Source organism: Porphyromonas pogonae, from assembly GCF_036320655.1.
In the GTDB taxonomy this organism is placed as follows: Bacteria; Bacteroidota; Bacteroidia; order Bacteroidales; family Porphyromonadaceae; genus Porphyromonas; species Porphyromonas pogonae.
In genome coordinates this window covers 2191514-2248592 of the sequence record NZ_CP143258.1, presented here as the reverse complement: position 1 = coordinate 2248592, position 57079 = coordinate 2191514, and the positions used below count along the sequence as shown (strand labels likewise).

Sequence of the window (57079 nt, the reverse complement as noted above, 5' to 3'; positions counted from 1 at the left end):
ACATTACCGCCACCGCTTATTTGAGCAAAGACATTACACACAAACGGAAGGTATTATTCAACGGCATATTTTACACACTTGGGCGAATGTTTAGCTACACAGCTTTGGCAAGTCTGATTTTTTTTGGTGCGAGCAAATTCCACATAGCAAGGTGGTTTCAGCAAATCGACGGCATTTGGATAGGCATTGCCTTTATCGTTATCGGCATTCTCATGCTTGATTTTATCAAATTAAGCATACCTTTTCTAAGCAATTGGACTTCTCAATTAAGCAAAAAACAAAACAAACGCAACTATTGGAGCGCATTTTTATTAGGAACATTGTTTGCATTGGCATTCTGTCCCTACGGCGGAATGCTTTATTTCGGGGCGCTCATTCCGCTAACTATCACAAGTAGCGAAGGCTTGTTGCTTCCGCCGATTTATTCCATAGCCACAGGCTTACCAGTTATTATCATTGCGTTTTTATTAGCATTCAGCGTTGCAAATATCGGCACATTCTACAACCGAATGAAATCTTTTGAAATTTGGTTCAGGCGCATTGTCGCCATAATTTTTATCGGAATAGGAATATATTATATCATTATCAATATTTAAAAATATATGGAAATTATCATTTTAGGTACAGGTTGCAAAAAATGCAACGATTTGTACAACCAAGTTAAAAAAGTAGTGGACGAAACCCAATCCACCGCCACCATTGCGAAAGTGGAAGACATTATGGAAATCATGAATTACGGTGTGATGACCACGCCCGCCCTTGTGATTGACGGAAAAATAATTACGCAAGGCAGTATTCCCAAAGAAGAGGAAATCAAAAAATGGCTTTCCCAAAATGGAAATATCGACCTCAAAGAAATGGTAAAACAACGTTACAACGATTTGGCATTAGCTTCGGATGAGAAACAGAAATGTTGTTGCAATCCTTTAGCCCCCGCCCAACCCTCAACCAAAGTTTACACCATAATGAGCGAAGATTACACGAAACTAAAAGGCTATGAGCCTGACGCAGATTTGGGCGTGGGGTGTGGACTTCCGACCGAATACGCAGGAATAAAAGAGGGCGATGTTGTTATAGATTTGGGCAGCGGCGCAGGAAACGACTGCTTTATTGCCCGCGAAGAAACAGGCGAAACAGGGCGAGTAATCGGCATTGACTTTGCCCCTCAAATGCTCGAAAAAGCAAGAAATAACGCTAAAAAACGAGGATTTACAAATGTTGAGTTTTTGGAAGGCGACATAGAAAACATGTCCTTGTCCGACCAAACTGCCGATGTGGTTGTAAGTAATTGCGTGTTGAATCTATTACCTCGAAAAGACAAAATTTTCAGCGAAATATACCGTATTTTGAAACCTGACGGACACTTTTGCATTTCCGATGTAGTGCTGAACGGACATTTTCCAAAAAAATTCACCGACAACGCCTCAATGTACGCAGGTTGCATTGCCAGCGCCATTCAGCGGGAAGATTATTTAAGCGAAATAAAAAAAGCTAACTTCTCTGAAATCAAAGTTGAGCGAACCAAAACAGTTGAAATTCCCGATGAAGTTCTGCAAGAACATTTAGACGAAATCACTATCGAAAAATACAAGGCAGGAAATGTGGGCATTTATTCGATAACCGTAACAGGAAAGCGACCAAAATAAAACAAAATACTTTCAATATAAATAACAATAACCATTTAAAAAGAAAATGTCATGACAGCAAAACGCAATTATACAGGCAAAGACGTGGACATGCTTACCGCTTGCGCCGCCATTATCGAAAATGCAATCGCCAATCAAGAATTTCTTATTGGCAAACGCCGAAATTGGCAGACCCATTTTTCGGAAATTTAAAAACCCGTATAGACAATGCTTTCAGCAACTACTTCGGAATCGACAGTGCTTCCGACCAACGCAAAGCCACTCAAATTGTAACTCAAATTCAAGCCGTTGCACTTGATGATTTGGCTGAAGTAAAAATTCAGATAGAAGAAGACTTCAAATCCGATAAACCTCGCAGAGATGAAATTCTTAAAACACTCGGCTTCGCCGATTATCACAAAAAGTCGCAAGCTCGCGACCAAGAAGTTCTCATACAATTACTCTATCGCTTCAAAGTCAACCTAAGCACCGAGCTAAAAAGCGAAATCACCGAAAAAGGCACCGACGAAGCCACGTTCGACCGTATCACCTCATACGCCGACCAAATGGCTTCCGCCAACATAACCCAAGAAACCCTCAAAGGCAGTAGCAAACTCATAACCGCCGAAGCCGTTACCGAATTCAACGCCATTTATGATGAAGTAATAAGCGTAGCCAAAATCGCCCGAAACTTTTACAAAGGCAATCCCAATAAGCAAGACGAATTTTCATACGCCAAAATTCTCAAAAAACTCAACTCTGCCCCACGTACCACAAGCGAAGAAATAGCCGAAAAATAAAACAGCGTGGCAAACCACACCAATAACCCTACAATAGAAACAGGCGGCGTAGCCGCCTGTTTCTATTGTTCTTTTTAATGTTTATAATAACCGTTCCATGTCTTAGAAATTTCATTTCCCCCCATAGAAACCTTAGTCCGTATCTTCGCTGTTAATTCCCGTGTCTTAGAAATCAATTCCTACCCCTTAGAAGCTTTACTCTATGTCTTAGAAACTTTATTCTGTCCGTTAGAAATCAATTTCAAAGCCTTCGAAATTAATTTTGGCATCTTCGCTGGCTTAGTTTATGTCTTCGAAACCCTACTTTGTAACTTCGCTGAACAAATTTAATATATCTAAAAAACTATTTCCCAAACACATAATAAATAATATTATCTTTGCATTCAGCAGGACGATAGCGTTACGAAACAAACAATGCACTACTGCCAACAGGCGGTTTGGCACAAGGCGGGGTGTTAGCCCGCAGAAAGTCCAATCGGACTTTCAAGCGTTCACGCCCGCGCGAACATTTGCGAACCCCGCACTACGCATAGCCGAGACCGTTAGCCCAAATTTACAATAATAAAAGGTATGAAGTGAGAAATACTAAATAAGAGATTGCAGAACATAACACCCTGATAATCAAGTTTTAAATCCGAAATCCGCCATCCGAAATCCGAAATCAAAATAGCCCCTTATAAAAAATCCAATGGACTTTTAATTTTTGATTTGGAAATATCGGTTATATGCGTGTAAATTTCGGTCGTTTTGATTGATGAATGCCCTAATAATTGCTGAATATATCTAATATCAGTACCATTCTCAAGCAAATGAGTAGCAAAACTATGACGCAGTATATGCGGAGTTACCTGTTTTTTGATCCCGGCTCTCACAGCCGCATCTTTTACCACATTTTGCACACTTTTTTCGGAATATATTCCACCCCACTGTCCCTCTATCAGATACTCTTTGGGCTTATATACTAAAAAGTATTCCCTCAAATCTTGTAATAATTTATTAGAGAGCATAACCACCCTGTCTTTGTTCCCCTTTGAATTTCTAATATGAACAACCATATTATCGGAGTCTATATCTGTAATTTTTAAATTTAACAACTCGCTCAAACGCAATCCACAACCATACAATAGTTTGATAATACATTTGTGTTTTTGATTTGTCGTTAAGTCAATCATTTTCTTTACTTCATTCAAACTTAAATACTTCGGCAACGTGTGAGTTTTGCGTGAAGGATACAAATGTTTCAAGTTTAATTCCACACCAACCACCAATCGGTAAAACTTATCTATTGATGCCACTATCATCCTTTGATAAGAATGACTTACAGCGTGCTTATTTATTTTCCAAAAAACATACTTTTCTATTTCAGTAACACCAAGCTCATTTGGACTGTTAATTTTTTTTTCTGCAATCTGTAGAAAACTTTTAACTGCACTTTTGTAGTTAATAATAGAGTTTTTACTGTATCTTTGAAGTACTAACTTTCTTTCATATACAGCTAATAAGGCTTCAATTTGCATAAGACTATATTTTTTGCAAATATAACAAAACATTCGTAAATACAAATATTTTTACTTCTTTTTATTTTAGTTATTTATATGATATATTGGATTATATAATATTTATTTGAATTAAATCAAAAAATAATATACGAATGTTATAAGTTTAATATATACGAATGTTGTATATTTGTTGCGTAAATTAGATGTTAGCGGGCATTGTAGAGCGACACCCATCCCTGACAGACAAACCAAAATCAACTATCCTTAAATTTTGAATCAAACATTTTAGGTAACTACCAAAAAAATATATTATCTTTGTTGTCAAGATAAATGGTTAACAAGATTTATGCCTGTCAAAGAAAAAATCATCAACTTAAGGAAATTGAGCCAACTTTATGCCTACACATCTATTCAAATGCACGAAAGCATTGGTAGAAAAATTGGACTGACTGGCACTGACCATAAATATTTAGGTTTCTTAATTCAAAAAGGTCAAATGACAGCAGGTGAACTTGCCCTACTTACAGGGTTAACAACAGGTTCGGTTACAGGGCTAATAGACCGGTTTGAAAACAAAAAACTCGTAAAAAGACAGCCCGACAAAACTGACAGGCGGAAAATAATCATAGTTCCCAATATTGATAGAATAACAAAGTTGGTTACACCATTTTATAGTAACTACCAAAACAAAACACACGACCTTTTTGTGTCATTCAATAGTGATGAATTAAACATTTTAGAAAAATACTTCCACAAAGCATTGGAGTTGATGAATAAAGAAATTGAAAAAGTAAACGAGAAACAATAAGAAATAACTATGAACACAACCAAAATAGAAGATAAAGCCGTACTTCATATTCCTACACCGTTTGCTCAAACCTATTTTCACGGAACAAAGGCTGACTTGAAAATTGGCGATTTCATTCAAGTAGGTTTCAACAGTAATTATGAAGAAAACAGAATATTAAAGCATATTTATGTTTCGGCTACACTGAATACTGCAATATTAGGAGCAGAACTTGCTTTGGGCAACGGACGTGAAAGGATTTATTTAGTAGAAGCAACAGGCGACATAGAAGATGACCCCAACGTAACGGACAAAAAATTTCCTGGTAATCCCACAAAATCCTATCGTTCGAAACATCCTTTTAAAGTTGTTGGAGAAGTAACCGGTTGGCACGGACATACCCTTGAAGAGATTAAAGCTATGAAAGATGGACTGGAAAAACTTAGAGAACAAGGGAAGAATGTTATTATAGACTAATGAATAAACAATTATTATTTGACATAGAACAACGACCCGCTAACATGGTATTTGCAATAGCACGACTGACGGAAGTAATTGAACATTTGTACTACTATCAACTTTTGTGCATATTTTCGGCTGACGGTTTTCAAATGCCGTGCCATCGCAAATACCCAAACCGTTGGCGGTAATTTGAAGAAACAATTAACAACGAAAAACATTCAAGAAAATGAAGCTATAAGTAACTGTAAGATAGAATAAGAATTGAAATATCCTTTAATACGCAAAGTAGAAAGGGCGATTGTTAATATTAAAAAATTAGAAAATGACACAGTTACAAATGATTGACAAAACAAAGTCAATAGCTCAAAATGATAAAAATATTTCTGCCGTATTTATGTACGGGTCATTTACCAAAAATGAAGGGGACAAATATTCAGATATTGAATTCTACATCTTCTTGAAGGATAAAGAAAAATTTTCCGCTGAAAATTGGGTAAGCCAAATTCATCCTTTGGCATTATATTTTACCAACGAGTATGGAAGTGAAGTTGCCATTTTTGAAAATATGATAAGGGGGGAGTTTCATTTTTTGACAAACGACCAAATGGAAGTTATCAAATCGTGGGACGGTTTGGTAGAGTTTAGCGACTTTGACAAGATGATTTTAGTAGATAAAGAAGATTTATTGACTAACACGCTCAAAGAAATAAAAACTAAAGTACCTGATCGAACAACAAATGAAAATATCCTGTGGTTGAGCCAATCATTGTTGAATGTTTTACTTACAACAAGCAACTTAATTAAACGACAGGAATTTGCTCACGCTTACCAAAGCTTATCAAATGTTCAAAAATATTTACTTTGGTTAATAAGAATTGAAACATACCAAACCAAACATTGGGAAAGTCCAACAAAAAGCTTGGAAAAAGACATAGATCCATATTGGTATTCGTTATTTCAGCAGACAACATCAGAATTAGATCCGACAGATATTAAAACAGCTTTCAAGAAGACATTAACATTGACTGAAAAACTTTTTGATAATCTTGGAGTTGAAGCAAAATTAAAGGGGGTATTAAGGAGAATTGAATAAAAAAACTACCGCCAACATTGTATAAGCGTAATGCGGGCGAAGTGGCTAAAATTTGGTATTTTGGCATCTATCAAAGTTCGTGCTAGCGGACAGTGTATTGCTCCGAAAACCCGCACTACGCTTATACTTGACCGTTAGCGGGCATTGTGAAAGATACCAGCATAACAGTTAAACATTGATAAATGAAAAAAAAACTACTTTGGATATTAATTTTAGGACTGATAATAATCAGTTGCAAACAAAGGAAAACAGAAATGAAAGAGAAAATAATTAAAACAAACGGCATTGAACTCTGTACGGAAAGTTTTGGAAATAAGAAAAATCCAGCAATCCTTTTGGTAGCAGGTGCAACCGTATCAATGCTGTATTGGGACACTGAATTTTGCCAACAATTATCTGAAAAAGGATTTTTTGTTATTCGTTACGACAACAGAGATGTAGGAAAATCCACTAATTATGAACCAGGTTCTACTCCATACGATATTGTTGACTTAACTAATGACGCTATTTCAATATTGGATGGCTACAAGATTGACAAAGCACATTTTGTGGGGATTTCTTTGGGCGGACTAATTTCTCAAATAGCATCAATAAAGTTTGCCGACAGAGTTAACTCCTTAACTCTTATGTCATCAGGCCCTTGGGGAGACTCAGACCCAACTATACCTGAAATGGACACGAGTATTTTAGATTTCCATAGTAAAGCAGGTACAGTCAATTGGACAAATGAAGACAGTGTGGTAAACTATTTAATTCAGGGTGCAGAATTAATGAGTGGCAAGAAACAATTTGACAAACAAAGAAGTGAAAAACTGATAAGAGCTGAGTTCAATAGAGCCAACAATTATATAAGTATGTTCAATCACGCTGCATCGCAAGGTGGTGGTGGTGAAGAATATTGGAACAGATTAAACGAAATCAAACAACCCACCTTAATTATCCACGGAACAGACGACAAAATTTGGCATTATAAGAATGCAGGTTTTTTACTAGAAAAAATAAAAGGTTCAAATCTAATCACCCTTGAAGGTACAGGACACGAATTACACGTTGATGATTGGAAATCAATTATTGATGGAATAGAAAAACACATAAATGACTGATAAACAAAAACAACGCCCCGCGTGGGCCTATACGCTGCCGGCAGCACTGCTGCTGATGGCTCCTTTCGACATCCTCGCTTCACTGGCGATGGATATTTATCTCCCTGTCGTTCCAGCGATGCCCGGCATCCTGAACACGACGCCCGCTATGATCCAACTCACGTTGAGCCTCTATATGGTGATGCTCGGCGTGGGCCAGGTGATTTTTGGTCCGCTCTCAGACAGAATCGGGCGACGGCCAATTCTACTTGCGGGCGCAACGGCTTTCGTCATTGCGTCTCTGGGAGCAGCTTGGTCTTCAACTGCACCGGCCTTTGTCGCTTTCCGTCTACTTCAAGCAGTGGGCGCGTCGGCCATGCTGGTGGCGACGTTCGCGACGGTTCGCGACGTTTATGCCAACCGTCCTGAGGGTGTCGTCATCTACGGCCTTTTCAGTTCGATGCTGGCGTTCGTGCCTGCGCTCGGCCCTATCGCCGGAGTATTGATCGGCGAGTTCTTGGGATGGCAGGCGATATTCATTACTTTGGCTATACTGGCGATGCTCGCACTCCTAAATGCGGGTTTCAGGTGGCACGAAACCCGCCCTCTGGATCAAGTCAAGACGCGCCGATCTGTCTTGCCGATCTTCGCGAGTCCGGCTTTTTGGGTTTACACTGTCGGCTTTAGCGCCGGTATGGGCACCTACTTCGTCTTCTTCTCGACGGCTCCCCGTGTGCTCATAGGCCAAGCGGAATATTCCGAGATCGGATTCAGCTTTGCCTTCGCCACTGTCGCGCTTGTAATGATCGTGACAACCCGTTTCGCGAAGTCCTTTGTCGCCAGATGGGGCATCGCAGGATGCGTGGCGCGTGGGATGGCGTTGCTTGTTTGCGGAGCGGTCCTGTTGGGGATCGGCGAACTTTACGGCTCGCCGTCATTCCTCACCTTCATCCTACCGATGTGGGTTGTCGCGGTCGGTATTGTCTTCACGGTGTCCGTTACCGCGAACGGCGCTTTGGCAGAGTTCGACGACATCGCGGGATCAGCGGTCGCGTTCTACTTCTGCGTTCAAAGCCTGATAGTCAGCATTGTCGGGACATTGGCGGTGGCACTTTTAAACGGTGACACAGCGTGGCCCGTGATCTGTTACGCCACGGCGATGGCGGTACTGGTTTCGTTGGGGCTGGTGCTCCTTCGGCTCCGTGGGGCTGCCACCGAGAAGTCGCCAGTCGTCTAACCGACGACTGGTAGCAGGCCCGCTCCGATGCGGCGCACTAACCATCGAAACCTCGTGAATGTCGGTATCCTGTCTGGCAGGATACCGCTCATTTCCCTTGTTCAGTTCAACATCGCATTGGCAAAATGGCGGGTTAAGTTCAAAATTCAACTTTTGTGCTTTTTATTCCGCCGAATGTGTCCCACATTCAGCTTTTTTTTAATAATTTAGCTTCTGTGGAAACACATCGGCTACGTCACTGCTAAATTGAACTTTCGGTTCAATTTATCCGCCACTTCGCCAATGCGTTTCCCGTTAGTGGCAACAAAAACAAACGATAATTAGACAATAAATGAAAAATATTTTATTTGTAGTTTTTATTTCAATGATATTTTTATTTGTTTGCTGTAACACAACAACGAATAAAAACATAATTGAAACAGAAATTTCTGATTTTGACAAAATTTTAGATAGTTTTCAAGTAAATGGTTCAATTCTAATTTATGATAACGACAAGAATACTTTTTACTCAAATGACTTTGATTGGGCTAAAAACGGAAAATTACCTGCATCAACATTCAAAATTCCAAATTCTATAATTGCTGTTGAATTAGGCATTATTGAAAATGATACAACTATTTTAAAATGGAATGGCGAGCAGAGAAAAATGGATATTTGGGAAAAAGATTTATCATTTAAAGATGCTTTTAGAATTTCCTGTGTTCCTTGCTATCAGGAAATTGCAAGGAAAATCGGAACAATTAAAATGAAAGAATATTTAGAAAAATTTGAGTATAAAAATATGATTTTTGACAGTTTAACGATTGACAATTTTTGGCTTGAAGGAAATTCAAAAATATCTCAAAAACAACAAATCGACTTTTTAAGGAAATTCTATTTTTCAAAATTTCCAATTTCTGATAGGACAATAAAGATTGTCAAAAATATTATGGAAATTGAGCGAACTGAAAATTACATTTTAAGCGGTAAGACTGGATTAAGTTCGATAGAAGAAAAATATAATGGTTGGTTTGTTGGTTATGTTGAAACAAAATCTAATGTTTATTTTTTTGCAACAAATGTAATTCCGACAGACGGATTGAATGTTGATGATTTTATTTCATCGAGAATTAATGTAACAAAAAATGCGTTAAAGCAAATGAATATAATGAAATGATAAATGCCACTAACATATGGTAGCCGATAATTGCCGGCTTTCGTGCCAACTTGATACTTTGGTGCTTTTAACGAACCGAAGTGCTAAATTGATACGAAAGTGCTGTAAATCCGGCAACTACGGCTACCATTTTTCGTTAGCGGCTATATTACAACCGACCGTGCTAAACAGAAAGTTCATATATTTGCAGACACAAAAAATTAAGTAAAGACAGAATGTAAAAAATAATTACTTTCAGACATATCAGAACAACAACCGCAAAGCGGTTGCTGTATTGTTTCATCTTTAACGAAAGAAATTATGTTGATTTTACAAAACATTTCATATACACACCCAAGCAAAGATTTACTGTTTAGCGACATCAATCTGACAGTAAACAATCACGAAAAGACAGCTTTAATAGGCAACAACGGAGTAGGGAAATCTACCTTGCTCAAAATTATTGCAAGCGAACTTCAACCTTCAAGCGGACAAATAAACATTGACGCAGAGCCGTATTATGTTCCGCAAATTTTCGGACAATTCAATCATTTGACAATAGCACAAGCGTTGCGAATTGAAGGCAAATTGAACGCTTTGAAAGACATCTTGAACGGAAACACAAGCGAGGAAAATTTCAATTTGCTGAATGACGATTGGACAATAGAAGACCGTTGCAAAGAGGCACTGAACTTTTGGCAATTGGACGGCTTAGACTTATCGCAAAAAATGGAAACGTTAAGCGGAGGACAAAAAACAAAAGTTTTTTTGGCGGGAATTTCCATTCATCAACCCGAATTGGTTTTGTTGGACGAGCCAAGCAATCATTTAGACGTTTCGGGCAGACAACTTTTGTATAGCTTCATTAAGTCCACAAAAAGCACATTGATTGTTGTAAGCCACGACAGAAAATTACTAAACTTGTTGGACACAATTTGCGAATTAAGTAAACACGGAGTTAAAGTTTATGGCGGTAATTACGACTTTTACAAAGAGCAAAAACAAATTGAAAACAACGCTTTAAGTCAAGACATTCAAAGCAAAGAAAAAGAACTGCGAAAAGCCAAAGAAAAAGAACGGGAAACATTGGAACGACAGCAAAAATTAGACAGTCGTGGAAGAGGCAAACAAGAAAAAGCGGGCGTTGCCCGAATAATGTTGAACACTTTGCGAAACAATGCAGAAAACAGCACATCAAAAATGAAAAGTGTTCACGCAGAAAAAATCAGGGGCATTTCGCAAGACTTACAAGAACTTCGTTCTTCGTTGCCTGACATTGACAAAATGAAGTTTGGTTTTGACAATTCAGCATTACACAAAGGAAAAGTTTTGTTTACGGCAACAAATATCAATTATGCTTACCACAAACAACCGCTTTGGAAAGACAATCTGAACTTTCAAATTACAAGTGGCGAACGAATCGCATTGAAAGGTACAAATGGTTCGGGAAAAACTACTTTGATAAAACTCATCTTGGGCGACATTAAACCGCAAGCAGGAACAATTTACCGAGCAGACAACAAAGCAGTTTACATTGACCAAGACTATTCTTTGCTTGACAACAAACTAAAAGTTTACGAACAAGCCGAACAATTCAATGTTTCTGCATTACAAGAACACGAAATCAAAATCCGGCTCAACCGCTTTTTGTTTACAAAAAATGATTGGGACAAATCTTGTAGTGCTTTGAGTGGTGGCGAAAGAATGCGTTTGTTACTTTGTTGCTTGACGATTAACAGTAAGTCACCAGATATTATTATTTTTGACGAGCCAACAAATAATTTAGACATACAGAATGTTGAAATACTGACAGCAGCAATAAATGAATACCAAGGGACAATCATTGTTGTGTCGCACGATGAAACATTTTTAGAACAAATAAACATAGAACGGACAATTGAACTTTGATAAAAATACAGCCGCTAATCGAGTAGACTGCCCTGTCGGTAGTTAGCCGACAGGGAGAGCCTCTCACACCACTGTACGTACGGTTCACGTATACAGCGGTTCGTTAAGAAATGGAGCAATTTTCAGATAATAAGTTAACATAGATTCGTAACCCCGTTGTTGTAGTCGTTCCACCGTGATAGTGGTTTTCAAAATAGGACTACAGGCTACAGCCCAAGTACCCATACGGCTTCGGCTGTGACTGTAAGCGTGTTCAAGGTCAACTCCCAAGCGTATCAGGTTTTTCCGTCGTCGTTCAGGTTTCTTCCATTGTTTCCAGATACAGCAGCGCAGTCGGTTGCGTACCCACCCGTCCACGTCTTTGAGTTTTCCCTGAATACTTGCCATACGGTAGTATTGAAGCCAGCCTTGCTGTACTTCTTTCAGCTTGAGAATGCGCTCATCGAAAGTGGCGGGAGTGGTTTTTCGGGTAATGGCTTTGAGTTTCAGTTTCAGATTTTTCCATCCTTTGACGCTTACCACCAACTGGTATTTGCCTTTCTCCCCCTTTTTATAGGTAGAGACAAATGCAAAGCCTAACAGGGTGAAATTTACTGGTCGTCTGATGCCGCTTTTTTCCCTGTTAATAGGCAGGTGAAGCTTATTCTTTAAGAAGAGATAAATTTCGTTGCCTGTTTTTCGGGCTTGCCATTGACTTTTACAATAAATGCTGAAGTCATCAGCATAACGGACATACTTTAACCCTCGCCTTGCCAGTTCCTTGTCCAGTTCATCCAACATAATATTGGAGAGTATCGGACTTAGCGGACTGCCTTGTGGTACTCCTTTGCGGCGTTTGACTAATTTTCCGTTGATTGAAATCGGAGCTCTCAGCCATTTGCGGATAAGGCGTAAGGTAAGCGGGCATTTTACCCTGCGATACAGCAATTGAAGCAGAACGCAGTGGTCAACTTCATCGAAGAAGCTTTTCAGGTCAATATCTACAATGTCCTGATAACCGCTGTTGATGTAGTCCAGTGCTTTGAGTACTGCTTGTTGGGCATTTTTGTTCGGACGGAAGCCATAACTGTAATCCTCAAAATCCATTTCGAACCGGTTGCCCAGCACCTGCCCTACGGCTTGTTGAAGCATCCGGTCGACCACGGTAGGTACACCCAGCAGGCGAACCTTTCCGTTGCTTTTGGGTATTTCTACCCCCAAAATGGGTTGTGGCAGGTAGGTTCCGTTTAACAGGGATTGCTCTATACTTTCCCTGTTCTTTGTCAGGTAGTCGTATAGTTCTTTTACGGGCATGCGGTCAACTCCTGCTGAACCCTTGTTCTGCCTGACTTGTTTGAATGCACGCATCATGTTTTGACGGTTAATCACTTGCTCAATCAATTCCATTTTGGTCTTGTTTACTCTTTTAATCTTTGTTTCTACTCTGTTTCGCTTGCCGAAGGCTATTCCGTTAACGAAAATCCTTGCTGCATTTGAAACTTCTTTACGTTCAGTCCTTCGTTACCTCTGTGAGACCTCCGACTATCTGGTGCGAAACACTTGCCGGCTCGTTGCCTGTAACTACTATGACCTCTGCTGACTTCTCAGGTAGGTTTTCCCTCCTCTGAGACCTCCCCCGGTAAGAGCTTTTTCCTTCATCCAATCACTGCGGTATCTACATATCTGTTCACAAAATACCTTTAGGGTGTTACAAGGGTGTGGTTGCTTACCCCAAACAGATATGCCTCATATACCGTTCCTGTTCGTCAGTACCGGATTTTGCAGTCTCGCTTCCTTCACTGCTGTCGTCACCAACAACCAGCTTGCGACTTGCTAATGCTTCGGGCACGACCCCGCGCATAAGGGATTTTCACCCTCTGGAAAAAAAAATCACCCACGCACAATAGGAATTTTCAATAAAATTTGTAAATTTGACATTTTTACTGACCTACGGTGGTGGGTGCACTGCTCATGCAGGGCACACACAAGGTATTGCCGCAATGGGGGGTAAAGTGCTTCTATGAAACTTTTGTGCTTAAACAAACGGTAGTACATCTATTGAACTTTGGTGCTGAAAATCCCCCACTGCGGCAATACCCGAACCGTTATGCGTAACCTTATAAAGACCAAACGATAAATTATGAAGTCGATAAAAATGTTAGATTTAAATGATTGGAAAATAATGAAAGAGATTCATATAGTCTCTAAAAATTCATATGACCAAGAAATTGTAATTGGAGTTATTGCATATTTGCGTAAAATACAGAAAGATTATTATTTAAAGGACGATCCTGAACCAAATCAATTTTTAAAACTTTTAAATTATCCTAAACAGGAATTATTTCCAAAGGATTACTTAGATGACATAATTTTAAATTCTATTAAAGATAGATACCCTAAATCATATGTTCGGAATACTCAAATCTCATTTGATTCAGACCTAGAAAAGATTAAAATAATAACCCAAGTCCCGAAACAAGCTGCAACAATTGAAATTCGACCTAATTTCAGTCAAATTGATTTATCAAATATTCTTGGAAAATCATTTAACGTGTTCAATAAAAGTGTAAACATTTATCAACATTTTTTGGCGGATAGTATTAAAGGATTGTATTTCACAGGAACTTGTGATTTTGAAAATCGAGAAGAAACTTTAAGACAATTATATGAAATAGAATTCCTTTAGATTATGGCTATAGTACGACCAAGACTAAATGACTTTCACGGACTTCCTTTTTTACAAGAAGAAGTGGATTTTGCTATACCATTTTTGGATGAAGACATCCCACTTTATGTTGACCCATTTTTACTTTGGAAAATTAATTCTCAACAAGATAATTCACTACATACGAGTATTGTAAATCTTTTCAATGAGCTTGGGAACAACTATTTAAAAGGAAAAGAAAATGAAAGCAGGAGTATACTAATTGAACTTTCAGAATGTAGCGAAGTGGGATTAGGTAACTCTAAAACTCGGAAAGGAAAAAAAATTGGGATAAAAACCGCAGATGAAATTTTAAACCTTTTCAGGGCAATTCCACAATTAAATAAGCAAGGTTTTCAACATTTTGAAGAAATTCAATTGTTGGTTGATAATGTTTCAAAAGACAGAATTAGTGACATAAGTTGCTCATTAATAAAGTCATTCTTGGCAGACTACACAATAGACCAATGTCAAAAATTGAAAATTCCAATAGAGAAGTGCTCAATTCCAATCTATGACTATAAATCCTTTAAGTTTAAAACAGAAGAAACATATTTACCAATAAATCCTGAAAATAATGAACCTATAATTTTTACTCCTAAAAGGTGGCTTAAATATGTTCCTTGGATAAATTATGATGACTTTTTTCATAATTACTACATAAAGGATGTAGAAAAACATTATGATGGAAAACTCAATCGAGTCGAAATTTTAAACTTTAACAGAAATAATTACGATTTAATACAGTCATATATCACCCTTAAGGAGGGTAATGCTCCAGATCGGGAGTTGTCAAAAAAATCATCTGATTATCAACAATAATTTTAATCTATAGGTATAAAGGCAGGGATATATTCTCTGCCTTTCGCTATTTTTACGATTAAAAACAATGAAAAAATGAGTTTACAAGAACGTTTCGGTACTTTATGCTCCAGATTGGGAGTTGAGTTTTTATGTCCGCATTGCCACTCTAACAATATTATCAAAAGTGGTAAAAGTAGTACAGGTAAACAACGTTACCAATGTAAGAATTGTCACAAACGTTTTATAACGAACTACAGATACAAAGCCTATATGCCCAACACCAATCACAAAATTATTCAACTAACCAAAGAAGGATTGGGCATTCGTAGCACGGCACGAGTATTGGGGATTTCAGTTACCACTTTGCTAAAACGAATTTTGCTGATAGCAAGCAAAATCAAACAACCACCTATTGCTATAGGCAAAAGCTACGAAGTGGACGAGATGCGTATATTTATCGGCAAGAAAAGCCGTTTGCGTTGGTTAGTGTACGCTTTGGATAGAGAAACTCGCAAGGTAGTAGCTTTCAATGTGGGCAGACGCACTAACCGCACCTTGTCGGTAGTGCTTAAAAGTCTTTTTCTATCGAAAGCCAAAATGATTTATACCGATAAACTGAAAAACTACGGCTATCTTATCAGCCGAAAAATACATCGCACCGTTTTTCGCTCCACCAACCATATCGAACGACACAATCTGACACTTCGCACCCACTTGAAACGATTAAATCGAAAAACTATTTGCTATAGCAGGAGTTTGGCGGTACTAATGGCTACGATAATAATTTATTTGTGGTATTAGACTGCTCTATTCCTTTACCAAATGCTTCAAACTATCATCATTCCTAATCCGTTCCATTTCAGATAAGACAATATTTTCTACATCTGCTTTTATTTGCTTATAGTTTCGTTCGATATCTTGTTGCATCGTGTCGTTTCCGTTTTCATCGGTAAAAGAGACAATTTCCGGGATTTTTTGGTAAGCTTTTGTTTCGGCAGCAACACGAGCATTGTCCACCACGATTTCGCAGTGAAAGATTTTCTGCTCAATGCGTTCGTCGAAATTATCCGACACCGCACCTACGAACATTCCCTGCGTAAGATTGCTAATTTTTGATGCCGGAATAAGGCTGTCCATCTGCGTGGAAATAGAAGTCGATTTATCCTGTCGGTTGATGGTCATCGATTGCCGTTTCTGTAACACTTTTCCGAAACGTTCCGATAAGGTTTTGGCGGTTTCGCCAACCACCTGTCCCGAAAAGATATTACCCACCGTATTTTGGATAACCTTGCTCTCCTTATCGCCGTAATCGCGTGTCAATTGCGAGTAATCCTGAAATCCCAAGCAAACAGCCACTTTATTACTTCGTGCCGTGGCAATCAAGTTATCCAATCCACGAAAATAGATTGTCGGCAACTCATCAATAATTACCGAACTTTTCAACTGCCCTTTCTTGTTAATCAGCTTGACAATTCTCGAATTATACAATCCCAACGCTGCCGAATAGATATTTTGACGGTCGGGATTGTTACCCACACAAAGTATTTTCGGCTCTTTCGGGTTATTAATATCCAATGAAAAATCATCGCCCGTCATTACCCAATAGAGTGCGGGCGAAATCATTCTTGATAACGGAATTTTTGCCGATGCAATCTGCCCTTGCAATTGGTCTTGTGCACCGCCTTCCCACGCATCCATAAAAGGCGACAAGTAGTTTTCCAATTCGGGATAGCTTGTGAGAATAGTAAAAGTATCGGCATATTTCTTGTTTAGAAACTCGATAGCGTGCGGAAAAGTGCAATATTTGCCGTTTTCATAGATTTTCAAATACCAAATAATGGCAGCCAACAAAATAATCGGACTTTCCACAAAAAAATCGCCCTGTTTCTGTATCCACGTTTTGTTCAGGTTCAGCATAATGGTATAAGCACTCTCGTACGCATCCGAAATATCGGTCATAAACTGCGGATTTATCGGGTTACATCGGTGGCTTTTGCGCGGATTATCGAAGTTAATCACGTAAAACTTCGGCGGCACTTCATACTTATCAATATGTTTCAGCAGATGATTGTAAGCAATGGTAGAAAGGTCGTCGAATTTAAAATCGTAGATATACATCGAAAAGCCTTTCTCAATTTGTTGCTTGATGTAGTTGTTAACCACGGCATACGATTTTCCCGAGCCGGGAGTACCTAAAACAATAGTCGCACGAAACGGATTTACCACATTTATCCAACCGTTATTCCACTTCTTTTTATAGTAAAATCGCGTAGGCAGATTGACCGAATATTCGTTTTCCATCAATCGGGTTTCCTGCATAAAACTCTCGTTTTCGGTATTGAACACATCATCCATCAGGTTGTTTTTCAAAAGGCGACTAATCCAAAGTCCTGCCATCAATAGGCAAATATAACCTGCCGAAATTGTAAAAATATACCACACTGCAATACCTGCTTTGGCAATTGGCAACGCCAATATCCAAAAATTCAGAAAAAACAGCACAATGCCGAAACCCAACACAATCCAAATTTTCGTCCACGTGATTTTTTCGGTTTTTACGCCTTTTGTTCCCAAACAAGATAAAGCTAAAAACAACACCGAAAAGAATTTCGTAATCAGCGGATGCTTGTACAATCCTGCCGTTCGATGAAAATTCATCAAAATTCTGTCTAATACACCAATCGTTACGTTCCATTCCCGGAACGCTTCGTAGCAATACCAATAACAGTGAATTACCACAAATAAAATACTTACGGCTCGCATAAATTCCATTGTTTTGGCGAGTCCCCTTAAATCGTCTTCTTGTTGCATAAAGCCTTATAGTTTTCTTCTTTTTCTGTTGATTTTCAGTTTTCCGTATTTGTTTCTCAACTTACGTTGAAAAGCCAACTCTTTGTAATCGATACCGTGAACGGTAATTGGCAAATCACTGTTTTCGGAAAACTCTTCGTAAAATAGTTCTTCTTCGATTGCTTGATTCGCAGAAAGTTCTTTTTCTGTATTGATTTGTTTCACTGTATCAATCTCTTGTATAGAATAGTCTAAAAACGGATTTTTTCCGTTTGTAAAATAGTCGTTAAACACGTTAGCCGAATAGCCTTTGCCCAATCGTGAACCATTGGCGACCATACCCAAACTATCCGAAAGAAACGTAACACCGTAAATTCGTCCTTCTTCGTTTTGACGAAAAACCACATCAATACCGTGAACCTTCATTGTAGTCAAAAATTGCTCTTTATCAGGCGAATTTTTCATTGTTTCAATAATCGCATTGCGAAACAAAGGAGCTTTCTCTTTGATAACCGCTTTCGATTTTTCAAAATGACGTGAAACAGCACTAAATCCGGTTCCACGACCGATTTTACTCGCGTGCAAAGGCGACATCAATTTATTCCCGTCTTTGTCGGTTATGGCATAGACCAAACCGTCGTACTGTTTACCTTTGTATTCCTTTCGTACTTCTTCTACGGAAATATTGTATCGGGATAAAATCAAATTCATCTCGCCGAGCGACTGAAAAGCGTATCGTTTCAGTACAGCCCGAACCACATCGGAAATCTGTTCACGAACATTCCCATTATTTATATCTGCCGATTTAATTTCCTTTACGGCAATATCTTTTTGCGGTTTTTTACGACTTTCGCTCGGTATTAAACCGTATTTCAGTTCCAAATCATCGGTTATTTTCTTGCTTCGTCTACCTTCAAAAGCGTGTGGGAGTTTTTTTCCGAAACTATCTACCCGAAGCGATACAATATGAATATGCTCACGAGCAATATCGTTGTGCTTAAATACGATAAAAGGCTGATTTCCATAACCCATTCGTTCCATATATTCCGAAGCGATATTTTGTAATTGTTGGTCTGTCAATACATCATTCGGATGCGGATTAATTGAGCAATGAAATACAGGCTTTTTGGTGCGAATACCCGACGGCAAACGGTTTTCCATATCTGCCAATGCACGAAACAAGTCTGTTTTGCCGTTCTCGTCCACGCTCAAAAGCGAAGTAAGAATAACCGAAGCCGTTCCCGCTTTTACCTTGGCGAAGTTGTATCCCAATACATTTTTCAGGCTAATCGGAGCAGTTATTTCGGCAACCATTTCACACTAAATTCTTCGGTTAAACGGATGCTCTCTTCCAAAAGCGATGTAGTTTTCTCTTGATAGGTTTCCAATTTTGCCAATAAAACACGAGCGGTATTTATCGAATGATAAACATTAATCGAGCGGACAGCCTGATTATACAGCACGCCTATTTTACGCATTTGAGCGTTGATATGGGTTAATCGCACGTAAAAATCTACGGCGGAAGCATCGTGAGAAATTACTCGAAAAGGCGTTTGAAATATCCGATGACGGATAAAATCCGACTTGCTTTTCGCACCTGACCGCTCGAACAGGTCGAGAAATCGGGCATTATCCCTTTCGTTCAATCGCAGATAATAGCGAAACGATGTACTGTTTTCAATCTCTTGCTTTTTCATCATTGTATAGATTTAGGTTTTAGGTTACGACTTTGGAGTAAACTTCACATCCCCGCACCGGGGCAAGGAACTTTTGTCGGCTAAGCAGCGCGTTGTCGGACAAAAGTACACCTTGCCGAATTAAACGTATTGAAAAGCTATCAAGGCAGTCGGAATTTATGCGATGACTGTCCAAAAACAGTTGTTCGGAAACAATGTGAACTTATCCGATACAAAGTTACGTCGCTATTTTGTAGCAATAGGCGGGTTTATCTCCATCCGAGGAAAGCCTAAGAAAGCGTAGTCAATCGAAGCCTTGACTTTGGTGTATTTACGCTTTTCTTTGTGCAATAATACAGAAAAGAATAAGAGAATGAACAAACAAAAGAATGAATGCAAGAATGTGTGCAATATTTTCTTTGTGCAGTTATGCAGTTATGCAATTATGCAGTTGTGCAGTTGTGCAAGCATACAAGAATAAGAGAATGAATACAATATTATGTGAATACGATAATAAAAGAATATGAGAATAAAGGAATGTGTGCAGAAAAGAATAAAAGAATACACAAACAATTAAACAAATACAATTATGCAAAAACAAAAGAATGAACAAAAGCACAAACCTGTTTACGTCGGTTTCGGTTCGCTGAAAGGTGGCGTGGGTAAAAGTAGCATTGCCGAAATTTTGGCAAGCTACCTGTATTACGAGAAAAAAATCAATCTGTTTGTCGTTGATTGCGATTTTTCGCAATACAGTTTTTTCAATATGCGGGAAAGAGACAAACAGACCGTTCAAAATGGCAATTCCGCACTGTTGGAGCGAATGAAAAAACATTTTGAGAGTTTTGGCAAACCTGCCTATCGTATTCTAAAAAGTACGTCTGAAAGAGCTTTGCAAGATGCCGAAAGCTTTTTGGCAAAGCATTCTGCTGAGAAGTTCGACTACGTCTTTTTCGATTTGCCCGGCAGAGCCGACGATACGGCATTGGTTGGATTAACAGTAGATATGGATTACGTAATTTCGCCCATAGAACCCGATCCGCAATCGCTTGTAGCTTGTATGACTTACGCTCTTGCCGTGCGTGATTTAGGTGTTTCACTGACAAGCAGTAAAATCCGTCAGATTTATATGCTTTGGAACAAAATCGACAAACGGGTCAATCCTGCCGTTATCGAGTTTTACGACCAAGAGATAGCCCGTCAGGAGTTGGGTATTCTCGACAGTCGGTTACCCCGCTCATCCCGTTTCAAAAAAGAGTTGACACCCGACAATCGGGATGTGTTCCGTTCCACCTACCTGCCACCCGATAAAAAGCTGCTCGCAGGAAGCAATATCGAAGAGCTTGCCGAAGAAATAATTAGAAAACTAACATTATAATAAGCTGTTAGCCATTGGCTGTTGGCAGGGAAAATGGAAAATTTACTGACTGCCCAATGATTTTGAATGCCAAGCTAATAGCCAACAGCAAAAAGCAAAAAGCCAAAGAATATGCCTACAATCGAAGAACAACGTAACAAAGCCATTGCCGAACAAATCCGCAAAATGGCAGGAATGGAACCGGAAGAAACATCCCAATCAAACACCGTTATTCCGAAACAGAAAACGGAAAAACCGAAAGAGAAAGCCCAAGAAATAGTTTCACAAATTGTAGATTTTGAAACCTATACGGAAACATTTCTTAATCCCTGCATAATTGAAAATCGTGTATCTTTTTCGTTAAATAGAGAAACACTCGACGTGTATCGCCATATCCTGCACGATTTGCGTAGTAAAACCACGCTTTCTGCCTACATAGAAAATGTTTTGCGGGAACATCTATCCCGACACAAGGATACCATCGGCAAAGGCATCGAGAAAAACAGACGAAAACCCATTATCCCATAAAACAGAACTACTATGAATGCAATACCCTTACTTCTAATTGTTATTGTGTTGCTGTTGGTGTACATAATAATTTTTGAACACGACAAAAAAGCACCGAGAAACAAGCCGAACACGACTTCCGAAAATGTGCTGAAAGCAGAAAAACAGATATCCGTTATCGGGAAAACCAAAACATCGTTTCCATCGCAAGGAACGGAAAGAAAGCCTAAGGAAGCCGATGAAAATCGGGTTATAAAAACAGCTACATTTGCACCCGAAAGTCCAAGCGTGGACGATGAAAACGAGTTTCATCCGATGTCGCCCGAAAATGAAATAGATGAAAGCTTGATTGAAAATGAAGAACTCAACATCCTTTTCGGCGAAGATATTCAAGTTTCCGACGAAAGCCTGACGACAAAAGAAATTCGTCAGATGCAACGAGCCGTCGAACGTAAAACAGTTTCCGAACAAGAGAAAACATCATTACAAAAGACGGCTCAAAAGCTGCGTGGCAGCGATTTTCTTGAAAAGTTGAAAATGCACGAAGCCATGCAGCAAGAACTCAGCACACAATTGATGCAGATTTTAGCCGGAAATGAAACATCGGAAGTTAAATCCGAAGTTGAAACACCACCGGAAAATTGGATGCAATTTTTATAAAGCCCAAAGTTAACCTTAATCTAAACCTTGAAAGCAAGAGACGGAACAAGCCGCGTCAGCCAATCTAAACCTTAAATCTAAGGCTTGTTCCGTACTCTTTTTAACCGACATTTCATAACCTTAAACATTAATATTATGACAAAAAAGAAAATTCATCTTGTGTTCATTATGGCGACACTCTCTGCTGCCAACCTTTTTGCTCAGGGCGACGGCTCTGCCGGAATTAACGAAGCCACTAAAATGATAACTGGTTATTTCGACCCTGCCACCAAATTGATTTATGCCATTGGTGCAGTAGTAGGACTTATCGGCGGAGTAAAAGTGTACGGAAAATTCTCAGCCGGCGACCCCGATACGAGCAAAACGGCAGCATCGTGGTTCGGAGCTTGTGTGTTCCTGATTGTAGCAGCTACCATTTTACGTTCATTCTTTTTGTAAAAATGGCGGAATTCGAAATCAACAAAGGAATCGGCAGAACGGTAGAGTTCAAAGGACTGAAATCTCAATACCTGTTCATTTTCGTGGGCGGGTTGTTGGCTGATTTCATCCTTGTCGTTGTCCTTTACATGTTCGGCGTAAGCCAATCACTCTGTTTGGTCTTGGGTGTATCGGGTGCCACCGTGTTGGTGTGGCAAACTTTCGCCATGAACCGAAAATACGGAGAGTACGGCTTAATGAAACGCCGTGCGGTGGGTTATCATCCCCGCTATTTGATCTGCCGTAGTTCGGTGTGCCGTCTTATACAAAAATCTAACCGCAAGAAAGGAGCAACTCGATGAGAAACATCAGCAAGAAAAGCCGATTGGAAGATAAGTTCCCGCTTTTGGCGATTGAAGGCGATTGCATCGTATCGAAAGATGCCGATGTAACCGTTGCCTTCTCGTTGGAACTGCCCGAACTTTTTACCCTTACATCGCCCGAATACGAAATAATGCACGCCACTTGGAACAAAGCCGTGCGTGTATTGCCCGATTACAGCATTTTGCATAAGCAAGATTGGTTTATCAAAGAGAATTACCGTTCCGATTTCGGCAAGGAAAATCTCTCTTTTTTGAGCCGTTCGTATAAAAGACATTTCAATGAACGTCCGTTTCTCAACCATTCCGTATATCTCTATCTGACCAAAACCACCAAACAACGAATGGCACAACAGAGTGATTTCAGCACTTTGTGCCGGGGAACTATTTTACCTAAAGAGATAAAAGACAAAGAGACCATCGGTCGATTTTTGGAAAGCGTGGATCAGTTCGAGCGGATTATTAACGACAGCGGAATAATGCAACTTACCCGTCTTTCGGCAGACGATATTTGCGGGACGAATAGAAAAAGGGGATTATTAGACCGCTATTTTACACTAAATGAAGCGGAGCAGGCATCTTTGGCAGATATAAAACTCGGAGCGTCGGAAGTGAAAATAGGCGACAATATACTCTGCCTTCACACGCTTAGCGATACCGATGATTTGCCGACAAATGTCAGCACCGACAGTCGTTATGAAAAACTATCCACCGACCGCTCGGATTGCCGACTATCTTTTGCCGCACCCGTGGGGTTGTTACTTTCGTGCAACCATATCTACAATCAATATCTGTTTATCGGGGATAGCGATGAAAACTTGCGAAACTTCGAGAAGCAAGCTCGCAATATGCTTTCGTTGGCAAGATATTCTCGTTCCAACCAAATCAATCGGGAGTGGATAGAAGAGTATCTGAACGTGGCACATTCGCAAGGTTTGACTTCCATCAAAGCACACTTCAACGTGTTGGCGTGGAGCAATGACAAAGAAGAACTCAAACAGATAAAAAACGATGTTGGTTCGGCTCTTGCCCTTATGGAGTGCCGTCCACGACACAACACCGTAGATGCCGGAACGCTCTATTGGGCGGCAATGCCGGGTAATGCAGGCGATTTCCCCGCCGAAGAGAGTTTCTTTACCTTTATCGAACAGGCACTCTGTTTCTTTACCGGAGAGACCAACTACAAAAGTTCGCCGTCGCCTTTCGGTATTAAAATGGCGGACAGGCTCACGGGAAAACCGCTGCATTTGGATATTTCCGATTTGCCGATGAAAAAAGGCGTTATCACGAACCGAAATAAATTTATTTTAGGACCATCGGGAAGCGGAAAATCCTTTTTTACCAACCACATGGTACGCCAATACTACGAGCAAGGCACACACGTACTGCTTGTGGATACGGGAAACTCGTATCAGGGACTTTGCTCGTTGATTAACCGTAAAACAAAAGGAGAAGACGGTATTTATTACACCTATACCGATGAAAATCCCATTTCGTTTAATCCGTTTTACACCGATGACTATGTTTATGACGTAGAAAAACGGGAAAGTATCTCTACGCTTTTGTTAACGCTATGGAAAAGCGAAGACGAAAAGATTTCTAAAACGGAAGCGGGCGAATTGGGTTCTGCCGTGAACGTGTATCTTGACCTTATCCGAGAAAACAGAGAGATTGTGCCCGGATTTAATTCGTTTTACGAATTTCTCAGGGATACTTATCGAAATGATTTGGAAAACAGGGACATCAAAGTAACCAAAGAAGATTTCAATATCGATAATCTTTTGACTACGCTCAAACAGTACTACAAAGGCGGTCGCTACGATTTTCTGCTCAATTCCGATAAAAACATCGACTTGTTATCCAAACGCTTTATCGTGTTTGAAATTGATGCGGTGAAAGACAATAAAGACCTATTTCCGGTAGTAACCATTATCATTATGGAAGTCTTTATCAATAAGATGCGACGCCTGAAAGGTATTCGCAAGATGATATTGATTGAAGAAGCGTGGAAAGCTATTGCATCGGCAAATATGGCGGATTATATCAAGTATCTATACAAAACCGTCCGCAAATATTTTGGAGAAGCCATTGTGGTAACGCAGGAAGTGGACGATATTATTCAAAGTCCTATCGTGAAAGAGAGTATCATCAATAACTCGGACTGTAAAATCCTGTTAGACCAACGCAAGTATGCCAATAAGTTCGACAGCATACAGAACTTGTTGGGTCTGACAGAAAAAGAGAAATCGCAAATCCTTTCCATTAACATGAACAACGACGGAGGCAGGCTCTATAAAGAAGTGTGGATTGGTTTGGGTGGGACACAATCTGCCGTTTATGCTACCGAGGTTTCCACGGAAGAGTATTTGACCTACACCACCGAAGAGACCGAAAAAATGGAAGTGCTCAATTTGGCTGAAAAGCTCGATGGCAACATTGAACAGGCAATCAAACAACTTGCTGAAAAGGCAAGGGAGAAAAGAAATGGAAATAAATCAAATCAATAACCTTTTAAAAATTATCATCATGAAAGCGAAACTTTCTCTTATTCTATTGGCTTTTGCTCTTTGTTTCGGGACAGCCAACGCCCAATGGGTGGTAACCGACCCGGGTAACTTTGCAGGTAATATCGCCAACTCGGTTAAAGAGATAGCCACGGCAAGTAAAACCGTAAAAAACACCCTGAACGGGTTTAAAGAAGTGGAAAAACTCTACAACGACACCAAAAAGTATTATGATGCCCTTAAAAAAGTAAACAACTTAATCGGCGATGCTTACAAGGTAAAGGAAACATTGGTTATGGTGGGCGACATCACGGGAATTTACGTGGATGCTTACAAACGAATGCTTTCCGACACCAACTTTCGTCCAACCGAACTTGCTGCGATGGCATCGGGTTATGCCCGATTGCTTGAATTGAGCGGCGAGTCAATCAAAGAGTTGAAATCCATAGTGCAAAATGGTTCTTTCTCGATGAACGACAAGGAACGTATGGATATGATTAACGCTATCTATGAACAGGTAAAAGAGTACAAAGCAATCACATCCTATTACACTCGCAAAAACATCTCAGTAAGCTACGTTCGTGCCAAGAAAAAAGACGATACTCGTCGTGTACAGGAACTTTACGGTATGGATGAACATAGATTTTGGTAAATAAAAGTAAACAAGTTGACGAGTAAACGGGTCAAAGCGATAGACAAAATGCTGAAAATAAGGATAATCGTATCTTGTTTACTTGTAAACTCATCCACTAAAAACTAATAATATGGATTTTAACAGCCTACACGAATTGTTACGTACAACGTACAACGAGATGATACCCTTATCATCACAATTGACGGGTGTAGCCAAAGGAATTGCGGGATTGGGTGCGTTATTTTACATCGCGATGCGAGTATGGGCATCGTTGGCACGTGCCGAACCCATTGACGTGTATCCCTTGCTACGACCTTTTGCATTGGGATTGTGCATCCTGTTTTTCTCGCCGTTGGTTTTGGGAAGTATCAATGCCGTATTAAGTCCGATAGTAAAAGGCACGGAACAGATGGTAAAACAGCAAAACAGTGAAGTACAGACATTGAAACAGAAACGAGATGATTTGCAATACGAAGCACTCTTGCGAAATCCCGAAACGGCATATTTGGAAGACCAAGCCAAATGGGACGAGAAAATCGAAGAAATGGGAATCATCGGTGTATCCGATGCAGTTACCATTGCGGGAATGTATGCTGAAAGAGCAGCTTACAATACCAAAAAATGGATGATGGAAAAGGTCTATGAACTGTTGGAACTTTTATATCAAGCTGCGGGATTAGTCATCGACACGGTTCGAACTTTCTTTTTGATTGTCCTATCCATTTTAGGACCAATTGTATTTGCCATTGGTATGTGGGATGGATTGGGCGGTTCAATAACGGCTTGGTTCAGCAGATATATTTCCGTCTATTTGTGGTTGCCTGTGAGTAGTATCTTGACTGCTCTTTTGACAAAAATACAGGTGTTAATGCTACAAAAAGACATCGCCATGTTGGAAGACCCTAACTTTATTGCCGATGGAAGCAATTGGTATTACATCGTTTTCTTTCTTATCGGTATCGTGGGTTATTTTACCGTACCCACCATAGCAGGATGGATTATCGAAGCAGGCGGTGGTATGGGCAATTACAGCAAAAACCTGAGTGAACAGGCAAAACATGCCGGAAACAAAGCCGTAACAGGCGGAAAAGCGACGGCTGCGGCAGGCGGTGCAGTGGCAGGAAATGTTGCCGGACGCATTCGCGGAATGCTTAAAAAGAGATAACCCAAAAACAAACAAGTGGACAAGTAAACTGCGTAAAGGGAAAAATCCTTGACAATCCGTTTACTTGTCCACAAAAAACTAATATTATGGAATTCAAATCATTAAAAAACATCGAAACATCCTTCAAGCAGATACGCTTGTACGCATTGATTTTTGTTGTTCTCTGCTTGTGTGTCTGCGGATACGCACTCTATCAATCATACAGCTTTGCCGAAAAACAACGAGAAAAAGTATATGTGTTGGACAACGGAAAATCGTTGATATTGGCACTTTCACAAAATGCGGAAGCCAATCGTCCGGTAGAAGCAAGGGAACACATAAGACGTTTTCACGAACTCTTTTTTACCGTTGCACCCGACAAAAATGCCATTGAAAGCAATATGAAACGTGCCTTTATGCTTGCCGACAAGTCTGCATACAATTACTATAAAGATTTAATGGAAAAAGGGTATTTCACACGAATAATTTCGGGAAATATCAATCAACGCATCGAAATAGACAGCATCGTGTGCAACTTCGAGAGCTATCCTTACAGAGCAAAAACATTTGCTCGGCAATACATTATTCGTCAAAGCAACATCACGGAACGTTCGCTTATAACCGATTGCGAACTGATTAATTCGGTGCGCTCCGACAATAATCCGCAAGGGTTTACCTTGGAACGTTTCGTTGTATTGCAAAATCAAGACATTCAAACCATAAAGCGATGAAGCGAGCCTATTTGAGATTGCACTTGTGGCTTAAAGCAGGGTGCGAACGACTGACTATGCGTCAGCGACGAGTAATTCTGATAACCGTGTGCAGTATTTATTTTATCAGTTGTATCGGATTGATTATACCGATGTTTATTCCTGAAAAGAAAACCGAAAAAACGGAACAGACCGAAATAATCAAACAAGACGTGCCGGAACTGATAGATACACCGATACTGAAAGACAGTTTGTATCAGACAGAAAAATTTGAACAATCAACTACCTAAAATCAATAACTATGAAAAATGAAAAAGAACAAAGTCAAGAAATCCTTCCACCGGAACAGACCGCTCATTCGACGCAAGAAGAACAAGAAAACAGCGGAAAACAAGACAAACCCGACAAAAGAGACATCGTTAAACAATTGTCGCCACAAGATAAAGAGAAACTAAAAAAGGCAATTGTTTTCAGTGCAATGGGTATTCTTTTCGTTCTGTTTATGTGGCTTGTTTTTAAGCCGTCATCGGATGAAAAGAAAAAAGCGGAAGAGCAAATCGGATTGAACGACGATATTCCGCAAGCATCCAATCTCGACTTACCCGACGATAAACTGAAAGCCTATACACTTGGTACAGACGAAGAAAAAGAGAAAAATCAACAAGGAATGATTGGCAGTTTGTACGATTATTTCGACCGTGAAAGCGAAAACAGGAACGAAGCTTTATCGGCATACAAAACCGACAACGACGACCCTATGTTAAAATCGGTCAATCAATATCAAGAAACTACCCGGATGTTGCAAGCATTTAACGAGCCGCCTGCTCACGACCCTGAAAAGGAAGAGTTATGGCGAGAAGTAACGGAACTTCGTGACAAGCTTATCGAGTTGGAAGAGAGTAAAAATGAAGAAGACGACCACATCGCTTTAATGGAAAAGTCGTATCAGTTGGCTGCCAAATATATGCCGCAAAATCAGCAAACGGCAACAACAAATCCTTTTGAAACTGCCGTTGAGCGAGAAATGGACGAGCCGTTGCCTAATGCTCACACCAAAGCGGAAGCCAAAACCAAAGAGCCGACATTTACCGTACTGCCCGAAATGAAAAACGTGGTTTCGTCACTTTATCAAGAAGTACCGGACAGCGTGTTTATGGCTGAACAATTACAAGAGCGTAATCGCTATTTCTTTTCCGGTACGAATAATATCAATGAAGGCTTGGATAAAAACACGCTGAAAGTATCGGTTCATGAAACGATAACCATAAAAGACGGCGAAGCTGTTCGTTTACGTCTGTTGGAAACGGCACGGGTAGCCAATCTGCACCTTCCGAAAAACAAACTCTTGACCGCCATTGCCAAAATACAAGGTAATCGCTTAACCCTTTCCGTAACAAGCATTGAGCAACAAGGGCGAATTATCGGCGTCAATCTCTCGGCGTATGATATGGACGGACAGCAGGGTATCTTTATTCCCAATCACGAAGAGATGAACGCCGTGAAGGAAGTCGTTGCCGGAATGGGACAATCGGCAGGAACGAGTTTCACGTTTAATTCATCCGCAGGACAACAATTGGCTGCCGATGCAGGAAAGGGTGTAATGCAGGGTGCATCGCAATACATTAACAAAAAAATGCGGGAAGTAAAAGTAACGCTTAAAAGCGGACATTTGCTTTATCTAACAGACAATAAATAAGTTAATTACAAATCAAAAAAAACAACAACAATGAAAATTAAACAACTATTTTTATCTACCATTTTATTGGCAGGAAGTTTTCTTGCTAACGCCCAAATCGGCTCGGGCGACCTGTATCAAGGTATGAGCCGTTCCATTCCTAACGGAAGAGTAGTGTTGCCTTACGGCTTGCAAATCACGTTCGAGAAAACCGTTCATCTGATTTTTCCCGCTCAAATCCGTTACGTTGATTTGGGAAGCAGTAACATTATTGCAGGGAAAGCGGAAGATGCCGACAACGTACTTCGCGTAAAGGCTGCCGTGCGTGATTTTGAAACGGAAACCAATCTTTCGGTTATTTGTGATGACGGTAGTTATTACAGTTTCAATGTAAAATATGCCGAAGAACCGGAACGCCTGAATATCGAAATGCAGGATTTTTTGCATTCGGGTACGAACAATTTGCCCACCAACAAAGCCGATATTTATTTCAAGGAATTGGGTAATCAATCGCCCGTGTTGGTCAAGCTGATAATGAAAACCATTTGGCAAAACAACCGCAGTGAAATCAAACATATCGGCTCGAAAAAGTTCGGTATTCAGTTTCTGTTACGTGGACTGTATTCGCACAACGGACTTCTGTACTTTCACTTACAAATGAAAAACCAAAGTGAAATGCCGTACAACATCGACTTTATCACGTTTAAGGTGGTCGATAAAAAAATAGCCAAACGTACCGCCATTCAAGAACAAGTTCTACAACCATTGAGAGCCTATAACGATGTTATCCGTATCGGCGGATTGCAAACACAACGTTCGATATTTACATTGGAACAGTTCACTTTGCCGGATGATAAAGTATTGGAAGTAACGCTCTTTGAACAAAACGGCGGTCGCCATCAGACCTTTATCGTAGAGAACGAAGATTTAATCCGTGCGAAAAACATCGATAACTTAAAACTGAAATTCTGATGAGACGGATACTTTTATTTTTCGTGATGACGGTGGCGATAGTTACTGCATCACACGCTCAACGGCTTATTCCCGGACAACGTGGATTGCAATTATCCGCAGGTGTTCCGATTACGGAAAGCAAGCTGTTTGAAAACGGTAATTTCAATTTGGAAATGGCGATGACGATTAATCACAAACGAGCTAATCAATGGTTGTTTGGATTGGAATATGCGAAAAAGCATTTTGCTTATCGTGAAATGCAAATCCCTTCCGAAACGGTTGTTTTTGAAGGCGGTTATCTCTTAAATCTCTTTTCCGATGCAGGAAAGAACGTATTGCTCAATACCGGAATTACTGCCGTTACAGGTTATGAAACGGTTAATCGAAATGAAAAGCTTTTGTCCGACGGTGCAACACTATTGACACGAGACCGATTTGTTTACGGCGGTGCTTATCACTTGGCATTAGATGTGTTTGTAATCGACAATCTTGTGCTTTTCGTAAAAGGGAAATGCAATGTGTTGTGGGGAAGTGATGTGGAGATGTTCAGACCTTCTTTGCAAACGGGGATAAGGCTTATTTTATAGCTCTATAAATCTCCATAAAGGGAAACTTTACAAAAGTAAAATCAACAAACAAAAAAGAAATAAAAATGAAAATAAAACAGAAATTACTTAAAGATATTTGGGTAGTGGGAGTGCTACTCATTGCCGGGTTTTGTCTATCTGCTTGTGATAGTAAATTGGATATTCAACAGGCTTACGAATTCGATATTCGCACGATGCCGGTGCGTAAAGACATCAAACAAAACGAAACTGTCGAAGTTAGATGCACCTTAATCGAAACAGGGAACTTTGCCGATAATCGTTATACCATTCGTTATTTCCAAAGTGAAGGATACGGCGAGTTGCAATTAGGAAAAGATGGAGATGTTTTTCTGCCTAATGACCGCTATCCATTACCGGATAAAGAGTTCCGATTGTACTACACTTCACGCTCAGACGATAGTCAGCAGTTTGAAGTGGTTGTGGAAGATAGTTTCGGAAATGAAAGGAAGTTGGAGTTTCAGTTTAATGCAAAAGATGAAGATAAAAGGGAGTGATATCCCAAATTGTTTCATACATGAAAATTAAATAAATTATGGAAAAGCCCTTACATGTGATATGTAGGGGCTTTTTGACTAAAATCTGTTTTCCGCAAAGTTTATAACTTTGTTAAAATCCAGTCCATCTCGGCAAATTTCTTTTCCTTCTTTTCTTTGTTTGCCTTTTCCCCAAAGAAAAGAAGCCCCGAAAGTTCACGAAAAACTTTCGGGGCAGTCAGAAAAAATGAAAACATCAAGCCGTCATCCGCTTTCGGATAAGGTGTGCGTTACGATTTACAAGTGAAATAATTTGTTCGTGATATTCGGTATTTACGTTGCAAACGCCACGTGATTGAATAACTTTCAAGGTTTCTAACGAAACTTCCACCGTTTCAATTCGTTTGCCGTTTATTTGTGCAGTAAAAACAAGTGTGTCGGGTTTCAAAAAGTATTCGTTCGTAAATACGCAATGTTTAAGGGCGTTTCCTTCTTCGTAAAACTCGTTTACATCTTTCAAAACACGAATGTACAAACTACCTTCCGAAAATTCCAATCCGATAAATTTTGCTTTCAGTTCTTGATACGCTTGTTCATTTTTCAACAAGCGTTTTCGCTCTTCTTCACGCTTTTGGCGTTCTTGCCACGCCTTTTTCTTTTTCATCCAACGGTCGTGTTCGGCTTTTAAATCAATCGGACATACAAATTTTGCGTTCTGCACATCTTTCCCGAAAAATCGCAACAAATCCACATAGTCGCACCAAAGTGATACATCAGTTACTGTGTACTTATTACGGATGCAAATCTTAATACTTGCCCAATAATCATCAAGGCTTTGTGAACGTCTAACCGAAAAGTGACGTAATAAATCGTATTGTTCCGCTTTCAATAAGGTTTCCATTCGACTATCCGAAAGGATGTTGCAAAACAGTGTTCGGGGCGATAAGCGATGAAAATTTCCTTTAAATCCGTTGCGTTTCACTTCGGGAATATAACGTTTATGTAGATAAACTGCTACGGGCGAAATATGTTGTGAATGATGTTCACGGCGTATTTCAAGTTCTGACGTCCAATTCCAAACATCGTAATAAAATATACTCATATTTCTCGACCGTGCCATTATCTCACATTTTCCGCTTGGTGTTATCCAATGTTGCACCACTTCGCGACAAAACAGACGTGCCGGATTACCTACTTGACAATGTTTCTCTAAAAAGAAATAACGCAAGACTTGAAAGCCACCGCAAACGGTTATCATTCCAAAGTACTCGGCATACTTAAAAGTCTGTTTTTGGCTATTGATTACCTTTAACTCTGTTCCGCAATTCGGACACGTGCAACCGCAAATGCTCTCTGCTAAAACGTGTCCACCTTTCCACGAGTGTCCGCATTCCAAACAGGTTAGCTTGCCGCTTTTCAGTCGTCGGGCTTGCAGGTCAAAACAGTTTTGAAATGCCCAATCTTTCTGTCTTTGGGTAATTGGTGCAAGTCGCTTACTTTGTTCGGCGACTTGCTTTTGAAGTTTTGTTTTAGGTTTCATAGGTCAAAAAGGCTTTTTTGAACGCACGGTTGAGCTTGTACATTCTGACGTTTCCTGCTTATAGTCATACGATTGTAAACTTCATTTTCAACTCGTTTGATTGCGTTTTGACGTGCTTGTTCCTTTTCTTCGGCAGTCAATTCAACAGTGTGATTTACGACCACTTGACAGTTGATTGGATTGCCGATTTCAATATCTTTTTCGTCATAATAATGCACTGCCAACGAGTAAATTTCTTCATCGGCAAAACCATTGCATCCGCTCTGTTTTACCCAATTAAGAATGTAGGTACAACAATCGTTGATATTCTTGTCGGGATTACTAAAAGATACGGCAAACAGCTTGTCCGTTTCGGCTCTATCTCTCAGATAGGTTCCTATGGTGTTTTTGAAATGTTCTGTTGTTTTCATTTTTCTGAATGTTTTAATGGTGTATTAAAATAGCCGTTTGATTGCGATAGTAGATTGATGATAGTTCAAAACACTTTTGATTGAAAAATCAGAAGTGAAAAACTCATCGCCGGAATGCTTTCCGTGTGCAGAGTAAATTGCTGTTCCGTGTTGATAAAACGACATTTTGTAGTTGTTCAAACAGCTTTCGGGTGTAAGGAATGTTTCTTGTTCGTTTTCATCCAATTCAACAAACGCCCAATCTTTTCCGCCCAATATTTGGTCTATTTCGCTTTGGGTGTTTTCGTCTGCACAATAAAAATCAACCGATGTTTCGTAATAGTTTAGCGATATAAATCCGGGTTCATTTTCAACTGACTGAACGGCTTTAAGTCGTTGTATCATCGTTTCTCGCCACTCTTTTGTGCAATGGATGATAGCGAAGTGGCAGTTGTCCCAATCGCTGTCTGTATCGGCTTTTACCAAAATATAATCTGTAATGTTAAATGCTTTTTTCATATCTCATTCTGTTTTTAACTGTTTGTAAATGATTTAATTAATGGGACAATGGTTGTATATAGGCAGTCCCAATTCGTTCAATATCTTGGTCTCCTTAACGTACCCGATAGTGATTATTTGTCCGTATCTCTTTCCGTCTGATGCCATTACCGTGTAAAGACTGCCCGAAGTCCAACGGAAATAGTAAATCTCTTTGGCGTCCAACTTGGTAAGGTTTTCACGCATCGTTATTAAATTGGTCGGTTTCATATTCTGTTTGTTTGAATGTTATTTGATTGTTATAATATGTATGATAATATCAATCCTATTACGGCAATAATAACTGCCAATTTCAGTACGGTTAACAAGATGTAAAGCGTTTCTCGGATGATGAATTTCAGTAGCGTAGATGCCGTTAAAATCATTACAAGCATTAACGTTTCCGAAGTAGCGATAACCGAAACAGCGTAAACCGTTCCGATTATCAGAAATAAAGCTACTATCAGCCGTAAAGGGGTTGATTTCATTGAGTTATTGATTAGATGTTAATACGTCTTTGATTTCTTGCCAATCCATCCACATTCGTAGGAACTTCGAGAAAGAATTACCTTTGTAGTTCTTGGATTGTAATATTCTGTATTCACGAAAGTTACGTGCTTGCGTGATAACAATTCGGTGTGATAATCGGATAATTTTCATACGGCTTGATGTTCTTTAATAGGCTCGTACAAGGCTTCGCCATTACAGAAATTGGCAATTTTACGGACTTCCGTGTAACCGTAATCATCACGTATTTTATCGAGAATTTTATCAGCTTCAACTTTTTCTAAGGCAAACAGAAACTCGAAAAGTGTATCAAAAGGCTTATAATTTCCCAATTTGGCGTTGTAAGCATCTCTCACAAGTTTACGCAATTCACGTTTTTTCGGCTTATAGGCTTTGAAGTCGGCATAAATATCATCGAATATATCATCTGCGTCACGGTTTGAAACATAATTCCTGCACTCGTAAATGCAGTCTAAATACTTGTCATTGGGTGTATAATCAATACAAGCACCCGAATAATAAGCTGCCGTTATCACAATATCAAGCGTATGAAAGCGGTGTCTATACTTATCCAAATAGTAACTCGGATAGTTCCGGTTACTTCCTTGCACGTATTCAAGATGTTTAGGCACATTCTCAAATGTAAAATCATCGTCTTCCACCACTATACAGCGATTTTCAAAAGCAAAATTATTGGTACTCATAGCTTTTCTTTTTAAGTTGTTCCACACAATGTTTCACTATTTCGCCCACAGGGACAGGGTTTTTACCACAGTTTATGCGGTAATGGGAGGAGGTGTCGCTTCGTTTCCCAAAGTCCTTTTCTGTATATATTTCTGACTGTTTCATAACTTCTGACATTTTTTTTTGCGTCCAAAGGTCGGAGTATGCCTGTTTCGTTTCGAGGGCTTAAAAAGGTAGTGGCTTCGGCAAAAAGCAAGGTTTTGGCAAAAAATACGCTCGCCACAAAGTGGAAAGAGGAAGATTTTTTAGCCAAATCCAAAGGGCTTGACCTTGCATTTGACGAAACACGTTTTACCTTTGCCCGCCGAACGAAACAATACTCGTCCTTTTGGAAAAAATCGGGAAGAACAAAAATGAAGTCAGATTATAACCGGAAAGTGAGAAAACGAAAAAGGGATAATTTCTTGGTAGAAACTATCCCTTTTATGAAGTAAAAAAACTAAGGTTATGCTTTCAGGCTTTTCAGAAGACTGTTGTTTTCGATAACGAGTTGTATCACACCTGTAAGTTCGGTGTAAAGCAGGCTGTATTCCGGCTTTTCATCTAATTTGTCGTCGAGGCTGTATTTAGCAATAGTTGCTTTTACTGTATCATTTTTTAATAGTAATAAGCTTAATTTCTGAGTAAGTTCAGCAGGAACTTCATCGGAAAATTCGTTGTCGAGAATTTGTTCGATAAAAAAGTATTCAGAAAAATGCAATCCTTCAAACAGCACTTCCAAGGCTGTTGCATTAGCTTCATCGGGCGATGCACCCGATAGGAAACTTTCTTCATAAGCCTTTGCCGAAGCATCTGAACGAGCTGTGATAAACCTTTCATCCGATAATCGGTGCGGATGATAATCTTTCAAATAAGCTTCTAATCTTAGTCGGTAATAAGACAATTCTTTTTTTGTTGTTTTCATAATTTGGATGTTTTAAGGGTTAATATTCATTGAATCAGTAAATTTATCTAATTTGGAAGATAAAGCCAACATATCTGCTTCTAACTTTTTGTTCGTTATTCTTGCATAAATTTGAGTTGTCTGTATTTTGCTGTGTCCAAGCATTTTAGAAACTGTTTCAATAGGGACGCCTTTACTTATGCTCATTGTAGCAAATGTATGACGTGCCACATGATAGGTTAAATTCTTATTAATCTGACATATATCTGCAATCTCTTTTAAATAGGCATTCATTTTCTGATTAGAAAGTATGGGTAAAAGCTTTCCGTCTTTTCTAACAGAAGCATATTTTTCTATGATCATTTTAGGAATATCAAGCAAGATAATGTTAGTGGCGATTTTAGTTTTTTGGCGTTTAGTCATAATCCATTGTTTACCGTCCAATTCAACTATATTGTCTTCTGTGAGGTTTGCTACATCTATATATGCAAGTCCTGTAAAGCAAGAGAAAATGAACATGTCACGAACCAACTCTAAGCGAGGTGTAACCATTTCTTTTTGCATTATTGTCTTGATTTCATTATCTGTCAGAAAACCACGGTCCACGGGCTCTAAATGAAAGCGAATTTCACGAAAAGGATCATGTGTTAAGAAGCCGTTTTTACGCCCAAATAAGATAATTGTTTTGAAAAATTTTAGGATTTTTGTAGTTGTATTAGGCATACATTTCTTAGTTGTCAATAAATAAATCCTAAAATCGTGAATAACGATAGGTGTTACTTCGGATAGTTTTAAATCTGTACGACCGTATTTCGATTTAATAAAATTAGAAAAGTGGCGTTTACAGTTTTCATATTTTTGCAGGGTGGCTACTGATTTACTAATACCTACTTGATTTCGTATGTCGTTGTTATGTTTTTCAAACAACGATAAAATAGTGTCAAGTTGCTCTTTTTTGCCCAAAAACTCTGACTTAATTAATTCAAGACTGAGATCTTCGGATAACTCTAAACGGCGAAAAATAGCTTGTAATCCTGCTTGGATATTATCTAATTGAAGGTTTGCTTGTAGGATTTCTGTTGAGCGACCTTTCAAACGATTTTTTTCATTATCCCATGATTTTGGATTAATGGCAACTCCTGATGAGCCGATAGATAGTCGTTGATTGTTTAGATAAATACGAATCATTACGGGCGATAACCCTTCTTTGTTTGTGTAGTTGCTCCTTAAATAGAAGACTGTTCGAAAAATTGTTTTCATTTCTACTGTTTTTTAATTGCCTTGGAAGTTTTTGAGTAAAAAAGAAAATAATTTATTGTAGCCATGAGGCTATAAAAAACATCATTGTTTTTTTACTTTTTTCTAAAACTTGCCGATGCAAAGTTCGACATAATTATTTGAAAAACAGTAATTTGATAGTCATCTATACGAGCTCTGAAAGTACTCTTGGCTACAATTGTTTTTTTGTAACTTTTTTTGTAGCCATATTGTAGCCAATTAAGAGTATTTTGAGATAACTTCAATGTCCTAATGCTACTCTAAGCAATTAGTGGTATTAAAAGAATAAGTGTCGTAACTCCTTAGAATTACGACACTTATCCGTATTTGTTTGCATTGTTAAAAGCTCTTTTCAGAGCACTTCAAAATGTTTTCTGCGGAGAGAGAGGGATTCGAACCCCCGGAACCTCGCAGTTCAACGGTTTTCAAGACCGCCGCAATCGACCACTCTGCCATCTCTCCAATTGATTCAACTTTATTGCTACCGTTGTTCTCAATTGCGTTGCAAAGGTAAAGGAAAATTTTGAATCTCCAAATTTTTGGTGTGAAAAAATATTTGTTTTTAGGGCATTTTCTTATACTATATTCATTCTTCGTGCGTTATATTTTCAAACAGTTTTAAGAGCCTTGTTCATCTGCTATAAAATCGTTAGTTTTGGGGTGAAATTATAACACTAAAGTATGGGACGAATCATAGCCTTGGCTAATCAGAAAGGCGGAGTAGGTAAAACTACAACGGCGATTAATCTAGCTGCCTCTTTAGCCTCTCTTGAGCGTAAGGTACTCTTGGTTGATACCGATGCTCAGGCAAACGCATCCTCCGGATTAGGTGTTGATGTAGGAAGTTTGCAGAATACAATATATGAATGTATCTGTAACGACATGCCTATTGAGCAGGCCATTATGCCTACACCGGTAGATGGGTTGGATATTGTACCTTCTCACATAGACTTGGTGGGGGCTGAGATTGAACTCCTCGAGCGTTCTAATCGTGAGTTAGTCTTAAAAAAGGTATTAGCTCCTATAGTTGATAAATATGATTATATCTTTATCGACTGTTCGCCTTCACTTGGGCTCATTACTGTTAATTCCCTTGTTGCGGCCGGATCGGTTATCATTCCGGTACAATGTGAATATTTTGCTTTAGAGGGAATAAGTAAACTGCTCAATACAATTCGCATTATTAAAGGGCGTCTTAATCCGCAGTTGGATATCGAAGGTTTTTTGCTTACCATGTATGATAGTCGTACCCGACTCAATAATCAGATCTATGAGGAAGTGAAGCGACATTTCAAGGATTTGGTGTTTGACACAGTAATCCAGAGAAATGTTAAGCTGGGTGAGGCTCCAAGCCATGGATTACCAGCTCTGCTGTATGATGCCGATAGTAGGGGAGCCATTAACCATCTGCAATTAGCTGCTGAAATACTCAAAAAGCACGAAAATTGATCATGACAAAACAAAAGAATAAGTTTGCTTTGGGGCGTGGTTTAGACTCTCTTCTTGGTGGAGAAATTGCCGGAACCTCTTCTATCAATGAGATTCCTCTCAACCAAATCGAGCCCAACCCTAACCAGCCACGTAAAGAGTTTACCGAAGATACATTACATGAGTTGGCTTCATCCATTCAATCATTGGGGCTGGTACAACCCATTACTCTGCAGGAGATTTCTCCGGGAAGGTATATGATTATTTCAGGAGAAAGGCGATGGCGTGCCTCACAAATGGCGGGGCTTGACAGTATTCCTGCGTATATCAAAACCGTAAATGACGAGAATGTCATGGAAATGGCTCTTGTCGAAAATATTCAGCGTGAAGATCTCAATGCTATCGAGGTCGCTCTGGCATATCAGAATTTACTCGATCATTGCGGGCTTACACAGGAAGATCTCGGTAAAAGAGTCGGGAAGAAGCGAGCCACTATTAGTAATTATTTAAGGTTACTCAGACTTCCTGCCGAAATACAGCTTGGGCTTACACAGCGTAAAGTTGATATGGGGCATGCTCGGGCGTTACTTCAGATCTCAGACACCAAGAAGCAATTGGCACTCTATAGTCGTATCATACATGAAGGTCTCAGTGTACGCGCAGTAGAAAAAATAGCACGCGAGATGGAGGAGGGGGAGCAGGCTCCTGTTTCTCGCAAAGGTAAGCCTCATGTGCCTGAAGAGTACAAATTGCTCGCCGGACATCTTACCCAAGTATTCCATACTAAAGTAGCTGTCGATCGCAATGACAAGGGTAAAGGCAAACTCACCATCGCTTTTGACTCTGATGATGAGTTGGAACGCATCATGTTGTTAATGGAGAAAATTCATAATTAGTGAAATATTTTATTGTTTATATTCTTGCTCTGGTAACTCTCACCACACATGCTTTTGCCGGTAATCGGGATTTGTCCGTTGTCGGTACACTTTTATCTAAACGTGAGATTACCACAGACTCTATCATAGTGCGGAGAGATACTCTCTCCGTAACAAAAGTTGCGGTGCCTGACAGCTTAAACAAGGCTCGTCATCACGCTTCTGATTCTTTGAATAATACTCAACCAACATTTACATCAGCACAAAGGGTTCAGGATACGCTCAATTTAAAGGGGAAACCTGCATCTACCCAAGCATTGTCTCCCAAAGAACAATCAGCCGTGATGCCTCCCCTGAATCTATGGAAACCCAGTTCCAAGAAAGCTCTTCTATTTGCTATTATCCCCGGTGGTGGGCAAGTCTATAATAGAAAATATTGGAAGCTTCCTATCGTTTGGGGAGCATTTACTGCTTGTGCTTATGCGATCAACTGGAACAATAGGACTTATAAGGAGTATCATAATGCATATAAGGACCTCGCCGGCCCCAACCCTGCAAAGAATACTTCATGGTTAGCTTTTGCGCCTATTGGCACCAAGCCCGAGGATTATCCTAAATATATGCAGCTCAGGGATAATCTCAAAAGAGGTAGTGATAATTACAGACGTTGGCGGGATCTCAGTATTATTGTTGCTGTAGGAGTGTATGCATTGTCTATTTTGGATGCTTATGTAGATGCGGAGTTGTTTTACTTCGATATCTCTCCTGACCTCTCTCTTCGTGTGAAGCCTGAATTAAACATGTCCAAAGATGTCTTTAATTCTCATCAAATAGGGTTAATGTGCAACCTAACCTTTTGATTGTATTATAATTTAAACCAATACTGAGTGCAACTTAAAATTAATAGCGTCGCAGTTTCTTTTCTTATACTGATAAGCTTTGTCCATGGGGGAGACATAGTATGTGCGCAGAATAATAAAACAACTAACCCCAATCCCGCAAAAGATAAAGTAGTAAAAGAGAGTCCGCAGACCAAGAATAACTTTCAGAAGACAGATACCCTCAATTTGCCCAAAGATCCTATATCTTTACCGGCAAATTATGATAAAGAGCTGGAGCAACTCATCAAGAGTTGGCACAAGGGGTACACACAAGGTTCCTCCTTATCTTCAAAAAAAGGAATGACCTATAATCCCGATGGTGTGCGCGTCGCTGACAGTGTTTATATTTCACGTTTGGAAAAGCTTCCTTCCGTAGTGAAGATGACCTATAATCCCATTGTGAAAGAATGCATCGAGCTATATCTCAATAGGAATAGATCTCTAGTGAGTTCAATGCTCACCGTTGCCGATCTATATTTCCCTGATATCGAGGCTCTCCTTGATAGGAATGGATTACCGATAGAGCTCAAATACCTCACGATTATTGAGTCCGGACTAAACCCAAAAGCTGTGTCACACATGGGAGCATCAGGCTTGTGGCAGTTTATGTTGCCTACGGCCAAGGCCTACGGGCTTACAGTGAATAGTTTGGTCGACGAAAGACTTTGCCCCAAAAAGAGCTCTGAAGCAGCTATGCGCTATTTTAAAGACATGTATCGCATCTATGGTGACTGGTTATTGGTCATTGCCGCATACAATTGTGGTCCCGGAGCAGTCAATAGGGCTATCAACAGAGCAGGTGGCGCTACAGACTTTTGGCAGATATATCCCTACCTGCCTCGTGAGACAAGGCGATACGTTCCTCTTTTCATGGGTGCATATTACTCTATGGTCTATTACAAAGAGCATAACATCAAACCCCGTGAAGCTGGTGTACCTCTCGCTACAGATACTGTAATGATAACCAAGGATATTTCCTTCGATCGCATACAGAAGCTTTCCGGCATATCCAGGCAGGAGTTGGAGATGCTCAATCCTCAATACAAAAGAGGTATAGTTCCCGGTAATAGCACACCTTACCCTGTGCGGCTTCCCTTGGCAGCGGCACTGAATCTTGATATGCGTAGAGACTCATTGTATAGCGATGAGCTGAAGATGGTATTGGAAGATCCTATCAATTATCAGCCTTTTTCCGACAATAAATCCACTCCCTCCAAGAGCAAAGGCAAAACTATTGATTATCACACTGTGAAAAAAGGAGAGACTCTCGGAGGTATTGCGCGTAAATACAAACAAAAACTATCCAAGATAAAGTCTTGGAACGGACTTAAGTCAAATAACCTGCAAATAGGGCAGAGACTCAAAGTTCGGTAGAAGTTACAGTTCATTTCCTCTAACTAGTCGCCCCTTAAAATCGTGTTTATTTTCTGATATACAGCAAATTGCACTCTTCTATTCTTTGATAAATCTGCAAGTTTTTGTATCTTTGGATATAGAAACTTGCAGATTTTTTTATGATACGCCCTACTCAAACAGTTCAATCTCTGTTCTCTTCGCTGGACGATTTGCTCAACCAGCAACATCCTCTGTATAAACTTTCCCATAAAATCGATTGGAAAAGGTTCGAAGAGGCTTTTTCTTCCTTGTATTGCCCTGACAATGGTCGTCCAGGTAAGCCTATTCGTTTAATGTGTGGTCTTTTAATTCTCAAGCATTTGCGCAATATTTCAGATGAATCTGTTGTAGAACAATGGAGTGAGAACGCTTATTTTCAATATTTTTGTGGCATGCAGGAGTTTACACCTTCCTTTCCCTGCAATGCCTCGGAACTGGTTCACTTCCGCAAACGTATCGGCGAAAGAGGGATAGAGCTTATTCTTGCAGAAAGTATTCGTGTGAATGATGACAAAAATGATAAGGATCACCACGATACCGCTTTTATAGACTCCACCGTGCAGGAAAAGAATGTGACCTATCCTACAGATGCCAAGTTGCATAAGAAGATAGTAGGCAAGGTTCTCAAAATCGCAAGGGCTCTCAATCTACCCATTCGTCAAAGCTATACTTTCGTATTGAAAAGAATTTATCGGGATCAACGTTTTCGCAACCATCCCAAGAACCGTAAGAAAGCTCTTAAAGCGGATAAACGGTTACGAACAATAGCGGGACGTTTGGTTCGGGAACTTAAACGAAACCTAGGTAGTAACAGGGAGTACGACAAACTCATTTCCCTCTTTGAAAGGATTCTTTCGCAACGGCGTAATTCCACTCAAAAGATTTATTCTCTTCATGAACCGGATGTTCAATGCATCAGTAAAGGTAAGGAGCACAAAAAATATGAGTTTGGAAACAAAGTCTCGATTATACGCTCCATGACGGGAGTGATTTTGGGAGCCTCTTCTTTCCGTAATGAGTACGACGGACATACCATAGAGCAAAGCCTCGATCAGGTGAAGAGACTCACGGGAGAAAGGATTAAGAAACTGGCCGGAGATAGAGGTTACCGTGGAAAAAAAGAAATAAACGGTACGCAGATATTGATTCCTGACACTCCAAAAGCTAAAGACAGTTATTATCAACGTAAAAAGAAGCATCGACTTTTCTGCAAGCGTGCAGGAATAGAACCAACTATCGGACATTTAAAATCAGATTATCGCTTGGGACGTAACTTTTACAAAGGGCTCTTCGGGGATGCTATCAATGTAATGTTAGCTGCAGCGGCATATAACTTCAAAAGAGCCATGAAGCTTCTTTTGTACCTAATAAACAAAATCAGCGAAACACTCCCAATGGAGAGGATTGCGCTGAAATGTGCTTTTTAAGGGACGACTAACTATCATAAATCTAACCCCGAAAGTTACACAACTTTCGGGGTTAGATTTACATAGAAGTTGTTATTGAACAACTCCGATTCTATAGATGTGGGCTAGTAGTACCAAGTTACTTCTTTTGAGAAGCTATTGGCCTTTTTCTCTTTTATTGCTTTTGACACTTTTAGTTATACAGGTTCATGGTACGCTCTATCCCTTGCAGGCAGAAGCTTTCTATAATATTGGCAGACTGAGCGGTAAGGTCGTCAATACTTTGTTCTTGCTCGTCATTGAAAAATCCTAATACATAGTCTATTTGTCCGCCTTGGGGAAAGTCATTACCTATCCCAAACCTCAGTCGTGGATAAGATGTAGTTCCGGTGAGTTGGGCTATGTTTTTGAGCCCGTTATGTCCGGCATCACTACCTTTTCCTTTGAGTCTTATAGTGCCGAAGGGCAGTGCCAAATCATCCACCAATACCAATATGCGATCAATGGGAATATTTTCTTTACCCATCCAATATCTTACAGCCTGTCCGCTGAGATTCATGTAAGTAGAGGGTTTCAATATCACTAATTCAGCATTCTTTACTCTTCCTCTGGCTATGGCTCCATATCTGTCTTCTTTGAAATCTATATTCATTTTACGAGCCAGTGCATTAGCCATTCTGAATCCGATATTGTGCCGTGTGCCACGGTATTCTTCTCCTATGTTACCGAGTCCTACTATCAAGTATTTCATATTAGTTATCATTGTTTTTGATCTGTGCAAAGATAGTCAATTTGCCATCTCTTTACAAAGACTCTATGTTGCTCCATACCATCGATACAAACAAGCCTTTAGGCTCTATATTACATCCCAAAAAGCAAGGCTTGCTCCCCAAGGAAGGAGCAAGCCTTTATATTATTTTTGAAATAATAGTTATTCTGTAGAAATCCTATTATTTTCCTTTTGCCATAGCACCACGAGCAGCACGAGTCAACTTCACGGCACATACTACTGCGTTCTTAGCGTTTACGATCTCAAGACCATCGAAGCTCAAAGCACCCACTTGGATAGTCTTTCCTAGACCTAGGTGTGATACATTGATCTGAAGTTGCTCGGGTATTTGAGTATAAGGAGCTTTTACTTTGAGTTTACGCATCTCAAGGCTAAGCTTACCACCGGCTTTAACACCTTCGGCATGGCCTTCAAGCACTACAGGAACTTCCATCACGATAGGTTTGTCTTCTGATATTTCAAGGAAGTCAATGTGCATGATTTCGTCTGTAACAGGGTGAAACTGCATATCTTTCAAAATAGCTTTAGTAGCTTTGCCGTCGATTGTAAGATCGATATGGAAGATTTCCGGAGAGTAAACAAGCTTACGTACGTTGTCTTGTGATACCACGAAGTTGGTGTTGTTTTCTCCTCCGTAAATTACGGCCGGGATCAAATCTTCTTTACGCAGAGTCTTTGAAGCCTTTTTTCCAAGGTCATTTCTCAATGATCCTTCTAATGAAAATGATTTCATCTGAATTGATTTTTTTAATTGTGTTACTCAAAATTAGTGTTTCCTAATCTCCCATCACACTACAGATAACCTGTTATAGGTGAATAGTCCATATAAAAACGCCACAAAGATAATAAAAATAATTCAATATTTTTTGATCCATGGTTGACCATCTATTATCTCTACTTTGGCCACACAGTCGGCTCCCTCTGTTTGCAGGCAGTACTCCACACTATTTTCAAGATGATTGTCTACAAGTCTTTTGTAATGTTCGCTTTTGCGTACATAGCTTAGTCTTCCCTGTAGAGACGAGCACTTGCTTTTCCATAAGTCGTGCATCACAGTGGCAGCGTCACCTTCGCAGGTGCCGGACTGATGAGCTTCGAAGTAAGTAGACAACGCTCCGGCGTATAGGCAATCTTCGATTGACATTTTTCCATTCCAGCCGGCAGCCAATACCACAATGTCTTTGATGCCCTTTTCTTCACAAAAACGCGCCGTAGCACATAAGTTGATCAAGGCTCCTATGAGTATGTTTTTGACACCTAAGCGTTCCACAGTTCTTACTGCTCGTGTGCCATTGGTGGTCGAAAATACTATTTTGCGTCCTTTTACTCTCTCAGCAGTAAACTCAAATGGGTCATTACCAAACTCTGCAAAATCACACTTCTTTACATTGCGTTCCGCAGCTATGCCATATCCCATTTTTTTACCCAAGTTTTGCGCCTCCTGTGTGTCCTTTACCGGGAGTATGGCATCTGCACCATGATGCAGAGCCGTTACAATAGACGTACTGGCACGAAACACGTCTACTACTATCACTGTGGCATTGGGATTATGGTAGATGGGGTATAGCTCGGGGCTTGGACAAAGTGCTACTTTTATCATACTTTCAATCTTCATTTTTACCGGCTGTAATAGCGCGGTTCAGGTCATTTACAAAATTGGCAGCATCGGCCACCATAATATCTTTTCTTCCGTTAGTTGTATGTATGGCTACATAGTTTTTGCTACCTGGCCATAACTCTGCTTTCAGTATGTGTTCAAAACTTAGTCGAGTTGGGGGAAAGAGGTTTAGGAAGCGCATTCCTGTTATTTGTTTCTTTTCAAGATCAATAATCAGTTTTGCGGGTTTCATCAGTAAAGAGATGATCAATACCACCCAAATCATTGTGTATATCCATCCTCTGACAGGGCTTTCATTGACCATATTGCTTTGTGCATAAATAATAGGAGTCGCTATTATAAATATTACACTCACAATAAGTAGTGCAATAAAGAGGTTAGGTATTTTACTGCCTTTTTCGAAGCCCTTACACGGGTATATTTTCTTTTGCATGTTTTTACTCTATTTATCTAACAATTATTTGCATGTTTAAGTTTTTCAAAGTTAGTACATTGATTATTTATAACCGCTATTTTATAATATTAAATTGGATCTTTATTCAAGCCGATACCCATTTCTCTCATTTAATAATATAGACGTTTCCTATATTTTCATAAAGTCATGCAAAGGTGTAAATCATAACCTGTTATCTAATATTGCGGCTTGTCTTGTATTGTTATTTTGTGCATAGTCAAAAGGGGATGTATTTACATGATAGTCATTATTTTTATGGGTGTTTTTTATGATACAATCATGTTTTTTGTTGTTTTTTAACTATTTTGATAGTGTTGTAACTTCTCTGATTTTTCTAATTGAGGGTGTACTTTATCTAATATATAAGTAATTACAAGCATGATAATAATCTTGTTGCTTTCATAGGGAATTTTCTTGTAAAATCTTAGTTGGTATTTACCGTTTTTCTCTTGCTGTTGTATTTTAACTAAAATGTTTCTGTGTTTTAGTTAAAGTACTGAAACAGTTTAACTGTAATACTACTGTATCTTAACGTGAGTTCGGTCTAAGCGTGGTGTACTAAGAGGGTTGATGGATTGTGTATGATTTCTAGGTTTAATTCCGGCTTTTTGGGTAGCAGATTGTAGGCAATTATGCCGGCAATCAAATTAATGGCGAAATTATTGACGCTTCTATGTCGTGTATGCTCTATTTGACAAACGTTTTTGAGTAGGTCATTAACGGTTTCCACAAGTGCTCTTTTTCTGAGTAATATCCTATCATACAGGCTCATCAGTGTGTTTTTCATGTTTTTCTTTATCTTCGTAATCATGTGTATGTCGTCAATGAAGAGCTTATCGAAAAGACTTTGTGAGATGTATCCTCTGTCGCCAACAAGTTTGCCGAATAGTTTCTTCGTGAAGGTTCCGCCTTTAAGTGGAGCACGGTCATCCGTATTCCCCGGTGTGATTTGATATTGAATGATTTCACCCCGGTCGTTAATCACAATATGCAGTTTGAAACCATAGAACCATCCCATACTGCATTTGCCCTTTTGGGCCCATCCTTTCATGGTCTTATGCCCGTGTGCCCGCTTGATATGGCAGGTGCGTAAAGGTGTGGAATCAATGAATGAGATACCGGTGCATTCGCCCAAACAACACATATTGAGAAATGAAATTAGTTTGAATGCCACCTTGCTTTGTAATTCCACAAAACGATTGTAAGAGACCAACGAAGGAAAATCCGAATGACATTGTTGCGTAATATATTGAAGATAAAAGGACTTAAAATCGCGATACCTCGAATGATGGAAAAGAATCAGAATAGTCATGATTTCAGCATCGGACATCCTAAACTTGCGATTTCTTCGCTTTTTGTTTCCTTCGCAAAGGGTTCTTTGCTGAATCAAGGTATCGAAAAGTTTGGAAAAATCATCGGTAAGACAGAAAATTTCAACTATATTTGTTTTCATAAAGTGGTGTTTTGTTTGTTTATATCTTATTGATTATCAACTACTAAGATACAAATAATTCACCACTTTTGCAATGAAATACATAAGAAATTACACTGATTTACAACACTTTCTAAACTCTATTATTCCTATTATCCCTTATATCGAACTCACGTTATCTTAACTAAAATAGCATCGTGTTTTAACTAAAATAGAGAGCTATAATTTATAGATATCAGGTAAAAAACGAATGGCTCAGAAAGCAAAGTCGCTTCCGGAGCCATTCGTTTTTGTGCAAAGTGTAGATGATGTATATCAAATAGGATGTGGCACCTGTGATCAATGCGGGGTGGTGATCATAACAAACCTTTATTGAGATTAAGATAGGTGATATTTCATTCTTGCTTAGATATCTACATTGTGTTTTTGCCTTACAAAAGCTAAGTAAATAAAACCTCCATCAAGACATTTCTATTTCATGGCAATATACATTGTACTTGATGCTGGAGTGGAGCATGAGCTTATACTTGTAATCGAACAGGGGAGATTTATTGCTATTCCCGTAGGAGGAAATGAGGTAGCTATATCCTACATTATGGTATGCGTAATCATTGATTTTTGTATGTGTAAAGAGCATAATATGTAAACTATAAAGGTTGAATAATTAATAAACTTTTGTGATGAAAATATAATGCGCAGTTGCATTACAAATATACGATCCATCCCGCCGCCTTGTCAATAGGGGATTGTTAAAAAATGTATAAGGAGACCGTTGCATAGCAGGCCAATTGCTTCGTTGCTTGCGAGATTCGCGCTTGGTCATTTACCTGAAGTAAACTCCCTGTGCACTCACTCTTAGCGCCTTGCACTTTACCTTCTCTGCCCGGTCAAAGAGTCTTTTGTCGGCTTTGCCTCCAAAATCCACGAGACTGTTGACTTTTGGAACAGTCTCATAAGGGGTGTGCTCTTTATGTTTAGTGATCTAGCGGTATGGAAGTATCGGGTTATGGATGTATAAGTTCTTTTATCAACCGGTTATTATGGTGAAGGAGGGGGGTATGGGAGCGAATAGTCTGGGTTGGTTGTAACAATAGCGTCATTGGTTATTATATATTTTCCGGGAAAAAAGAGAGCGGAGTGTTGAAGTTTTTGTTCTTCAACACTCCGCTCATCAAAAAGATATCTTTAGTTGAGAAATACTAAGCTTGTTCTTGTTCCTGAATCATTTTTGAGAATTCGTCAGGTGATACCGTCTTTTCATCAAGTGTTACTTGTCCTTTTATTACAGCTGCAAGTTTGTTCTCTACAACACGGTTGGTAAAGTTGCGACGGCTATCTTCTTTTTCCAAAAGAGATTTGGCATAGTTGGCCAATACTTCATCAGGAACAGAGCTCATACCGTACTGGGCAAATTGGCTTTTAGCAACGATGATAGCGAAGTTCTTAACTTCTTCTTCACTTACTTCAATGTTGTTTTTCTCAACGAGTTTATCCTTGAGCATGTGGTAAGTAAGATCTTCTATCATTTTAGGATATTCCTCATCAAGCTGCTCCTGAGTACGCTCAGGGTTGCTCACCTTAAGCCAGCGTTTGAGCAATTCGTCTGGGAATTCCAGTTTACCTGCTTTTTCCATCATTATCTGACGAAGATCAAGTAGGAATTTGTAGTCACTCTCATTATTGAATTGCTCTTGGAAGCCTTCGGTTATTTTGGCACGCAATCCGGCTTCGTCTCTTACTTCGCTTTGTTCACCGAAAGCCAACTTGAAGAACTCCTCATCAATGTCAGCAGGTGTGTGGCGAGATATCGATGTGATCTCAAAAGTAAATTCTTTGTCTTTATAGTTGGCTACTTGCTTTCTGTCTATGCCCAAGAAAGAGCTTAGTTCATACTCGTTACCATCATATGCTACAAAGGGGTTGAAGGTAATCACGCTGTTTTTCTTAGCTCCGATAAACAGTGCTTTTTCCTCTTCTGCTTTGATATATTTGGGTAGTAACATAGCATCCTCTTTCTGGATACCGCCGTCTTTGATTTCACCGTTTTCGAGTTCTGTAAGTATACCCTTTACGATGTCATTTTCTTCTACAGTATCAGCTTCTTCAGACTTGCCGTAGCTGTTTAGCATAGATTCTATTTGAGAAGAAACCATTTCCTCTGTAGGCTCAATGTTGAAATAAGGCACTTTGTCTTCTTTGCCGAGAGCTATCTCTGCTTTGGGTGCGATAGCTACATCAAACTTAAATTCGAAGTCTTCGTCCTTGTTGAAGTCATATTCCTTCTGACCATCTTCATGAGGCATGGGCTCACCCAGTACGGCCAACTTGTTTTCGTTGATATAGTCGTATAGAGCTTTGCCTACTGCCTTATTGATCTCTTCTATCTTAATGCCTACCCCATACTTTTTCTTGATCATACCCATAGGTACATTACCTTTGCGGAATCCGGGTATGTCAGCACGCTGGCGGTAATTACGAAGTGTTTTTTCCACTTCAGCTTCATAGTCTGCTTTTTGAACAGCAACGGTGATAAGAGCCGTTACATCATTTTTATGTTCAATGGATACAGTCATTCTTTTGATATATTTTATGTTTGTATTTAATATTCACTCAACCAACAACGTTAGAGTTAGGACAGGGTTCTAACAATAGCTCGGCAAAATTAGTCTAAAAAAGGGATTTTAGCAAATTACTTCTATATGAACTTGTCATATAATGGTACGATCTCCCAAAGCCTGTGCAAAGGCGGCCTTCATGGAGTTGAGTTCTACCAACTCCTGCATAAGCTCTATGATAAGATCATTATTTCGGGATTGTTGAGCTTCCATGATTTCCTTACGCACTTCGTCTATACATTTGATAATGTAAGCATTCTTGATGGCATATATCTCACGTACGGCTCTCTGGTAGCGAGTTCTCAACATCACTTCCAATTCATTTTCCACTGCTATGCCGGCATGTTTGTGTACCTTGCTCAGTAGATATTTGTCCGAAATCAAATCTGAAGCTACGGATCGGATCTTCTCATTGTGATGATTTACAAAGTAAGAGTCGAGTTTGATATCTTCATTGCCTATGAGCTCCACCGCTTCATTGAGTATCTGAGTAAAGATGGTACTACCGATCTCGATATCGTCAGAGTCGAGCTCTCTTTTTACAAAGGCAGCTAGTCTGATGGGGTATTCGAGAGAGTCTTCATTATCTTTTACAAGGATGTCTTCATCACCGTATTTGATGATCATCCTTATCAACTCCAGCTCATTCCTGTAGGGCCCTTCGTCCACAAGCGCTTCTATGATTTCTTGTTTATCCGGCGTGGCGGCATTGTTTTCTGTGTGTAGTGAGGTCGCGATAGTAGGTGCAGGGGCGGGTTGAGGATGAGATGCCATTCCTCTCTGTATCCTCAGACGTTTTACTTCATTGAATATCAGCTGCTCATCCATGTTGAGTTGCTGGCTGGTATTTTGTATATACACAGCGCGTTCTATGGGTTCAGGGATAAGAGAGATGCTCTTGATGACGTCGTTGATAAGCTGGGCACGTGCCAGTGGATCATTTTCCACATCCTTGAGCAATAGCTGTGTTTTGAAAGTGATGAAGTCTACTTCACTATCTTTGATAAATTGCTTGAACTCTGTGGCACTATGGCTACGTGCGTAGCTATCAGGGTCTTCACCGTCGGGCAGGAGTACTACTTTGATATGAAGACCTTCTTCCAACAAAAGGTCTATGCCCCTAAGAGCCGCTTTGATACCCGCAGCATCGCCATCGTAGAGGACGGTGACGTTTTCCGAGAACCTTCTGATAAGCCTTATCTGTTGTACTGTGAGAGCGGTGCCGGAGGACGATACCACATTCTCGATACCTGATTGATGCATCGAGATCACGTCAGTGTACCCCTCTACCAGAAAACATTTTTCTTCTTTGGAGATTGCTTTCTTTGCCTGAAACAATCCGTACAGTTCCTTGCTTTTGGAGTATATAAGACTTTCAGGTGAATTGACGTATTTGGCTACTTTGTCCTTTTTAGAAAGTATTCGCCCGCCAAAAGCTACAAATTTCCCGCTTATGGTTTGTACGGGAAATATTACACGGCCGCGAAATCTGTCGATAAGCTTATTCTGCTCATTAGGATAGGCAAGTCCCGAGTCTACCAACGCTTTGGTGGAAAATCCTGATTTCAGAGCCTGATCGCTAAAAGCATGTCTGCTATCCGTACAGTATCCGAGATTAAATTTTTCTATTGTATCGGGTCTGATACCTCTTTCTGTAAAATAAGACAATCCTATGAGGCGACCGTCTTCGGTATCGAGAAGTGTTTTATGAAAATAGTCCTTGGCAAATTCATTGACGATAAAAAGGCTCTCACGTTCATTGGCTTCTCTTTTCTCCTCATCTGTTTCTTCTCGTTCCTGGACTTCAATATTATACTTTTTTGCCAGATATTTGAGTGCTTCCGTGTATGACAGTTGCTCGTGTTTCATAATAAAATGAAGGGGAGATCCACCTTCGCCACAAGAGAAACATTTGCATATGTTTTTTGACGGTGATACATAGAATGAGGGGCTCCTGTCGCTATGAAAAGGACATAGGCCCACGTAGCTTACACCTTTTTTGCGCAAGCTTACGAAGTCACTTACTACATCGACAATGTTGGCAGCGTCTATTATTCTTTGTTTGGTAATAGGATCAATCACTTTTGTAAATCAAGGGTTTTGAGCAGGGCAACAGCACGCTCCAAGTCTTCCGGAGTATCAATTCCTATGGTTGATTCTGATGTCTTGATGATACGTATCTTATAGCCGTTTTCGAGCCATCTTAGTTGTTCCAGGCTTTCGGCCTGCTCCAGTATTCCGCGAGGTAAGCTGGTGATCTCTTTCAATACATCACTCCTGAATGCATATAGTCCGATATGCTTATAGTAAGTATGCAAAGAAGCCATATTGGCTGTGCAATCTCTGAAATGAGGGATCACCGACCTGCTGAAATATAGGGCGTTGTTCCGTATGTCCATTACAACTTTGACTTGGTTGGGATTTTGTAATGTCATGTCGGGAACATCAGGGCAATAAGCTTCGGCCAGTGTGGCTATCTGTACTTCTGCCGTGTCGAAAGCTGCTACCAGGTCACTGATTTGTTGTAGATGTATGAACGGTTCGTCTCCCTGAAGGTTTAGTACTATCTCCTCACCTTTGTTCATAATTTGGTAGGCCTCTGCACATCTGTCGGTCCCAGACCTGTGATTGGGCGAGGTCATCACTACTTCTCCCCCAAAATTACTAACCGTATCATATATTCTCTGATCATCAGTAGCAACTACCACTCGGTGCACTACTTTTTTTGCCTGCTCGACTACTCTCCGAATCATCGGTTTACCCAGCATATCGGCAAGGGGCTTGCCCGGAAATCTGGATGAGGCGTACCGTGCCGGGATAATGGCTATTACTCGATTGCTCATAGATGGAATGAATATTCAATAATTGATGATTGAGGATTAATTTATAACTTTCGAGTCGAAATTTATTATAGAGACCTCAAATTGATCACATAAAATTATGAAAACTTTAGTAATTATTACTCACCCTGACTTATCTACTTCGGTAATTAATAAAAGATGGAAAGAAGAACTGGATAAAGCGGGGATAGCTAGCCGAAACCTTTGCGATGTTTACCCTGATGAGAAGATCGATATAGAGGCTGAACATCAATTGTTGGAGCAGTATGATAGAATAATCTTCCAGTACCCCCTGTATTGGTATGCGGCACCTTATATGCTCAAGAAGTATATGGACGAAGTGTTTACTTTGGGTTGGGCTTATGGTGAAGGTGGCGATAAAATGGAAGGGAAAGAGATCGGTGCAGCTGTATCTTGCGGTAGCCCTTCTTCTGCTTTCAGTACTCAGGGTACTCAGTTGCATACATTGGAACATTATTTGTTTGTTTTTGATGGTATCGCAGCTTTTCTCCGCTCAAAATACATAGGCTTCCATGCATTCTATGATACCTATAATCCCCAGGCTCTCTTGTCTCTTGCAGATAATGCGCAAGAGTATGTGCATTGGCTTAAGAAATAAAAATATTGATGACGAAAAACAAATAGTGTATATTTTTCGTTTTATAATATAATCACTTTAAATAAATTTAAAATGCTTAAGAAGAAATTAAAAGTTTCCCTCATAGCCCTGACTATTTTGGGCTCTTTCTATCCTGTATTACAAGCATGTTCGTCAAAAACAGATACAGAAAATCCAAAAGCTGAAAAAGTGATGGCTAAGGCAGATGAAGGAAAAATTATCCATATTGATGCTGCATACATGAAAGAGCATATCTTCGATTATGAAGCTAATGCAACTGAATTTGTGTATAAAGGCAATGTGCCTGCAATTTTGGATTTCTATGCTGATTGGTGTGGACCTTGTCGCTCCCTTTCTCCAAAATTAGAAGAGGTAGCCAAGAAATATGCAGGTAAGCTCATCGTTTACAAGATTAATGTAGATAAAGAGCCGGCATTGGCACAAATGTTTGGTGCAAATAGCATTCCTATGGTGTTATTTATTCCGGTAAAAGGTACTCCTATCCAAACGATGGGTAATATACCTATGAAGGATATAGAAAGTACTATCCAAAAGATTATGAAGTAAGATAATATTTCATTTAACATAATTATTGAGGCGCAACATATTTTTTTATGTTGCGCCTCAACTTTTTTATACTTGTATCTGTTATTACATTAAGAGAGTTTTTAGACACTGATTAATAACATAAAAGACTGAGACCCCCTTCATTGATCTAGATGATTGATGCCCTCTTCCTATAATAAATAGCAACAGTGCTTCTGCTGTTCTATGTTATATATTCTTTACTTCTGAATAATACTATCACAGTATCCTTTTCTTTTTAGGCTATCACTATGGCTTGAGAGGGGAGGGAGTCGTCTTAATTCACAATTAAAATCCTTAAATTATGAAGGCAAAATGTATGCTTACGTTAGGTATTATTGCGTTAAGCTTTTTTTCATGTGGACGAGACAATAATGTACAACCCCAACCTGAACAAACTGGGAATACTTATGTGGGAATGTCAATCAAGTTTCCTAAAAATACTTCATTGAAAGCTACTTCATCTGATTACAATAATGCGGGAACATGGAATGGACGAGACGTTATTAATAATGTTACAGTTTTTCTTGTTGGAAAAGACTACATGAATGCACAGACTTTTGATAAGTCGGCTTTTAAGAATATTAATTCTCAAGGAGTCTTAGAGCCTAATATTGCGCTGAAGGCACAAGCTGGTAAGGAGATCAAGGCGTATGTACTTATTAATGCAACAACATCTTTCATTAACAAATTAAAGGCTGCCGGGTTGGAAGGCTTTGAAAAGGAATATTCCGAGGTTGAGCATGAGTTTACTTTGAATGATGTTGCGAAGTATGACACGTCTACAGGCAAAGATGAGATTATGATGACCAATACTAATGAGGTGAAGATACTGGTTCGAGACAATGTTACCGAGGCTGAAGCCCTTAAACCGGATAATCCTAATATGTTCAAAGTGAATGCGGAGAGAATTGTTGCGAGAGCTATTGTGACATCTCCTCAATCTGCTCAAATTGATAAGAGTGGGGTTCCTTATGTAACGATATCTAAAGTACAATACACCGTGGGTCAGGGAAACAAAAAGGTGTATATGCTGAGACGTACAGATCTACAATCTCCCGGTTACGGATATGTACCTACTAATGGAGACTGGCTTAATAAGGGGAAAATCTACTATGACTATTCACAATTAAATAACCTAATAGCAACAACTACAACACTTGTATCTCCAACACCCGAAACTATAGGATCACTCAATCATGGTAAATTCCTCTTCCCTGTCACTCATCCTGATGCTGAATATAGAAAAGGAAATACCCCTTACATTGAGTTACAGGCAACATTTGCTCCGGTTGGTAATAAACTCGAAAATGGGAAAGCTTATAATCCCGGAGACGATTTGTACATGGGGATATCCGACCGTAAATTCTATAAAACATTGGAGGACGCAAAAGTGGCGATACCCGGACAAAAGGTCTCAACTTTTAAGAAAGGAATTATGAAATATGTTTTGTGGTTGAATCCTGACAATATCACCAATCCAACAATATCACCCGTTGTGAGGAGTAATATATATCATGTAGAGGTAACAGGCTTTAAAGAAGTTGGATTATCCTATAATCCATTAAATCCGGAAGATCCTAAAATGCCTGACGAACCCATTAATCCTATAGATCCTGAAGATCCTTTGTTGAGCTCCAAAACGTACCTTTCTGTCACTATAACAACTGTGCCTTGGGATGTTCATTTCTATAAAGTTGAAGTGGGTAATGGCTATTGATTGGCAATATAAAAAGACTGCGCCTTTTGGGCGCAATACTTAAAAGTAAGTTTTATGAAAAAAAAGATACTTTTTCTGGCTTTCTTCATCATGGCATGTGGATTCCAGAGTTGCGATTCTTGGTTGTACGATGATACGGATCGTTGTTTGCAAGAGATAGACGTATCTTTTATGTCCCAAACTATATGTCAATCCGAACCTACCTATCCTGAGCAAATAAGGGATATCAAGCTTTTTGTTTTTGATAAAGATGATATTTTGGTCAGTTCTTATAACCTCAACAATATTACACTTTCCCCTTCATTTTCTTTTCCTATCAGTGTCAAGGAGGGTAAGTACTCGTTAGTCGCGTGGGCAGGTGTTTCAAATATATTTTTAATTACTGATTGTGTTCCGGGCAAGACTACTAAGAAGGATCTGTATATAAAATTAAACAGAACCATCACTGCTTTTGAGCGATTGATCAGTTTGAATATGTTTGTTGGGGAAAGTAAATCATTCAATGTGTTGAAAGATGATCCTTCTTTTATGGAAAATAAGGTCTCAATCAACTTAAAAGAGCTTACCAATAGGATAAATATAAGATTGGAAGGGGTAATAAATCCCGAAGATTATGAAATCGCAGTCCTTTCTGATAATACATCTTATGCTCTGGATGGTACACTTATCAAGGAAAATTTACCCATGCTGTATCCCAAGCAGGCAAACGTTCAAAATGGCATGTCTGTAACTAAGCTGGGGATATTGAAATTACAGACGGGTCATAACAGTCGTATTATTATTACAAATAAAAAGACCGGGTTAGAAATTTTCAATCATGATTTAGTGGGGATTATTCTCTTGAAAAATCATATAACTAATATAAATCTGGATTGTGTACATGATTTTGACTTAGTACTTACGGCAGCTGATGTCAATGGCAAGTATATCATTGCTCAG

At 39.5% G+C, this 57079-nt stretch carries 62 protein-coding genes, 1 tRNA gene and 1 pseudogene (2 of these 64 cut by a window edge); 40 read left to right on the top strand and 24 right to left on the bottom strand.

The genetic code is table 11. The features are described 5' to 3' along the window. The 5 genes and pseudogenes from VYJ22_RS08960 to VYJ22_RS08945 form a co-directional block, all read left to right on the top strand. Positions 1 to 596: the 3' portion of an aromatic aminobenezylarsenical efflux permease ArsG family transporter gene (locus VYJ22_RS08960; protein ID WP_329903658.1), read on the top strand. Its footprint begins 103 nt before the window's first position; the window shows 596 of its 699 coding nt (coding positions 104-699); the start codon falls outside the window, past its left edge; it ends in the stop codon at positions 594 to 596. A 6-nt stretch (positions 597 to 602) separates the two neighbouring features. Beyond that, a pseudogene (locus tag VYJ22_RS11640) lies at positions 603 to 815 on the top strand (thioredoxin family protein); the annotation flags it as partial. Continuing rightward, positions 813 to 1646, top strand: coding sequence for an arsenite methyltransferase (gene arsM / locus VYJ22_RS08955; protein WP_407989474.1), 834 nt, complete (start codon positions 813 to 815; stop codon positions 1644 to 1646). The pseudogene VYJ22_RS11640 and the gene arsM, both read left to right, overlap by 3 nt. 51 nt (positions 1647 to 1697) lie before the next feature. Further along, positions 1698 to 1838, top strand: coding sequence for a hypothetical protein (locus VYJ22_RS08950; RefSeq protein ID WP_329903655.1), 141 nt, complete (start codon positions 1698 to 1700; stop codon positions 1836 to 1838). Next, positions 1811 to 2425: a hypothetical protein gene (locus VYJ22_RS08945; protein ID WP_329903654.1), complete on the top strand. Its 615-nt coding sequence runs from the start codon at positions 1811 to 1813 to the stop codon at positions 2423 to 2425. The genes VYJ22_RS08950 and VYJ22_RS08945 overlap by 28 nt, the downstream gene beginning before the upstream one ends. 674 nt (positions 2426 to 3099) lie before the next feature. Here the strand turns inward: VYJ22_RS08945 and xerA are convergent. After that, the gene (xerA, locus tag VYJ22_RS08940; protein ID WP_329903653.1) at positions 3100 to 3942 is read right to left on the bottom strand and encodes a site-specific tyrosine recombinase/integron integrase; all 843 of its coding nucleotides are present in this window, start codon (positions 3940 to 3942) and stop codon (positions 3100 to 3102) included. A gap of 328 nt (positions 3943 to 4270) precedes the next feature. Here xerA and VYJ22_RS08935 point away from each other — a divergent pair, with 328 nt between their 5' ends. The 7 genes from VYJ22_RS08935 to abc-f all read left to right on the top strand — a co-directional run bounded on the left by VYJ22_RS08935 (position 4271) and on the right by abc-f (position 11628). Continuing rightward, positions 4271 to 4732: a MarR family winged helix-turn-helix transcriptional regulator gene (locus VYJ22_RS08935; protein ID WP_010257559.1), complete on the top strand. Its 462-nt coding sequence runs from the start codon at positions 4271 to 4273 to the stop codon at positions 4730 to 4732. Positions 4733 to 4741: 9 nt separating this feature from the next. Next, positions 4742 to 5188 (top strand): NAD(+)--rifampin ADP-ribosyltransferase, encoded by a 447-nt coding sequence (arr, locus tag VYJ22_RS08930; RefSeq protein WP_010257556.1) that lies wholly within the window; start codon positions 4742 to 4744, stop codon positions 5186 to 5188. Between the two features lie 307 nt (positions 5189 to 5495). Further along, positions 5496 to 6266, top strand: a complete 771-nt coding sequence (gene lnu(I), locus VYJ22_RS08925; RefSeq protein ID WP_135071929.1) for a lincosamide nucleotidyltransferase Lnu(I) — start codon at positions 5496 to 5498, stop codon at positions 6264 to 6266. A gap of 182 nt (positions 6267 to 6448) precedes the next feature. Further along, positions 6449 to 7369 carry a macrolide hydrolase EstT gene (estT, locus tag VYJ22_RS08920; protein ID WP_046701559.1) on the top strand — a complete coding sequence of 307 codons (921 nt, stop codon included), beginning with the start codon at positions 6449 to 6451 and terminating at the stop codon, positions 7367 to 7369. After that, the gene (floR, locus tag VYJ22_RS08915; RefSeq protein WP_014053560.1) at positions 7362 to 8585 is read left to right on the top strand and encodes a chloramphenicol/florfenicol efflux MFS transporter FloR; all 1224 of its coding nucleotides are present in this window, start codon (positions 7362 to 7364) and stop codon (positions 8583 to 8585) included. Before estT ends, floR begins: the two co-directional genes overlap by 8 nt. Before the next feature lie 331 nt (positions 8586 to 8916). Next, a complete protein-coding gene (locus VYJ22_RS08905) occupies positions 8917 to 9741 on the top strand; it encodes a class D beta-lactamase OXA-347 (RefSeq protein WP_004295324.1) in 825 nt (274 codons plus the stop codon). Between the two features lie 297 nt (positions 9742 to 10038). Then, positions 10039 to 11628: a ribosomal protection-like ABC-F family protein gene (gene abc-f, locus VYJ22_RS08900; protein WP_329905603.1), complete on the top strand. Its 1590-nt coding sequence runs from the start codon at positions 10039 to 10041 to the stop codon at positions 11626 to 11628. 84 nt (positions 11629 to 11712) lie between these two features. Here the strand turns inward: abc-f and ltrA are convergent, their stop codons facing one another. Together ltrA and VYJ22_RS08890 are read right to left on the bottom strand one after the other, a co-directional pair. After that, positions 11713 to 13014, bottom strand: coding sequence for a group II intron reverse transcriptase/maturase (gene ltrA / locus VYJ22_RS08895; protein WP_329903638.1), 1302 nt, complete (start codon positions 13012 to 13014; stop codon positions 11713 to 11715). Positions 13015 to 13333: 319 nt separating this feature from the next. Beyond that, on the bottom strand, positions 13334 to 13468 hold the full coding sequence (locus tag VYJ22_RS08890) for a hypothetical protein (protein ID WP_329903637.1): 135 nt from the start codon (positions 13466 to 13468) through the stop codon (positions 13334 to 13336). Positions 13469 to 13747: 279 nt separating this feature from the next. Between VYJ22_RS08890 and VYJ22_RS08885 the strand changes: the two genes are divergently transcribed. From VYJ22_RS08885 to VYJ22_RS08875, 3 genes are all read left to right on the top strand, one after another. Further along, positions 13748 to 14293 carry a hypothetical protein gene (locus VYJ22_RS08885; RefSeq protein ID WP_329903636.1) on the top strand — a complete coding sequence of 182 codons (546 nt, stop codon included), beginning with the start codon at positions 13748 to 13750 and terminating at the stop codon, positions 14291 to 14293. A gap of 3 nt (positions 14294 to 14296) precedes the next feature. Further along, a complete protein-coding gene (locus tag VYJ22_RS08880) occupies positions 14297 to 15133 on the top strand; it encodes a hypothetical protein (RefSeq protein WP_329903635.1) in 837 nt (278 codons plus the stop codon). A 75-nt stretch (positions 15134 to 15208) separates the two neighbouring features. After that, positions 15209 to 15916, top strand: a complete 708-nt coding sequence (locus VYJ22_RS08875) for an IS1 family transposase (RefSeq protein ID WP_329903634.1) — start codon at positions 15209 to 15211, stop codon at positions 15914 to 15916. Between the two features lie 6 nt (positions 15917 to 15922). Here the strand turns inward: VYJ22_RS08875 and mobC are convergent, their stop codons facing one another. From mobC to VYJ22_RS08860, 3 genes are read right to left on the bottom strand one after another with little or no spacing between them, the layout of a single operon-like run. Then, positions 15923 to 17926: a conjugal transfer protein MobC gene (gene mobC / locus VYJ22_RS08870; protein ID WP_329903633.1), complete on the bottom strand. Its 2004-nt coding sequence runs from the start codon at positions 17924 to 17926 to the stop codon at positions 15923 to 15925. Between the two features lie 6 nt (positions 17927 to 17932). Further along, positions 17933 to 19219, bottom strand: coding sequence for a conjugal transfer protein MobB (gene mobB, locus VYJ22_RS08865; RefSeq protein WP_329903632.1), 1287 nt, complete (start codon positions 19217 to 19219; stop codon positions 17933 to 17935). Continuing rightward, on the bottom strand, positions 19204 to 19605 hold the full coding sequence (locus VYJ22_RS08860) for a plasmid mobilization protein (RefSeq protein ID WP_329903631.1): 402 nt from the start codon (positions 19603 to 19605) through the stop codon (positions 19204 to 19206). Before VYJ22_RS08860 ends, mobB begins: the two co-directional genes overlap by 16 nt. A 565-nt stretch (positions 19606 to 20170) precedes the next feature. Here VYJ22_RS08860 and VYJ22_RS08855 point away from each other — a divergent pair. The 14 genes from VYJ22_RS08855 (at position 20171) to VYJ22_RS08790 (ending at position 31625) form a co-directional block, all read left to right on the top strand. After that, positions 20171 to 20959 carry a ParA family protein gene (locus VYJ22_RS08855; RefSeq protein WP_329903630.1) on the top strand — a complete coding sequence of 263 codons (789 nt, stop codon included), beginning with the start codon at positions 20171 to 20173 and terminating at the stop codon, positions 20957 to 20959. 111 nt (positions 20960 to 21070) lie between these two features. Next, on the top strand, positions 21071 to 21466 hold the full coding sequence (locus tag VYJ22_RS08850; RefSeq protein ID WP_329903629.1) for a DUF3408 domain-containing protein: 396 nt from the start codon (positions 21071 to 21073) through the stop codon (positions 21464 to 21466). Positions 21467 to 21478: 12 nt separating this feature from the next. Further along, positions 21479 to 22105 carry a hypothetical protein gene (locus VYJ22_RS08845; protein WP_329903628.1) on the top strand — a complete coding sequence of 209 codons (627 nt, stop codon included), beginning with the start codon at positions 21479 to 21481 and terminating at the stop codon, positions 22103 to 22105. A 135-nt stretch (positions 22106 to 22240) separates the two neighbouring features. Beyond that, positions 22241 to 22543 carry a DUF4134 domain-containing protein gene (locus VYJ22_RS08840; RefSeq protein WP_329903627.1) on the top strand — a complete coding sequence of 101 codons (303 nt, stop codon included), beginning with the start codon at positions 22241 to 22243 and terminating at the stop codon, positions 22541 to 22543. A 2-nt stretch (positions 22544 to 22545) separates the two neighbouring features. Further along, a complete protein-coding gene (locus tag VYJ22_RS08835; protein WP_329903626.1) occupies positions 22546 to 22884 on the top strand; it encodes a DUF4133 domain-containing protein in 339 nt (112 codons plus the stop codon). After that, complete coding sequence (locus VYJ22_RS08830; protein WP_329903625.1) at positions 22881 to 25409, top strand: TraG family conjugative transposon ATPase; 2529 nt, start codon at positions 22881 to 22883, stop codon at positions 25407 to 25409. The genes VYJ22_RS08835 and VYJ22_RS08830 overlap by 4 nt, the downstream gene beginning before the upstream one ends. Positions 25410 to 25428: 19 nt before the next feature. Beyond that, the gene (locus VYJ22_RS08825) at positions 25429 to 26058 is read left to right on the top strand and encodes a DUF4141 domain-containing protein (RefSeq protein ID WP_329903624.1); all 630 of its coding nucleotides are present in this window, start codon (positions 25429 to 25431) and stop codon (positions 26056 to 26058) included. A 112-nt stretch (positions 26059 to 26170) separates the two neighbouring features. After that, positions 26171 to 27205 carry a conjugative transposon protein TraJ gene (traJ, locus tag VYJ22_RS08820; protein WP_329903623.1) on the top strand — a complete coding sequence of 345 codons (1035 nt, stop codon included), beginning with the start codon at positions 26171 to 26173 and terminating at the stop codon, positions 27203 to 27205. 86 nt (positions 27206 to 27291) lie between these two features. Then, positions 27292 to 27915 carry a conjugative transposon protein TraK gene (gene traK / locus VYJ22_RS08815; RefSeq protein WP_329903621.1) on the top strand — a complete coding sequence of 208 codons (624 nt, stop codon included), beginning with the start codon at positions 27292 to 27294 and terminating at the stop codon, positions 27913 to 27915. Further along, complete coding sequence (locus VYJ22_RS08810; protein ID WP_329903619.1) at positions 27912 to 28184, top strand: hypothetical protein; 273 nt, start codon at positions 27912 to 27914, stop codon at positions 28182 to 28184. Before traK ends, VYJ22_RS08810 begins: the two co-directional genes overlap by 4 nt. 11 nt (positions 28185 to 28195) lie before the next feature. Continuing rightward, on the top strand, positions 28196 to 29590 hold the full coding sequence (gene traM, locus VYJ22_RS08805) for a conjugative transposon protein TraM (RefSeq protein ID WP_329903618.1): 1395 nt from the start codon (positions 28196 to 28198) through the stop codon (positions 29588 to 29590). Between the two features lie 36 nt (positions 29591 to 29626). Next, positions 29627 to 30541, top strand: coding sequence for a conjugative transposon protein TraN (gene traN, locus VYJ22_RS08800; RefSeq protein WP_456238424.1), 915 nt, complete (start codon positions 29627 to 29629; stop codon positions 30539 to 30541). Further along, positions 30541 to 31110 (top strand): conjugal transfer protein TraO, encoded by a 570-nt coding sequence (locus VYJ22_RS08795; protein ID WP_329903615.1) that lies wholly within the window; start codon positions 30541 to 30543, stop codon positions 31108 to 31110. Before traN ends, VYJ22_RS08795 begins: the two co-directional genes overlap by 1 nt. Before the next feature lie 71 nt (positions 31111 to 31181). Further along, complete coding sequence (locus tag VYJ22_RS08790; RefSeq protein ID WP_329905601.1) at positions 31182 to 31625, top strand: DUF3872 domain-containing protein; 444 nt, start codon at positions 31182 to 31184, stop codon at positions 31623 to 31625. A gap of 235 nt (positions 31626 to 31860) precedes the next feature. On the opposite strand, the gene VYJ22_RS08785 is transcribed toward VYJ22_RS08790, so the two are convergent. The 6 genes from VYJ22_RS08785 to VYJ22_RS08760 all read right to left on the bottom strand — a co-directional run bounded on the left by VYJ22_RS08785 (position 31861) and on the right by VYJ22_RS08760 (position 35426). Beyond that, complete coding sequence (locus VYJ22_RS08785; RefSeq protein WP_329903614.1) at positions 31861 to 33144, bottom strand: PcfJ domain-containing protein; 1284 nt, start codon at positions 33142 to 33144, stop codon at positions 31861 to 31863. Further along, a complete protein-coding gene (locus tag VYJ22_RS08780) occupies positions 33141 to 33554 on the bottom strand; it encodes a PcfK-like family protein (RefSeq protein WP_329903613.1) in 414 nt (137 codons plus the stop codon). Before VYJ22_RS08780 ends, VYJ22_RS08785 begins: the two co-directional genes overlap by 4 nt. Before the next feature lie 24 nt (positions 33555 to 33578). Further along, on the bottom strand, positions 33579 to 34052 hold the full coding sequence (locus VYJ22_RS08775) for a hypothetical protein (protein WP_329903612.1): 474 nt from the start codon (positions 34050 to 34052) through the stop codon (positions 33579 to 33581). Positions 34053 to 34085: 33 nt separating this feature from the next. Next, positions 34086 to 34301, bottom strand: a complete 216-nt coding sequence (locus VYJ22_RS08770) for a hypothetical protein (RefSeq protein ID WP_329903611.1) — start codon at positions 34299 to 34301, stop codon at positions 34086 to 34088. A 425-nt stretch (positions 34302 to 34726) separates the two neighbouring features. Beyond that, on the bottom strand, positions 34727 to 35281 hold the full coding sequence (locus VYJ22_RS08765; RefSeq protein WP_329903610.1) for a hypothetical protein: 555 nt from the start codon (positions 35279 to 35281) through the stop codon (positions 34727 to 34729). Next, positions 35268 to 35426: a hypothetical protein gene (locus tag VYJ22_RS08760; RefSeq protein WP_329903609.1), complete on the bottom strand. Its 159-nt coding sequence runs from the start codon at positions 35424 to 35426 to the stop codon at positions 35268 to 35270. Before VYJ22_RS08760 ends, VYJ22_RS08765 begins: the two co-directional genes overlap by 14 nt. Before the next feature lie 38 nt (positions 35427 to 35464). Between VYJ22_RS08760 and VYJ22_RS08755 the strand changes: the two genes are divergently transcribed. Beyond that, the gene (locus tag VYJ22_RS08755; RefSeq protein WP_329903608.1) at positions 35465 to 35755 is read left to right on the top strand and encodes a hypothetical protein; all 291 of its coding nucleotides are present in this window, start codon (positions 35465 to 35467) and stop codon (positions 35753 to 35755) included. Between the two features lie 11 nt (positions 35756 to 35766). Here the strand turns inward: VYJ22_RS08755 and VYJ22_RS08750 are convergent, their stop codons facing one another. The 3 genes from VYJ22_RS08750 to VYJ22_RS08740 form a co-directional block, all read right to left on the bottom strand. Next, the gene (locus tag VYJ22_RS08750; protein WP_329903607.1) at positions 35767 to 36225 is read right to left on the bottom strand and encodes a DUF1896 family protein; all 459 of its coding nucleotides are present in this window, start codon (positions 36223 to 36225) and stop codon (positions 35767 to 35769) included. 12 nt (positions 36226 to 36237) lie between these two features. Beyond that, positions 36238 to 37464, bottom strand: a complete 1227-nt coding sequence (locus VYJ22_RS08745) for a site-specific integrase (protein ID WP_329903605.1) — start codon at positions 37462 to 37464, stop codon at positions 36238 to 36240. A gap of 395 nt (positions 37465 to 37859) precedes the next feature. Next, positions 37860 to 37944 (bottom strand) — tRNA-Ser (locus VYJ22_RS08740). Between the two features lie 219 nt (positions 37945 to 38163). Here VYJ22_RS08740 and VYJ22_RS08735 point away from each other — a divergent pair. The 5 genes from VYJ22_RS08735 to VYJ22_RS08715 all read left to right on the top strand — a co-directional run bounded on the left by VYJ22_RS08735 (position 38164) and on the right by VYJ22_RS08715 (position 43488). Continuing rightward, entirely contained in the window at positions 38164 to 38931 is a 768-nt protein-coding gene (locus VYJ22_RS08735) for a ParA family protein (protein WP_329903604.1), read from the top strand. Between the two features lie 2 nt (positions 38932 to 38933). Continuing rightward, positions 38934 to 39806: a ParB/RepB/Spo0J family partition protein gene (locus tag VYJ22_RS08730; RefSeq protein WP_329903603.1), complete on the top strand. Its 873-nt coding sequence runs from the start codon at positions 38934 to 38936 to the stop codon at positions 39804 to 39806. Beyond that, positions 39806 to 40645 carry a DUF5683 domain-containing protein gene (locus VYJ22_RS08725; protein ID WP_329903601.1) on the top strand — a complete coding sequence of 280 codons (840 nt, stop codon included), beginning with the start codon at positions 39806 to 39808 and terminating at the stop codon, positions 40643 to 40645. The genes VYJ22_RS08730 and VYJ22_RS08725 overlap by 1 nt, the downstream gene beginning before the upstream one ends. Positions 40646 to 40672: 27 nt before the next feature. Then, a complete protein-coding gene (locus VYJ22_RS08720; protein WP_329903599.1) occupies positions 40673 to 42040 on the top strand; it encodes a lytic transglycosylase domain-containing protein in 1368 nt (455 codons plus the stop codon). Positions 42041 to 42180: 140 nt separating this feature from the next. Further along, positions 42181 to 43488: an IS5 family transposase gene (locus tag VYJ22_RS08715; RefSeq protein ID WP_329903374.1), complete on the top strand. Its 1308-nt coding sequence runs from the start codon at positions 42181 to 42183 to the stop codon at positions 43486 to 43488. 172 nt (positions 43489 to 43660) lie between these two features. On the opposite strand, the gene pth is transcribed toward VYJ22_RS08715, so the two are convergent. From pth to VYJ22_RS08690, 5 genes are all read right to left on the bottom strand, one after another. Continuing rightward, a complete protein-coding gene (gene pth / locus VYJ22_RS08710; RefSeq protein WP_329903597.1) occupies positions 43661 to 44218 on the bottom strand; it encodes an aminoacyl-tRNA hydrolase in 558 nt (185 codons plus the stop codon). Positions 44219 to 44417: 199 nt separating this feature from the next. Further along, positions 44418 to 44990, bottom strand: coding sequence for a 50S ribosomal protein L25/general stress protein Ctc (locus tag VYJ22_RS08705; protein ID WP_329903596.1), 573 nt, complete (start codon positions 44988 to 44990; stop codon positions 44418 to 44420). A 123-nt stretch (positions 44991 to 45113) separates the two neighbouring features. Beyond that, the gene (locus VYJ22_RS08700; RefSeq protein ID WP_329903594.1) at positions 45114 to 45857 is read right to left on the bottom strand and encodes a 2-phosphosulfolactate phosphatase; all 744 of its coding nucleotides are present in this window, start codon (positions 45855 to 45857) and stop codon (positions 45114 to 45116) included. Positions 45858 to 45861: 4 nt separating this feature from the next. After that, positions 45862 to 46308 (bottom strand): hypothetical protein, encoded by a 447-nt coding sequence (locus VYJ22_RS08695; RefSeq protein WP_329903593.1) that lies wholly within the window; start codon positions 46306 to 46308, stop codon positions 45862 to 45864. Positions 46309 to 46873: 565 nt separating this feature from the next. Then, a complete protein-coding gene (locus VYJ22_RS08690) occupies positions 46874 to 47782 on the bottom strand; it encodes an IS982 family transposase (RefSeq protein WP_159036305.1) in 909 nt (302 codons plus the stop codon). Between the two features lie 457 nt (positions 47783 to 48239). Between VYJ22_RS08690 and VYJ22_RS08685 the strand changes: the two genes are divergently transcribed. Then, a complete protein-coding gene (locus tag VYJ22_RS08685) occupies positions 48240 to 48407 on the top strand; it encodes a hypothetical protein (RefSeq protein WP_329903591.1) in 168 nt (55 codons plus the stop codon). Positions 48408 to 48425: 18 nt separating this feature from the next. Here the strand turns inward: VYJ22_RS08685 and VYJ22_RS08680 are convergent, their stop codons facing one another. From VYJ22_RS08680 to kdsB, 4 genes are all read right to left on the bottom strand, one after another. Next, positions 48426 to 48584, bottom strand: a complete 159-nt coding sequence (locus VYJ22_RS08680) for a hypothetical protein (RefSeq protein WP_329903589.1) — start codon at positions 48582 to 48584, stop codon at positions 48426 to 48428. A gap of 376 nt (positions 48585 to 48960) precedes the next feature. Beyond that, positions 48961 to 50334 (bottom strand): trigger factor, encoded by a 1374-nt coding sequence (gene tig, locus VYJ22_RS08675; protein WP_329903587.1) that lies wholly within the window; start codon positions 50332 to 50334, stop codon positions 48961 to 48963. Between the two features lie 135 nt (positions 50335 to 50469). Continuing rightward, positions 50470 to 52458, bottom strand: coding sequence for a DNA primase (gene dnaG, locus VYJ22_RS08670; RefSeq protein WP_329903586.1), 1989 nt, complete (start codon positions 52456 to 52458; stop codon positions 50470 to 50472). Then, on the bottom strand, positions 52455 to 53219 hold the full coding sequence (gene kdsB / locus VYJ22_RS08665) for a 3-deoxy-manno-octulosonate cytidylyltransferase (protein WP_329903585.1): 765 nt from the start codon (positions 53217 to 53219) through the stop codon (positions 52455 to 52457). The genes dnaG and kdsB overlap by 4 nt, the downstream gene beginning before the upstream one ends. A gap of 97 nt (positions 53220 to 53316) precedes the next feature. Here kdsB and VYJ22_RS08660 point away from each other — a divergent pair, with 97 nt between their 5' ends. The 4 genes from VYJ22_RS08660 to VYJ22_RS08645 form a co-directional block, all read left to right on the top strand. Continuing rightward, a complete protein-coding gene (locus tag VYJ22_RS08660) occupies positions 53317 to 53835 on the top strand; it encodes an NAD(P)H-dependent oxidoreductase (RefSeq protein WP_329903584.1) in 519 nt (172 codons plus the stop codon). Positions 53836 to 53907: 72 nt separating this feature from the next. Next, positions 53908 to 54402, top strand: a complete 495-nt coding sequence (locus tag VYJ22_RS08655) for a thioredoxin family protein (RefSeq protein WP_329903582.1) — start codon at positions 53908 to 53910, stop codon at positions 54400 to 54402. Between the two features lie 322 nt (positions 54403 to 54724). Then, on the top strand, positions 54725 to 56140 hold the full coding sequence (locus VYJ22_RS08650; RefSeq protein WP_329903580.1) for an Mfa1 family fimbria major subunit: 1416 nt from the start codon (positions 54725 to 54727) through the stop codon (positions 56138 to 56140). 54 nt (positions 56141 to 56194) lie between these two features. After that, positions 56195 to 57079 carry the 5' portion of a FimB/Mfa2 family fimbrial subunit gene (locus tag VYJ22_RS08645; RefSeq protein WP_329903578.1) on the top strand. The gene runs 54 nt beyond the window's last position, so 885 of the gene's 939 nt are visible here — the first part of the coding sequence; the start codon lies at positions 56195 to 56197; the stop codon falls past the right edge of the window.

What these genes read in the sequence shown, in the direction of transcription:
- VYJ22_RS08950 (WP_329903655.1), top strand. Translation starts at nt 1,698, where the DNA reads ATGACAGCAAAACGCAATTATACAGGCAAAGACGTGGACATGCTTACC.
- xerA (WP_329903653.1), bottom strand. Translation starts at nt 3,942, where the DNA reads ATGCAAATTGAAGCCTTATTAGCTGTATATGAAAGAAAGTTAGTACTT.
- VYJ22_RS08935 (WP_010257559.1), top strand. Translation starts at nt 4,271, where the DNA reads ATGCCTGTCAAAGAAAAAATCATCAACTTAAGGAAATTGAGCCAACTT.
- arr (WP_010257556.1), top strand. Translation starts at nt 4,742, where the DNA reads ATGAACACAACCAAAATAGAAGATAAAGCCGTACTTCATATTCCTACA.
- estT (WP_046701559.1), top strand. Translation starts at nt 6,449, where the DNA reads ATGAAAAAAAAACTACTTTGGATATTAATTTTAGGACTGATAATAATC.
- floR (WP_014053560.1), top strand. Translation starts at nt 7,362, where the DNA reads ATGACTGATAAACAAAAACAACGCCCCGCGTGGGCCTATACGCTGCCG.
- VYJ22_RS08905 (WP_004295324.1), top strand. Translation starts at nt 8,917, where the DNA reads ATGAAAAATATTTTATTTGTAGTTTTTATTTCAATGATATTTTTATTT.
- ltrA (WP_329903638.1), bottom strand. Translation starts at nt 13,014, where the DNA reads ATGGAATTGATTGAGCAAGTGATTAACCGTCAAAACATGATGCGTGCA.
- VYJ22_RS08890 (WP_329903637.1), bottom strand. Translation starts at nt 13,468, where the DNA reads ATGCGCGGGGTCGTGCCCGAAGCATTAGCAAGTCGCAAGCTGGTTGTT.
- VYJ22_RS08885 (WP_329903636.1), top strand. Translation starts at nt 13,748, where the DNA reads ATGAAGTCGATAAAAATGTTAGATTTAAATGATTGGAAAATAATGAAA.
- VYJ22_RS08880 (WP_329903635.1), top strand. Translation starts at nt 14,297, where the DNA reads ATGGCTATAGTACGACCAAGACTAAATGACTTTCACGGACTTCCTTTT.
- VYJ22_RS08875 (WP_329903634.1), top strand. Translation starts at nt 15,209, where the DNA reads ATGAGTTTACAAGAACGTTTCGGTACTTTATGCTCCAGATTGGGAGTT.
- mobC (WP_329903633.1), bottom strand. Translation starts at nt 17,926, where the DNA reads ATGCAACAAGAAGACGATTTAAGGGGACTCGCCAAAACAATGGAATTT.
- mobB (WP_329903632.1), bottom strand. Translation starts at nt 19,219, where the DNA reads ATGGTTGCCGAAATAACTGCTCCGATTAGCCTGAAAAATGTATTGGGA.
- VYJ22_RS08860 (WP_329903631.1), bottom strand. Translation starts at nt 19,605, where the DNA reads ATGATGAAAAAGCAAGAGATTGAAAACAGTACATCGTTTCGCTATTAT.
- VYJ22_RS08855 (WP_329903630.1), top strand. Translation starts at nt 20,171, where the DNA reads ATGCAAAAACAAAAGAATGAACAAAAGCACAAACCTGTTTACGTCGGT.
- VYJ22_RS08850 (WP_329903629.1), top strand. Translation starts at nt 21,071, where the DNA reads ATGCCTACAATCGAAGAACAACGTAACAAAGCCATTGCCGAACAAATC.
- VYJ22_RS08845 (WP_329903628.1), top strand. Translation starts at nt 21,479, where the DNA reads ATGAATGCAATACCCTTACTTCTAATTGTTATTGTGTTGCTGTTGGTG.
- VYJ22_RS08840 (WP_329903627.1), top strand. Translation starts at nt 22,241, where the DNA reads ATGACAAAAAAGAAAATTCATCTTGTGTTCATTATGGCGACACTCTCT.
- VYJ22_RS08835 (WP_329903626.1), top strand. Translation starts at nt 22,546, where the DNA reads ATGGCGGAATTCGAAATCAACAAAGGAATCGGCAGAACGGTAGAGTTC.
- VYJ22_RS08830 (WP_329903625.1), top strand. Translation starts at nt 22,881, where the DNA reads ATGAGAAACATCAGCAAGAAAAGCCGATTGGAAGATAAGTTCCCGCTT.
- VYJ22_RS08825 (WP_329903624.1), top strand. Translation starts at nt 25,429, where the DNA reads ATGAAAGCGAAACTTTCTCTTATTCTATTGGCTTTTGCTCTTTGTTTC.
- traJ (WP_329903623.1), top strand. Translation starts at nt 26,171, where the DNA reads ATGGATTTTAACAGCCTACACGAATTGTTACGTACAACGTACAACGAG.
- traK (WP_329903621.1), top strand. Translation starts at nt 27,292, where the DNA reads ATGGAATTCAAATCATTAAAAAACATCGAAACATCCTTCAAGCAGATA.
- VYJ22_RS08810 (WP_329903619.1), top strand. Translation starts at nt 27,912, where the DNA reads ATGAAGCGAGCCTATTTGAGATTGCACTTGTGGCTTAAAGCAGGGTGC.
- traM (WP_329903618.1), top strand. Translation starts at nt 28,196, where the DNA reads ATGAAAAATGAAAAAGAACAAAGTCAAGAAATCCTTCCACCGGAACAG.
- VYJ22_RS08795 (WP_329903615.1), top strand. Translation starts at nt 30,541, where the DNA reads ATGAGACGGATACTTTTATTTTTCGTGATGACGGTGGCGATAGTTACT.
- VYJ22_RS08785 (WP_329903614.1), bottom strand. Translation starts at nt 33,144, where the DNA reads ATGAAACCTAAAACAAAACTTCAAAAGCAAGTCGCCGAACAAAGTAAG.
- VYJ22_RS08780 (WP_329903613.1), bottom strand. Translation starts at nt 33,554, where the DNA reads ATGAAAACAACAGAACATTTCAAAAACACCATAGGAACCTATCTGAGA.
- VYJ22_RS08775 (WP_329903612.1), bottom strand. Translation starts at nt 34,052, where the DNA reads ATGAAAAAAGCATTTAACATTACAGATTATATTTTGGTAAAAGCCGAT.
- VYJ22_RS08770 (WP_329903611.1), bottom strand. Translation starts at nt 34,301, where the DNA reads ATGAAACCGACCAATTTAATAACGATGCGTGAAAACCTTACCAAGTTG.
- VYJ22_RS08765 (WP_329903610.1), bottom strand. Translation starts at nt 35,281, where the DNA reads ATGAGTACCAATAATTTTGCTTTTGAAAATCGCTGTATAGTGGTGGAA.
- VYJ22_RS08760 (WP_329903609.1), bottom strand. Translation starts at nt 35,426, where the DNA reads ATGAAACAGTCAGAAATATATACAGAAAAGGACTTTGGGAAACGAAGC.
- VYJ22_RS08755 (WP_329903608.1), top strand. Translation starts at nt 35,465, where the DNA reads ATGCCTGTTTCGTTTCGAGGGCTTAAAAAGGTAGTGGCTTCGGCAAAA.
- VYJ22_RS08750 (WP_329903607.1), bottom strand. Translation starts at nt 36,225, where the DNA reads ATGAAAACAACAAAAAAAGAATTGTCTTATTACCGACTAAGATTAGAA.
- VYJ22_RS08745 (WP_329903605.1), bottom strand. Translation starts at nt 37,464, where the DNA reads ATGAAAACAATTTTTCGAACAGTCTTCTATTTAAGGAGCAACTACACA.
- VYJ22_RS08735 (WP_329903604.1), top strand. Translation starts at nt 38,164, where the DNA reads ATGGGACGAATCATAGCCTTGGCTAATCAGAAAGGCGGAGTAGGTAAA.
- VYJ22_RS08730 (WP_329903603.1), top strand. Translation starts at nt 38,934, where the DNA reads ATGACAAAACAAAAGAATAAGTTTGCTTTGGGGCGTGGTTTAGACTCT.
- VYJ22_RS08715 (WP_329903374.1), top strand. Translation starts at nt 42,181, where the DNA reads ATGATACGCCCTACTCAAACAGTTCAATCTCTGTTCTCTTCGCTGGAC.
- pth (WP_329903597.1), bottom strand. Translation starts at nt 44,218, where the DNA reads ATGAAATACTTGATAGTAGGACTCGGTAACATAGGAGAAGAATACCGT.
- VYJ22_RS08705 (WP_329903596.1), bottom strand. Translation starts at nt 44,990, where the DNA reads ATGAAATCATTTTCATTAGAAGGATCATTGAGAAATGACCTTGGAAAA.
- VYJ22_RS08700 (WP_329903594.1), bottom strand. Translation starts at nt 45,857, where the DNA reads ATGATAAAAGTAGCACTTTGTCCAAGCCCCGAGCTATACCCCATCTAC.
- VYJ22_RS08695 (WP_329903593.1), bottom strand. Translation starts at nt 46,308, where the DNA reads ATGCAAAAGAAAATATACCCGTGTAAGGGCTTCGAAAAAGGCAGTAAA.
- VYJ22_RS08690 (WP_159036305.1), bottom strand. Translation starts at nt 47,782, where the DNA reads ATGAAAACAAATATAGTTGAAATTTTCTGTCTTACCGATGATTTTTCC.
- VYJ22_RS08685 (WP_329903591.1), top strand. Translation starts at nt 48,240, where the DNA reads ATGGCAATATACATTGTACTTGATGCTGGAGTGGAGCATGAGCTTATA.
- VYJ22_RS08680 (WP_329903589.1), bottom strand. Translation starts at nt 48,584, where the DNA reads ATGACCAAGCGCGAATCTCGCAAGCAACGAAGCAATTGGCCTGCTATG.
- tig (WP_329903587.1), bottom strand. Translation starts at nt 50,334, where the DNA reads ATGACTGTATCCATTGAACATAAAAATGATGTAACGGCTCTTATCACC.
- kdsB (WP_329903585.1), bottom strand. Translation starts at nt 53,219, where the DNA reads ATGAGCAATCGAGTAATAGCCATTATCCCGGCACGGTACGCCTCATCC.
- VYJ22_RS08660 (WP_329903584.1), top strand. Translation starts at nt 53,317, where the DNA reads ATGAAAACTTTAGTAATTATTACTCACCCTGACTTATCTACTTCGGTA.
- VYJ22_RS08655 (WP_329903582.1), top strand. Translation starts at nt 53,908, where the DNA reads ATGCTTAAGAAGAAATTAAAAGTTTCCCTCATAGCCCTGACTATTTTG.
- VYJ22_RS08650 (WP_329903580.1), top strand. Translation starts at nt 54,725, where the DNA reads ATGAAGGCAAAATGTATGCTTACGTTAGGTATTATTGCGTTAAGCTTT.